We start from the raw sequence: 57,671 nt of genomic DNA on the forward strand, positions 1-57,671 counted from the left end.
TTATATAGTGTTTAAAACTTAGAGAACTAATTTTTTACCATATCTATATTATCTATATCCTTTTGTAGCATATTATTATAATATATAGCAACCACTTGCAATAAATTTTACTTTTTTTCTAAAAATTACATTATATTTTATAGATTTGCTCTCTATTTAGATTTAGTATAAATAAATTCAATATATCGAGGTATTTAAATCAATAATATGAAAAAGATCTTTCTAGCAGCCCTATTATTATCTGCTCTTTATGGAAAAGCCCAAAATAATAATTCATTAATGAATGCTGATTTCTGGAAAGGCTCGCCCAATTTGGATGCTGTAAAAACTGAAATAGCGAAAGGAAATAGCCCATCAAAACCGAATGCAGCTTCATTTGACCCTGTCACTACTGCCATATTAAATAAAGCTCCAAACGATGTCATTAAATATTTAATTGAACAAGAAGGCAATAGTGTTACTAAAAAGACGCATCACAGCCGTAGTTATTTGCACTGGGCTGCATCAACAGGAAATCTAGAACTCGTACAATATTTAATATCGAAAGGATCTGATGTCAACTACCAAGATAGCCATGGTTTCCCAATTGCAGCTTATGCCGCTTCAACAGGAAATAAAAACACAGCTGTGTATGATCTTCTATTTAAAGCTGGTGTAGATCCTAAACAAAAGTATGAGGATGGCGCTACATTATTATTATTGTCGGTGGCTGCAGACCAAGATTTAAGTATTACTGATTACTTTATATCTAAAGGATTATCCTTATCAGATCAGGACAACTTTGGTAGAACCGCTGTTGATTATGCGGCAAAACTAGGCCATGTTGACATCATTGAAAAACTCATTAAAAGAGGTGTAAAGCCAACAAACAATGCTCTTTTCTTCGCTACACAAGGATCAAGACAGATTACTAACGGCATTGAAACTTACAAATACTTGGTGGAAACACTAAAACTAGACCCGAAAGCGACTAATAAAGACGGTGCAACAATCCTACAGGCATTAGTACGCAGACCAAATATGGAAGTCATCAATTACTTCTTGTCTAAAAATGTAGATGTCAACAAAGCCGACAATGAGGGAAATACAGCTCTTATGGTTGCTGCTGCAGGTAAAGATGCTAAATTGATTGAATTATTATTATCCAAAACAGCTCAAGTAAATGCAGTCAATGACAAAGGAGAATCCGCATTAACAAAAGCCATTGCTAACGGCTCCTCTGAAATTTTGTCCCTATTGTTAAAAAATGGTGCTGATATCAAAATCATCAATAAGGATGGAAATAACTTGGCGTATTATTGGTTAAATTCATATACCGAAAATGCCCCACAAGGACAGACTGGTCAACGTGCTTCTCAAGATCATAGTTTTGAAGAAAAATTAACCTTATTACAAGATAATGGTTTAAATGTTACAGATTTACAAAAAAATAAAAGCTCTCTTTTACATTTAGCGGTTGCCAAAGAAAACTTAAATTTAATCAAAAGAGTTGCTGCATTAGGGACTGATATTAATGCACAAGATAATGACGGAATGAGCCCATTACATAAAGCTGCACTAATTGCTAAAGATGATGCTGTTCTTAAAGAATTGATTTCATTAGGTGCTAAAAAAGATCTGATCACATCTTTTGATGAAACAGCATACGATCTAGCAAAAGAAAATGAATTTCTAACAAAAAACAATGTTTCCATTGATTTCTTAAAATAATAGCATGAAAATTTCTATAAAATTTCTACTTCTTTTATTCTTTGTTACTCTTTTTAGTTCTCATTCATTTGCACAATCGAGTAAGTTCAAATGCATGATCCAAATGAATAGTTATGAAGGTGAAGGTGCATATATCATCATCTCATTAATTAACCCGAAAGGAGCTTATGAAAAGACACTTTCTGTTTTAGGACCAGATAAGCAATGGTATAATACATTGAAAGAATGGCATAAATTTCAAACAAAATCGAATGTTAAATTGAGTGCCATCACCGGTGCTTCTGTTGGTGGTGGTGACCGTGCAATGAGAACGATCGAAATAGATGACACGAAATTAAACAAAGGATATAAGTTGCGCTTTGAATCAGCTGTTGAAGAACAAAAATACCATGTCACCGATGTTGAAATTCCATTGACAACAGAAGCGTTAGCTGAGCGCGCTAGCGGAAAAGGTTATATTAAATTTGTAAAATTAAATAAAGTTCAATAATTAAAATGACTTTATCCATCTGGAGGTATGCACATTTAGCTCTTGCGATAGTATCATCCCTATTTTTACTTATTCTTTCCTTTACCGGAATTATATTGGCGATCGATGCAGTTAACGAAAAAAACCAAGCATACCAAGTAGCAGATCTCAATACAATAAACCTTTCGCAGTCCATCACTGAACTGCGAAAGGTCTATCCCGAAATCATTGAAATAGCAGTTGACCATAATCATTTTGTTAGTATCGATGCTTTAGATGAAGAGGGTAATACAATTAAAGGCTATATTGACCCAAAAACGGGGAAGATTTTAGGTGAGATAACACCCAAAAGTCAATTCATTCAATGGACAACAGCTTTACACCGATCCTTATTTCTCCATGAGACAGGACGAATCATAGTAGGTGTAGTATCTTTTATACTCTTATTGATTACCTTAAGTGGTGTCGTCCTTATTCTTAAACGCCAGCAAGGCCTACGTCATTTCTTTTCTAAAATTAACCGAGACTTCTTCGCTCAATATTTCCATGTTGTCAGTGGCCGGTTTTTCCTAATTCCTATTCTAATAATTGCGTTAACGGGTACCTATTTATTTATGGCCAGAATGGAGTTCATGAAAAAACCGAATGCAAATATCCAACATACCGCTGAGACTGATAATGATAAAATTGAATTTAAAGATTTTAAGATTTTTAAACAGCATACATTAGCTGATATTGAAAAAATCGAATTCCCATTTATGGATGATGATCCAGAGGAATTCTATACGCTAAAATTTAAGGATCGCGTAGTCACTGTTAATCAATTTAATGGGGCAATAGTAACAGAAACCAAGTATCCTTACACTGCAGCACTTGAAAAGTTAAGTCTCGATATTCATACGGGAAGGACAAATGTGATATGGGCAATCATTTTGGGTCTTGCCTCCTTAAATATCATCTTTTTTATCTATACCGGATTTGTTATCACATTTAGAAGAACGAAAACAAAAATTAAAAATAAGTATAAAGCGGATGAGGCTGAAATCGTCATTTTAGTGGGTTCAGAAAATGGTAGCACTTTATTTTTTGCAAACCAAATTCATAAACAATTACTAGCAGATGGCAAACGTTCCTTTATAGCTGTGATGAACCAATATCAAAGGTATCCAAATGCAGCACATCTTTTGGTGTTCACTTCTACTTATGGTATAGGGACAGCACCAACGGGTGCATCGAAGTTTGAAGAGCTACTTTTAAAAACTCCTCAAGAACAACAGCTACAATACAGTGTCATCGGCTTCGGCTCACAAGCCTATCCAGATTATTGCGCTTACGCAGAACGTGTGGATCAAATTCTGGCATCACAAGAGTGGGCAACTCGTTTTCTCGATCTACATAAAGTAAACGATCGATCAATACATGAGTTTACGAACTGGGTTCATCAATGGAGTGAAAAATCATGCCTCGCACTAGCAACTGCACCATCCGTGTACCAAACAAAAGTTGTGGGGCTAAAAAAACTTAAAGTTGTCAAAAAAACAACAGAAGACCAGGCTACCTTTACGGTCATATTAAAACCAACTGCAAATGTCAAATTTCAATCTGGCGATCTTTTGGCCATATATCCTACAAATGATCATAGGGAGCGATTTTATTCGATCTGTCAGTATGACGGAATGATTCAGCTAGAAGTAAAACTCCATCCTAATGGATTGGGATCAAACTTCCTTTACGATCTAAAGCAAAATGATTTTATCCATGCGCGCATCATGAGTAATCCCGAATTTCATTTTCCGAAGGCTCCTGCTGTCATTATGATTGCCAATGGAACCGGTATAGCACCATTCTTAGGAATGATCAATAACAATAAGAAAACGCCAATTCATTTATATGCTGGTTTTAGGTATAACAATACTGTCACAAAGCGGTATCAAGAATTTGCTCAAGAGGAAATTGAAAAAAAGCATTTAAAAACATGTCATTTTGCCTATTCAAGAGAATCAAAATCTCAATATGTGATGGATCTCATCCAGCAAGATGCTCAACTTTTTTTAGAACATTTAGAAAATGGTGGTGTTATTATGATCTGTGGATCGCTTCATATGCAGCGAGATGTTGAGCAGGTTCTGGAAGGAATCGCACCATCTCAAAAAGGCAAAACACTTCAGTATTATAAGGCTAAAAATCAGATTCTAACCGATTGTTATTAATCCTAACAGCAAAAAATCATGAAGTTTTGTTATATCTTCCTATTTTTACTGATCAGCCATTTGAGTAATGCGCAAGTTTTGTTAAAAAAGCAAGTTACATTAATGGGTTCCGTATTTGAGATAACGATTGTAGACCAAGATACCGCAACCGTACGAAAACATATTGATTTGGTGATATCGGAGGTCAACCGTATTGAAAATCTGATTTCCGAATGGAGACCTGAAACTCAAATTTCACAAGTCAATCGCTACGCCGGCATTAAGCCTGTAAAGGTCGATCGTGAAGTTTTTGATTTAACCACAAGAGCAATCGAATACTCCAAAAATTCAAACGGTGCTTTTGACATCAGTATTGCTGCTTTAGATAAAATATGGCGATTTGATGGGACAATGAACGAATTGCCATCGGAAGGCGCTATCCGTAAATCGGTAGAAAAGGTGGGCTATGAACATATTGTATTGGATAGTGCCAATTGCACGATTTACTTATCCATACCAGGTATGAAAATTGGATTTGGATCTATCGGTAAGGGATATGCTGCCGACATGGGTAGAGCTTTGATGCAAAAAAAATCAGTTCAAGCCGGGATAGTCAATGCCTCAGGCGATTTATCAACTTGGGGATATCAGCCCAATCATACTCCGTGGTTAATCGGGATTAAAAATCCTTTTAAGGCTTACAAAACAATTAAAATACTCCAGATGGAAGAAAGTGCGGTCGCGACCTCCGGAAGCTATGAAAAATATGCGGAAATTGGGAACAAAAGGTATACGCATATCATCAATCCTAAGACGGGGTATCCGGCAACTGGACTAACTAGCGTGACCATCTATGGCCCTTCTGCTGAGTTTGCCAATGCATTGAGTACCTCAATTATGGTGATGGGTCAAAAGGAAGGTCTAAAACTAGCAAAAAAATTTCCGCTGTATCACTATGTATTGATAACAGACAAAGGCAAAATACGAAAAAGCCGCTAACAGTATATTAGTGGAACGATTTTCCGTCCTCCTGCTTGGAATCAATCTCTTCGACATCATCGTCAAATAAAATACGAACTGATGGCGTATAGGTATCGTCATTCTGTCCCGTTTTATTGGCCCAAAAGAATGCTCCTAAAAACAATAACGCGACAAATACACTACATCCAATTAACATAAAGATGATACTCATAATACTATTTCAAATTAGTAAAAAATACTTATAATCCCCGTCTTTTTGCGAACCAGCGCGTCAATAAACTTGTAAAAGATATAATAGTCACCGTACTTATTGGCATCAGTATCGCAGCAAATAACGGCGACATTTCTCCCTGAACGGCAAAACTCAATCCGATCACATTATAAAACAATGAAATACAAAAACTCAGATGAATGACGCGTACCGCATCTTTACTAAAGGCAAAAAACTGGGGTAATTTTTGAAAAGCGGCACCATCCAAAATAGCATCGCAACCAGGTGAAAAATTATTAATATCGTCACTTACGGCTATTCCTAAATCAGCAGCTTTTAAAGCTCCAGCATCATTCAAACCATCTCCAATCATACAAACATGACCTCCATTATCTTTAAACATTTGGATGATATCCAATTTATTCTGTGGAGACTGATTAAAAAGTAAGCGTGTTGTTGATGGAAAAATTTCTTTTAGCACCTCTTTTTTTCGATCATTATCTCCTGATATAAGATGCAGGTCATAATTTTTTAAATCATGGATAATACCGGAAAGTCCTGTTCGCCAGGATTGTTCCATTGCAAAGCTACCTTTCACTTTATCATTGATGGATACGAACACATAGGATGCTTCTTCTGTATTTTTGGGTGCATTCACAAATCGAGCGCTTCCGATTTTGATCGTATATTTTCCGATCTGTGTTATGGATCCCTCTCCTATCTTTTCTTCATATCGATCCACAGGGATCGGTTCTATATGATCTAACCACTTTACAATTTCTCGACTCAAGGGGTGACTTGAATTACGGCAAGCAGAATATACCAATACTTTTTCCTCCTGTGTCAAAAAGCCTTCAAAAACGATACCACTAACTGATGGTGAGGAAATCGTACCGGTCTTGTCAAAAATAATAGTATCAATGGCTGCCATCTGCTCGATAGCATCTGTATTTTTGACATAAAACTTATTTCTATCGAAGACACTTAGTGCTGCTGACAACGTAAATGGTGAACTGAGAGCTAAAGCACATGGACAGGCAATAATCAAAACAGCAGTAAATGCGCCCCATGCTTTATTAGGATCCTGCCCTACCATCCAAAATACAGTGGCTGATATGGCAATCAATAATAAAGCAATCGTAAAATATTTACTGATATAACTAATAAACGTCTGAAATTGGCGATCATATTGCTTATAATTATCGTTATTCCAAAGTTTGGTCAGATAAGATTGCGATACAGATTTGACCACTTCCAGTTCAATTGCTTCTGCCATTTGACGGCCGCCAGCATAGATCACCTCCCCTAATATCTTGGTGATAGGTTTAGATTCGCCGGTCACAAAACTGAAGTCAACACATGCTTCACCATGTAGCAAAACGGCATCAGCTGGTATAATTTCGTTATTACGAACTAATATCCGGTCACCGACCTGTAGTTCTGCAAGTTGAATTGCCTTCTCTTTTCCTTCTTGTATAGTGGTTACCGCTACGGGAAAATAACTTCGATAATCACGCTCAAAAGAAATATGATAATACGTCCTTTCTTGCACCCACTTGCCAATTAAAATAAAAAATACCAAGCTGCAAAGTGTATCTCCAAAACCTGCACCTGATTGTGAAATCACTTCGTAAGCAGTGCGTAGAAATAGTATAAAGATCCCGAGTGCCAAAGGAACGTCGAGATTCAATCTTTTTTGACGGATACTTAAAAATGCGGATTTAAAATAATCAGAAGCACTATAGCATAGTACAGGTAACGTAAATAAAAGATTGGCATATCCAAAAAATACCGAGTATGATTTTTCAAAACCTGCAAGTCCAAAATATTCTGGAAAACTCAACATCATAGAATTTCCAAAACAAAATCCTGCCACTGCGATCTTAGCGATCAATGGGTTTGAATTTACCTTCTTACCTTCTTTAACCACATCTTGTAAAGTGATCTTGGGCTCATAGCCTATACTCACCAAGAGTTCAACAAGATGATATAAGGATAAATCGGTATGCTTAAATGTGATGCTAGCTTGCTTTTTCATAAAATCAACCTTCGAGGAGATCACATGCGGATTGATTTTATATAGATTTTCTAATAACCATATACAGGAACTACAATGTATAACGGGTATGTAAAAAGTAATGATGGTGATCTGCTCATCCTTAAAATCGATCAATTTATCAACTATGGCAGCCTCATTCAAATACGATAAATCGGCGGTTTTTTCCCTGTTTGGACTTTCCCGGATGCTGATTATAACGGTAATAACTTTGCATGTTATTTTCGTTAAGAATCTGATAAACCGTTTGGCAGCCTAAACAACAAAAATCATGTTCAGCATACTGATAGCCGGCTAACTCAATTGTATCACCACAGTGAAAACAATGTTGCGCTACTTGAATCTCTTTCGTTTCCACCATCTTTTAATCGTTAAATCGCTTGACTGAATAGTTGCATTTCACTTTTTGATTTTTGTAATCTCAGATCAAATGCCATACATACATTTCGAAGAAAGGATTTACCTAAAGAAGTGATGATAATCTGATCTGAATCCATCTTAACGACTCCTTCATCGATCATTTCTTGTAATTTTTTCACAATCGTATCGTTACCCAAAAAGCCTTCGATCAATTGGGTCTCACCTTTACACATCAGATCTAAAATATATCGTCTTATGATGACATCTTCTGCATCGAGCAGGTGACCTTTAACCACAGGCAATTGACCTTGATCTAGCAACTGTTGATATTCTTCTACATGCTTGACATTCTGTGCAAAACCATCCCATGAATCGCTGATGGAAGAAACTCCTAAACCAATGAGTAAAGGACGATAGCGATCTGCATATCCCATAAAATTACGATGAAGTCTTTTTTCTTGGAATGCGATGAACAATTCATCTTCGGGTTTTGCAAAATGATCCATTCCGACATCGAGGTACCCTGCTTCTTGTATCAGTTTCTTCCCTTGCGTATATAAAGCTAACTTTTTCTTCTCCCTGAGGTAAATCTAGTTCTGTATAGTGGCGTTGGCCAGGCTTGATCCATGGAACATGTGCATAACTGTAAAAAGAAATACGATCTGGATCTAGGATTAAGGATTCTTTTATCGTTTCGGTGATAGTTTGTAAATTTTGTTTAGGCAAACCATATATTAAATCAAAATTAATCGAAGTATATCCAATCTTACGTGCTTCTTGCATGACGCGCCTCACATCAGCGACATCTTGTTTTCTATTGATCGTAAATTGGACCAATGGGTCAAAATCTTGAATCCCTAAACTTAATCTTCGAAATCCCAATTGATACAACACATCGAGGTGTTCAAAAGTCGTATTTCCAGGATGTGCTTCAAATGAAAAGGAAGCGTCTTCCGCTATTTGTGCATGAGATAAAATACCATTGATCAATTTCGCTAAATGCTCTGGAGCAAAAAAAGTAGGGGTCCCACCACCGAGGTGAATTTCAGAAATCAAAGGCGCACCTTCCTTTAATATTGCTGTATATATCCCCCACTCTTTCAGTAAACTATCGATATAGGGCAACTCAACTTTATGATTCTTGGTTATTCTTGTATTGCAACCACAATAGGTACACAGACTCTCACAAAAGGGCAAATGAATATATAGACTTATTCCAGAGTCTTTAGACTTTTGATAAGTATGATATACACTTTGCATCCATCCCTCAGTAGAAAATTGGTCATTATCCCAAAATGGAACTGTTGGATAACTGGTATAACGCGGTGCGGCAACATTATATTTTCGCACAAGATCTTGTATTGCTATTACACTATTCGTTTTCATGATCATCTTATAATTTCACTCCACAGTCTTTTAGACAACAACAAGCGGTTCCGACACATTTACCTGCACCCCAAAGATTTAAATTACGAATCGTTTGCTCTGCAATCCCTTTTGGAGTTTGATCCTCATAAGGTGTATTGGCAACCTGTATATCCAACTTTCCAGCTTCGATCAAATCAATATGTCCTGTACCTAAGGTACGTGTCAAAATACGATTGACACCCATATTTTTTAAAGTTCGCAACATCGAGGCTCCTAGTATATCATGGGCAGATATGATCACCACGTCTTTTCCTGTAGCATAGACTTTTGTTTCTTCATTAAGCCCATTAGCAATAAAGGTCAAATCATGCATTTTACCATTAGCGATTGCTAACAACTCTTTTTCAAAGGCCTGAATACTATAAACAACTACTTTCATGCTATCTTTTTTGATATTCTAATTCCGAACTAGTACAAAAGTAAATAGTCTACAAATATTTGTATATGAAGTTCATCAGCTTAAAATGTGATTTACGTCACAATATAGAGTGTCATTAAAAATCAGTTCTTAATAAATAAGGGCTGAATCCACGATGGATTCAGCCCTTATTTATTAAGAAAACAACAGGAATGTTATTGCTTAACTTTTCGCAGGTTATTAATAGAGAAAATACGTATCGCACTCTTCTCCTTTGCGATTAAATTTTCATCTCGGAAATCAGCTAATACTCTTGAGATTGTTTCGTTTGCCGTGCCAGCAATTGTTGCAATTCCCTCTCTTGATATTTGAATCACACATTCGTCTTTGACAGATGTATCAACCGTTTTTTCAGCAATACTAACGAGCGCATTGGCAATTCTTTTACGAACGGTATCGTAAGCGAATGCCAGCAATTGTTCTTCTTTTTCTCTGATATTGCCTGTCAACAGTTTAATGAATTTACCCGCGATCAAAGGTTTTCGATACAGCAATTCAAAGAAATCTTCTTTGGTGATTAGCGCAATCTCAGTTTTTTCTATTGCCTGCACATTGTCCGAATATTTTTCATTCAGTAACATGGCTTCGTACCCCAGATAAGCACCTGCAGATTGCATGTCTGTGGAGAGCTCGCGTCCATCTGTATAACATAAAAAACTTCTGACTTGTCCACTCAGCACAAAATAGACAAATACCGGAGAATCTCCTTCTTCGTAAATGGATTGCTTTTTTTTAAATACTTTGACACGAGATTTTTCAATAAGTTCTTTTAATAAAAAATCTTGTTCTTCAGGACTTAAATACAATGAGTTTTTAATGGCTATTGCTTCTCCGATCTGTCCTCTTTTTTTAAAACGTACATCAATGGCATTCAATAGTTCAACATCATCGAAAGGTTTTGTTAAATAGTCATCTGCCCCAAGCTCCATTGCTTTGCGCATATCCGAACGCTCTGCTTTTGCTGTCAGGAAAATAAACGGAATATGAGCCGTCTCTTCATGTCTGCTTAAAATATACAAAACCCCATATCCATCCAGTTCAGGCATCATGATATCGCATAGGATCAAATCGGGTAAATGAGCCATTGCTAGGTCGACACCAATCCGACCATTTTCTGCTGAAAGCACATCATAGCGCCCAGTTAACTCGAGAATCTCTGCTGTTCCTTCCCTTATATCTGTATTATCCTCTATGATAAGTATTGTTTTCTTTTCCACCTCCAATTATTTATTTTGAGTAAATACCATCTTTAAAAAAGTTCCTTCATTCAATGCCGATTTATATTCCATCACTCCATCCATCAGATGCACATAACGTTTTACAATATTCAATCCAAGACCAGTACCTGGAATATTTCCTGTATTATGCGCTCTAAAGAATGGTTCAAAGAGGTTCTTTTGTTCTTCCTCTGGAATACCTATACCGTTATCGCGAACTGTTATGATACAGGTGTCTCCTTCAATGATGGTATTAAATTCGATGAATGTATCCTCTCCAGAATATTTTATTGCATTTGAAATCAAATTTACAACTGCATTCTTCAACAAATTAGCATCCATCAAAAATACACCGACCTCACCTGTGTGTTGGTAGACGATATGTTGATTTTTCTTACAGATCAACTGCATCTCTTCAGTAATTTCTTCAGCAAGCTCAACGACATTGATCATCTGTTTATTGACCGTAACAACACCTGCTTCTAATTTTTCCAGCGATAAAAAGTCATTTAATATACTGGTGAGCAGTTGCACCGAATTTTTGATTTTACTTGTATGTTTCATGACACTTGCAAAATCAGGTTTTTCGAGATATTTATCGATCAGTGATGCTGATAGTTGTACCGAGCTCAATGGTGTTCTAAATTCGTGTGAAGCCATAGAAACGAATCGTGATTTCAACTGCCCCAATTCCTTTTCTTTTTCTAAAGATTTTGAAACTTCGGCCTTTGTTTTCTCCAATTCCGATACCAGCATGATCAGGTCTTTCGTTCTTTCACTTACCTTTTGTTCTAGCTCGACTGCATGTTTCTTCAACCGGTTTTCCGCAGCTTTCTCTCTTGTAATATCATGGATAAAGCCTGTGAAGATATTTCTATTTTTATACCAGACTTCGCTTACAGCTAAACGAAAAGGAAAGGTGGTTCCATCTTTCTTTCTGCCTAGAACCTCCCTTCCTATTCCGATGATCTTTTTATGCCCTGTTCTTTTATAATTATCGATATAGCTATCGTGGAGACTCTGATCTGGCTCGGGCATTAATATCGAAACATTATTGCCGATGACTTCTTCTTCACTATAACCAAATAAGTTACATGCCGCTGGATTAATAGATTCAATCAATCCCCGATTATCGATGGTAATAATTCCATCGATTGCATGATCAATAATTGCTTCTAAAAGCTTCGCGCTTTCCATGAACTACTTGACTAATTTTTTATATTTAAGACGATGTGGCGTAACATCACCAATTCTTTTCTTTCTATTTTCCTCGTACTCCGAATAGTTACCTTCAAAGAAATAAACCTGAGAATCACCTTCGAATGCCAAGATATGGGTACAAATACGATCTAGGAACCATCTATCGTGGGAGATGACTACCGCACAACCTCCAAAATTCTCTAAACCTTCTTCCAAAGCACGTAGCGTATTCACATCGATATCATTGGTAGGCTCATCCAGAAGAAGCACATTTGAACTCTTCTTTAAGGTAATCGCTAAGTGCACACGGTTACGTTCCCCACCAGACAATACACCTACTTTCTTTTGTTGGTCGGCCCCGTTAAAGTTAAATTTGGACACGTAGGCTCTAGAGTTGGAAGAACGATTGCCGAGCATGATGTTTTCATTACCATCTGTAATATTTTCCCATACCGATTTCTCAGGATCCAAATCATCATGATTTTGATCGACATAACCAAGCACAACAGTTTCACCTACTTTGAAAGTACCTGTATCCGGTTGTTCTTGGCCTGTAATCAAGCGGAATAAGGTAGTCTTTCCAGCTCCATTGGGACCAATGATACCGACAATACCGGCAGGAGGAAGCGAGAAACTTAAATTTTCAAATAAAATACGATCTCCGTAAGATTTTGAGATGTTATCTGCTTCAATCACGACATTGCCTAAACGCGGTCCTGGCGGGATAAATAGTTCTAATTTCTCTTCACGGTCTTTTGTTTCCTCTGAGGCTAATTTCTCGTAATTATGAAGACGTGCTTTGGATTTGGCATGTCTCGCTTTAGGAGCCATACGCACCCACTCCAATTCACGTTCTAAAGTCTTTTGACGTTTTGATTCAGTTTTTTCCTCTTGCGCTAGGCGTTTAGATTTTTGATCTAACCAAGAAGAGTAGTTTCCTTTCCAAGGCAGACCTTCACCACGATCCAGTTCTAAAATCCATCCAGCCACATTATCTAAGAAGTAACGATCGTGGGTCACAGCAATGACCGTTCCTTTATATTGTTTTAAATGTTGTTCTAGCCAGTCAATAGACTCGGCATCCAAGTGATTGGTAGGCTCATCCAGCAATAAAACATCAGGTTCTTGCAGTAAAAGGCGACACATTGCTACACGGCGACGCTCACCTCCTGACAAATTGGCAATCTTAGCATCAGGCTCTGGACAACGTAAAGCATCCATTGCACGCTCCAATTTTGAATCAATTTCCCAAGCATTTGTGGCATCAATAATATCTTGAAGCTCACCTTGTCTACTTAATAGCTTATCCATCTCATCTGCATTTTCATACACTTCAGGTAAGCCAAATTTTTCGTTTATTTCTTCGTACTCTTTTAAAATAGCGGTTATTTCTGCAACACCTTCTTGAACGATTTCAAGCACTGTTTTTTCGGGATCCAAAATAGGTTCTTGGGCTAAATAGCCTACAGAATAACCTGGAGAGAATACCACTTCACCTTGAAAAGATTTATCTAAACCGGCAATGATTTTTAATAATGAAGATTTTCCAGAACCGTTAAGACCGATTACGCCAATCTTTGCACCGTAGAAAAAAGAAAGGTAAATATTTTTTAAAACTTGTTTTTGAGGAGGGTAAATTTTGTTGACACCCGCCATTGAAAAGATTATTTTTTCGTCTGACATACTAATCAATTATACTTTATTTGGACAATAAATACACACAAATGTAAACTTTTATACTGACATTTTGATCGATTTAATAGCATGGCTTAATTGTTGATAAATATTACTAAAATATTAAGGATTGATAAAGTAAATTTATTACATTTATATCATTCTTGGTCATTAAAAGAAAGGTAAATTACATGGAAGCAAAATTTTCACCGCGCGTAAAAGATGTCATATCGTACAGTAGAGAAGAGGCTTTGAGGTTGCGTCACGATTATATTGGCACAGAACATTTGTTGTTAGGTTTGATTCGTGAAGGTGATGGCATGGCAATCAAGATCTTGAGAAATATCGGGATTGACACTGCAGCTTTACGACAGTCTGTAGAGGAAGCCGTGAAAAGCTCAGCTGTATCTCGCACCCCTATTGGCAATATGCCACTTACTAAACAAGCAGAAAAAGTACTTAAAATCACATATTTAGAAGCTAAAATTTTTAAAAGTGAAATTATAGGAACGGAGCATTTGCTATTAGCTATATTGAGAGATGAGGATAATATCGCATCTCAAATATTACAGCAATATCAAGTGAGTTATGATATTTTCAAAGCGGAAGTAGAACAGAATAAGACTACAATTCGTGATGAAGCTCCAGGCTCGTCAACTGGTGATGACGATTATCCTGAAGAAGAGCAATTCATCCAGCCTAAAAAGGTTTCTGACATCAAGTCTAAAACTCCGGTTTTGGACAACTTTGGTCGTGACTTAACAAAGGCTGCAGAAGAAGGTCGTCTGGATCCGATAGTGGGTCGTGAAAAAGAAATAGAACGTGTTTCTCAAATCTTATCACGCCGTAAGAAAAACAATCCGTTGTTGATCGGTGAGCCCGGTGTTGGTAAATCTGCTATTGCAGAAGGATTGGCATTGCGTATCGTACAACGTAAGGTATCACGTGTGTTGTTCAACAAACGTGTTGTTACGCTTGACTTAGCCTCTTTAGTGGCGGGTACCAAGTACCGCGGTCAGTTTGAAGAGCGTATGAAAGCTGTGATGAACGAGTTGGAGAAATCTCCAGATGTGATTTTATTCATCGATGAGATTCATACCATTGTAGGTGCTGGTGGAGCTTCGGGTTCATTAGATGCATCTAACATGTTCAAACCTGCATTAGCAAGAGGTGAGATTCAATGTATCGGTGCTACAACATTGGATGAATATCGTCAGTACATTGAAAAAGATGGAGCATTAGACCGTCGTTTTCAACGTGTGACTATCGAACCTGCTACGCATGATGAGACGATTGAGATTTTAAATCGTATTAAAGAAAAGTACGAGGAACACCATAATGTCAACTACACTCCTGAAGCGATTGAAGCTTGTGTAAGCTTAACGACTCGTTATATTACGGACCGTTTCTTACCAGACAAAGCGATTGATGCTTTGGATGAGGCAGGATCGCGTGTGCATTTGACGAACATTCATGTTCCGCAAACGATTATTGATATTGAAGAGAAAATCGAAGAAATCAAATTAGAGAAAAATCGTGTGGTTCGTAGCCAAAAATATGAAGAGGCTGCTAAACTAAGGGATACTGAGAAAAAACTTTTGGAGGAACTTGACCGTGAGAAGATCGCATGGGAAGAAGAAACCAAAGCGAAGCGGTATGTCGTTAGTGAAGATAATGTAGCAGAAGTTGTCTCGATGATGACAGGGATTCCTGTTCAACGTGTTAGCCAAACAGATAGCCAAAAGCTACTGAATATGGGTGAGTTGATGAAAAATAGAATCATCGGACAGGACGACGCGGTGCAAAAGTTAGTAAAAGCTATCCAACGTACTCGTGCGGGTTTAAAAGATCCGAAAAAACCTATTGGTTCATTTATCTTCCTCGGTCCAACAGGTGTTGGTAAAACGGAGTTAGCGAAAGAACTAGCACGTTTTATGTTTGATTCTGAAGATGCATTGATCCAGATCGACATGAGTGAGTACATGGAGAAATTTGCGATATCACGTTTAGTGGGAGCGCCTCCAGGATATGTTGGTTATGAAGAAGGTGGTCAACTGACAGAAAAAGTTCGTCGTAAACCTTATGCGGTCATCTTATTGGATGAGATTGAAAAAGCACATCCTGATGTTTTCAACTTATTGTTGCAGGTATTGGATGAAGGACAATTGACAGATAGCTTAGGTCGTAAAGTTGATTTTAGAAATACGATCATCATTATGACTTCAAATATTGGAGCTCGCCAGTTGAAGGAGTTCGGTCAAGGTGTTGGTTTTACTACTGCGGCAAAAACAACTCAAACAGATTCTCATTCGAGATCGGTTATTGAAACAGCTCTGAAACGTGCCTTTGCTCCTGAGTTCTTAAATCGTATTGATGATGTGATTGTTTTCAATTCATTATCCAAAGAGAATATTTTCAAAATCATTGATATTGAATTGAGATCTCTATTCGGTAGAATTACAGATTTAGGTTATACCATTGATTTGACTGTTGCTGCTAAAGAGTTTATTGCAGAAAAAGGATACGACACTAATTTTGGAGCCCGTCCATTAAAACGAGCAATTCAAAAATATTTAGAAGATCCAATTGCAGAGGAAATCTTAAAAGGCGATATCAAAGCTGGCGATCGTTTAAAAGTTGATTTAAACGCTGAAACAAAAGAAATACAAGTGGTTGCAGACCGATCAGAGACACCGATTGAACCTGCAGACAAGAAAGAAGAATAATTGAATTTTATTAATTTATAAAAATGCACCATAATGGTGCATTTTTTGTTAGAAGTGTTAATAGAATGTTAAACTTTTTTAGTGACCAGCAGTCTTATAAATACGAAACAAAATAATTACAGATATGAAAAGAATTTTATTAGCCCTATTAATAGGTGGTGCAACCTTAACTTCACTTAGTTCTTGCACGAAAGAGTATGTAACAAATCAAAATTTCCTACCAGGAATAAGTTATACTGCAGCTGTACCAACTGCCGACTGGGATTTAATTGCAGGTGCTAATACTTATGTTGTAGAATTGGATTTCCCTGAATTGGATAAAAAATACTTTGATCATGGGACTGTTACTATTGCCATGAAGACAAAAAGTAATCCAACTCAGTATGAGATTATTCCTGCAACAATAGATAACTACAGCTATTCAGCTAATTATTCTATTGGAAAAATTAAAATCTATGCTAAAGAGGTTGGATCTTCTACAATAATAAAATCTCCCGAAGATATGACGGTGAAGATTACTCTAACTGACGCAGACAACGGTGGTAACTAGAAAATAAAAAGCCTCTTAAAAAAAGAGGCTTCTTTTTTTAATCCTTCCCTTAGGCTATTCTACAATATTAAGCAATGCTTTTGCATGGGCCAAAGCTGCTGAAGTAGGTTTTATACCGCTTAACATTTGTGCTATTTCTTTGATGCGCTCTTCTTGATTTAACAAAACAATATTAGATTTCGTTTTATCACCCTCATCGATTTTATATACTTTGAAATGGGATTGACCTTTTGAAGCAATCTGTGGTAAGTGGGATATGGCAATAACTTGCATATTGACTGCTAAACGCTCCATAATCTCTCCGACTTTGAGCGCTACTTCCCCCGAAATACCGGTATCAATCTCATCAAAAATAATCGTTGGTAAAGCGGAACTTTTTGCGACCAAAGACTTAATAGCAAGCATCACCCTAGAGAGCTCTCCTCCTGAAGCAACTTTATGAATCGCCTGTAACTCTTGTCCTTTATTTGCTGAAAATAAAAACTGGATGCTATTCATTCCACTTTCTTTCAACTCATTTTCGCCCAATTCCTCCAACTTCACTTCCAATTTAGCATTTGGCATCCCGACTTCTGCTAATACAGAAACCACATGCTTCTCAATTGTAGGTAAGGCTTTTTTCCGGATTTCAGTTAAGGATTTTCCCTTTTCAATTGTTTGCTGATACGATTCGGCTAACTCTTTCTCTAGCGCAAGAATGCGTTCATCTTGCGTATTGACATCTAATAATTTTTGCTCTAGAGCCTCTTGAATGGATAAGAGTTCTTCAACAGTATCGACATGATGCTTCTTCTGTAGGTTATATATTAAACTTAAGCGTTCGTTGATCTGTAACAATTTCTCTTCATCCAAATTTGTTCCTTGCTCCAAGTATCCGATCTCTGTTGCTATATCTTTAGCCTCGATCCATACACTTCTAAGGCGATTTGCAAGTTCTGGTAAAGCGGTTAAATAAGGCGCTACAGTTTCCAATTGTCCTAATGATTCTTTTAATTGAATCACCACATTCTGCTCCTGCTCTTCCAGGATATGCATCGCTCCTAACAAGCCTCTTTTGATCTCCTCTGCGTTTTCAAGTTGCTGTTGTTCGGTTTCTAAGCTCATCTGTTCGTCTTCCGATAGATTCGCTTGATGAAGTTCATCAAATTGAAATTGATTGAAGTCCGCCTCGATATGCGCTTGCTTGGCAAGATCTTTTATCTTTTTCAATTCACTCTTCACTTTTTTATAAGTGAGGAATGAGGTGAGGTAGCTGTTTTTTAAATCGGCAGATTTTGCGACATTATCCACCACTAAAAATTGGAAATCTTCGGTATTGATCTGCAATGTGGCATGTTGCGAATGAATATCAATCAGCTTCTCGCCTAAGCTTTTAAGGATAGCAAGCGTCACGGGAGAATCGTTTACAAATGCACGCGATTTACCATCAACACTAATTTCACGTCTTATAATGGTTTCATCTTCATAGTCCAAATCATGCTGGTGAAAAAAGTCTTTGAGATCATATGCTTCAATTTGAAAGAATCCTTCGATGCTACATTTCTTATCTTGAGTAAAAAAATATTTACCTTCAATTCTACTGCCTAAAATAAGCGATAAGGCGCCCATGATAATGGATTTACCTGCCCCAGTTTCTCCGGTGATCATATTCAATCCTTTATCAAACTGGATGGATAATTCATCAATCAAAGCGTAATTCTTAATATCTAATCTCGCGAGCATACTTTTTTAGCTGTATATTTTTTTTCACTAACATTTATCTTGTTAAACTTCTGATGGTCTTTTGGATAACATGGATCATCTGCTGAAAACAATAATTTTTATATATTGAATTTTGTATTCGATTTATCTTGATTCTATATCAAACTTAGATAATTTTGTTTTAATTACGTTATTTATCATAACAAAATTATTCGATAGCAATTCCTTTTTTTAACCAGCATTGCTTCGCCATTATCCACCTATGCACCCACATCAAGAATTGCATTATAATTTATAAATAAATGAATATAATCATCTATAGTAAACTGAAATAATGCTTTTTATCAAATTACCAAGCACTAAGGTAATTACAAAATATCATAATTACTAAATAAAGTAGCTAAAAACCTACCAATGTTAGTAATTTAATTAAGATTAGCTAATACAAACACCATATCTTTTTCCTAATACCCTACTATAAGATCATCACTGTGTGTAATTGTGTTTATTATAGTAAAGGAAACGGATGCTCATCTTATCTATTTTCTACAGTAATTAAAAAAAATGAAGCTATATCTATATGTGCTACATCGTGATGTAATCATCATAGTGACGCTAAATAAATTTTTATGCAATCTTGCACTGTACTGCATCTTAATGTATATCATCAAAAGAACAATATGAATATAACAAAAATCACCTTAGCGATTGGTAGCGTCATTATCAGTGGCAGTTTATTTGCACAGAGTCCCCAAATTATTAAGACGGATTTAAGAGAGGTTATGCTCTATACGAATGCTGCTGAACTTAATCATCATGCTACCGTAAACCTAGCCAAAGGAACGAGTGAGCTTATATTTACACATATAGCCAATGGTATAGATGAAAACAGTATTCAGATCGGAAGCTCTCCTCAAGTAACAGTGATGTCCGTACGGTCAGCTGTCAATTATATTGGTGCTGATGTTAAAAGCGATGCATTTGTAAAAGCTGAAAACTATTTTAAGAAGGAATCCCATACATTGGCAAATTTTCAAAATCAAAAAGCCACGGAAGAAAGTATCTTGAAACTGCTGGAGAGTAATCAAAAAATAGCAGGAGTAAATGGCAATACAACGGTGGCTGAACTTGCGAAGATGGCCGATTATTATAAGACTAAATATCTTGAGGTAAAAAGCAATATAACGGCTTTGGATGACCAAATACTCCTGCAACAAGATCTGGTAAACAAAGCTCAGGTACAATTGGAGGAGGTAAAAGGGCAAACAACAGGTTCTGGAGGACAACTTATCGTACAGGTCATGAACAATCAAGCTGGAAACCAACCTTTCGACATTACTTACACATCTTCGCAGGCATCCTGGAATGCTTCTTACGACCTCCGGTCTGCTCATACCTCTTCGCCTTTGGCAATCATTTACAAAGCCAATGTAACCCAGGAAACTGGAATCGATTGGAAACAGGTACATCTTATATTAGCAAGTGGCAATCCTGCTCAATATGGTATTGTACCCAATTTAACTCCTTGGCAACTGTATTATAATCAACCGGTACAATCGCGTCCCATGATGCTTCAAAGCAAAGCTGACAACATGGTCTTCAATGAAGTTGCTGTATCTGATCAGAAGAACATACGGATTCGCGGAACGAGCAGTATCAACAGTTACACCGAACAAAACGAGAATCAGCTGAATACCACATTTGATATTTCTATCCCATACGATATTGCATCTAATGGCAAACCCCACAGTGTATCCTTAAAAGAGTATACACATCCTGCAACTTACAGTTATATTGCGATACCACGTATTGATCCGAATGTGTACTTGATGGCTGAACTGACGGATTATGAAAAACTCAATCTTCTACCCGGGACCGCAAATGTCATGTTTGAAAATATGTTGGTCGGAAAAACCTACATCAACCCGAATGACGCGACCGATACCCTAAAGCTGAGTATGGGAAGAGATAAAATGATCAGTATTAAACGCGATAAGATCAATGATCTATCTCAGACCAAGATCTTAGGTGGTAGTAAAAAGCAAAGCTTGGTTTATGAAATTACGATCAAAAACAATAAAAAGAATAGTGTGACCCTCAACTTGCAAGATCAGATTCCAATCGCTACAGATAAATCGATGGAAATCACTTTGGATGATCATAGCGGAGCTGATGTAGAAAAAGAAACTGGTCTACTCAAATGGAATGTAACTATTCCTGCTGGCGCTACTCAAAAAATACGATTTGGGTATTCTGTGAAATATCCAAAAGAAAAATTGGTGAGCATCTACTAATACCATCTATTAGAGAAAATGAAAAACCGCTGTAGGAATACAACGGTTTTTCGTTTTTAATTTCTTTCATCATACGGTCATTAATAATAAAAAAAAGTTATGTTTGTGTTATGCAGGATTACAGTGCTACATTGCGTAAATTTATGCCGGAGGCGGCAGCGCCCATTATCTCCAGATGGATTAATGATACTGGCTGCTTATTTAAAATATCCAAATCCCGCAGTACCAAACTAGGCGACTACCGAGCACCTTTTCGTACTGATGGGCATCGTATATCGGTCAATCATGACCTCAATCCGTATTCTTTTTTGATTACCACAATCCATGAGTTTGCACATCTACAAACTTGGCAGCAACATAAACATGCTGTAAAACCACATGGAAAAGAATGGAAAACTAATTTTCAAAATTTAATGGACCCTTTCTTAAAGCTGCAAATTTTTCCAGCTGAAATTGCTCGTGCAATCGCTCAATATTTGGAAAACCCCGCAGCTTCCAGTTGTACTGATCTTCATCTCTTTCGCACGCTTAAAAAATTTGACAAGCACTCCGATCAAGTTTTTACAGTGGAGATGTTACCGGAAAAAAGTCATTTTAAACTACAAAATGGACGTGTCTTCCAAAAGCAAGAGAAGGTAAGAAAGCGCTATAAATGTCTGGAATTAACCAGCAATAAACTTTATCTTTTCCACCCTATTGCAGAAATTTATCCCATTGAAATCGCACATATACATGAAAAATAAGTTTAAACACCTTGCCCTCGGTATAGCATTGTTAGCCATGCTACATCCTGTATCGGCTCAAAAAAAACAAAATATCCTTGATCAAAAAGCACTCGGCAGCATTACTGAAAAAAGCTATAAGAACACGATCCTCAAACTATCGTCGGATGAATTTATGGGGAGAAAACCTTTTACAAAGGGGGATACTCTGGCGACCAATTATATTGCGGATCAGTTTAAAAAGTTAGGACTAAAACCTGGAAATGGCAACAGTTACTTTCAGGAGGTTCCGATGGTGGAAATCACCTCAACTCCCAATGTAATCCTGTCTTTGAAATCTTCGCAAGATGAACTTACCTTACAAAACCTTAGTGATTATGTGGTGACAAGCCGTCGTCTCCAAGAACAGGTCGAACTGAAAAATACGGAATTGGTTTTTGTGGGATTTGGTATTGTTGCTCCAGAATATCAGTGGAATGACTATCAAGATCTTGATGTAAAGGGAAAAACTGTCGTTGTCATGGTCAACGATCCTGGACATTATGATCAGTCTCTTTTTAAAGGTGATACGATGACCTATTATGGAAGATGGACTTATAAGTATGAAGAAGCGGCACGTCAAGGTGCAGCAGGCGTCATGATTATCCATCAGACAAAGGCCGCTAGTTACGGTTGGAATGTCATCCGTACAGGTTGGGGAAATGCTCCACAGATGGACTTAGACCATGTGGGCGATCCTAATCAATATGCACAAGTGGAAGGCTGGTTATCTACAGAAAGTACATCAAAGCTTTTAAAACTAGCAGGCTATGATGACTCGCTATTGGAAAAAGCTAAGAAAAGAGGCTTTAAAGCTGTTCCATTAGGAGTAAAAACAAATTTTGAGGTCAGCAATAAAATAAAAAGATCAAAGTCAAATAATGTCATAGCCAGACTTGAAGGTAAAAGCCGTCAAGATGAAAATATTATTTATACTGCACATTGGGATCACCTTGGTACTGGTGAACCGGTCAATGGAGATTCTATTTATAATGGAGCTATTGATAATGCTGTTGGTGTAGCTGCCTTGTTTGAAATTGCAAAAGCTTTTAAAGCTGCCAAGAAAGCACCTGAACGTTCTATTGTCTTCTTGGCCGTGACATCCGAAGAAGATGGATTGCTGGGATCTGACTATTATGTTAGAAATCCTATTTTTCCGTTAAAGACAACAGTTGCTAATATCAATATGGATGCTTTTAGCGCTGCTGGAGCAACAAAAGATATATCCATTGTTGGAAAAGGACAGTCGGAGATGGATGACTATGCCCAACGGTCTGCATTGAAATTTGGACGTTATACCAAAGCTGAAGGAAATCCAAGTTCTGGAGGTTTTTATCGTTCTGACCATTTTAATTTTGCTAAGGTAGGTGTCCCTGCCCTTTATGCTGGCAGCGGTAGTGATTATATCGAGCAAGATACTTCGATCATAGCGCAACGAAAGAAAGCTTTGGAAGGTCGGTATCATGCCGTAAATGACGAGGTGATTCCGGAGTGGAATTTTGAGGGGATGCTGGCCGATATCCGATTATTTTTTGATATTGGTTACACCTTAAGCCAAGAGGATATTTTCCCGAAATGGAAAGAAAAATCTGAATTTAAAGAAATAGGCGAAAAGCGTTAGTTATTTTATACTTTTGTATTCAAAGAATTAATTAAAGAAGAAATTATGTTACACTTACACTCTACATTAGCAATAATCTTATTGTTAGCTCTGATTGTTTCAATCATCATTACCTTTGTCAACTTCTCAGGTAACAAACCGTACAATAGAAAAATTGCACTTTTAGGTTTTATTGCCTCTCACATGCAATTATTAATTGGATTGATTTTGTTCTTCGTACTCAAATACCCATCCATGATTTCGGGTTCTATTATGAAAGACCCTACGATGCGTTTTAAAATTATCGAGCACCCGCTTACAATGATTATTGCGATTGTACTGATTTCAATTGGTTATATTAAAGCTAAAAAATTGACTAATGCTAAGCAAGCTAACAAAACGGTTTTGATTTTTTACATTCTTGGTTTAATTCTGATCTTGGCACGTATTCCTTGGGGAACTTGGTCATTATTGGCATAATTAATCCTACTACCATAAAAAAAGCGATGTTTTTCCTCGGAAAAACATCGCTTTTTTTATGGATGCTATGTCGTTTAATATGAAAAACATAGCATCAAAACTTTTATTCTTATGAGCTGTTTTATATAAAATTTAAAAACATTTACCTGTGATCTGGATGTGACTATACCAAGGCTATTCGAAAAAAAAAGCGTAAAAAAAACCTCAATTCGTTCAGAATTGAGGTTCATTATATTTTAATATAGCATTATTTGTTTTTTCCGAATCCTAAGATTCCAAAAACTGTTTTAAATGCAATAAGAGATGCTACTATAAGGCTAATATTTGCAATTGCTGAAAACAATGATACGTGTTGATCAAAGTTTGTGCAAACATCAGGAACAAATCTAATGAATACTCCTATAAGACCCAAAACGATAGCTATTGTTAAAGTCTTGTAATAATGAGTTTGATTTGCGTTATTATCAGTCTTTTTTGGTTCTCTATGTTGTATTGTCTCTGCCATTTCGATTTTATTTTTTTGTACCACAAAGGTACAAATTATTCATTGTTTCGGAAATAAAATAACAAAAACATTTATTGAATTATTAACGCTATCTATTTTATAAAGAGGTAGAAAATGTCTAAAATTGCATCGCAAACAAAATGAATGAAACATGATGCTCCAGAATCTCTACAAATCAAGAAAATATGGGTTCATGATCGCTTCATCACCTGTAAAACGAGTTCAGTCATACAGTTGAAAATGGATACTCATTATTAAGACAAATTTTTCTGATGAAAAAGTTATTATTCCTTCTCTTACTCATTCCGCTTTTGGGGAATGCACAGTTTCAAAAAATAGAAAATTTTGTGGTAAAAGAAAATTTATCCCGCAATGGTAAACTGGCTATTATTGCCGTAGATTCGTTAGAGAGAACAAACGAACGGATCAATGGTACTTATAAATTTAGCATCAATGGATTTACGCAAGAGCTAAAATTTCATGATGGAATTGCTGTTCCAAATGATAAAATAGAATCTTCCACCTTTGTATTTTTCAAACACAAAAATCAAGATACATCCAAAGGACGATTATTTTACATCTACAAATCGGACAAAGGACTGTCCACGTTTGCGATCAGTGGATTGATGTTTATCATCATTCCAGCAGTTATTTTACTGATTGCCTATGCTTTCAAGAAATTATTACTGACCGCCATTATATTGGCTGTGGGATTCTTTTTCTTTAACCATTCACAGGGCTTAAATATCTCTTCTATTATAGAGTCTATTTTCGCAAGCCTCAAAAATCTAATTTTTTAAAATGGTAATCCGATACCAAAGTTGTATTGAATAAAATTATAGCGATCGGGCTTATGTGTCTGATAATACTGATCTTTAAATTCTTTGGAATCGAAAAAATGTTTTAACACCCATTGATCGCTTCCTGAGAATTGAGGATCTTTTACTTTTAGGCCGGCATCAAGTCTAATGATAAAATAATCGGAGTCAAATCGTAATCCAAAACCTGTTCCAATAGCAATTTGCTTTAAAAATTTATCTGCCTTAAACTCTCCTCCGGGATTTAGTTCATTTTCTTTTAAGCGCCAGACGTTTCCAAAATCAATAAATGTGGCCCCATTCATCTTCGCTCCCAAGAAACTATTTAAGATTCGAAAACGATATTCTGCATTTCCTTCAATTTTTATTTCACCTAATTGATCTAGGTTACGGAGGTTCAATCGCAAATCTTCTTGGACGCTTGCTCGATTATAATTACCAGGGCCTAATGTCCGTGCTTGCCATGCCCGCATGCCGTTCATACCACCACCATAAAAGCTCTTTTCAAAGATCATCAAGGTCGAATTATTACCATAAGGAATAGCAATACCTGGATTGATTCGAAAAACAAATTGTTGATTTCCTCCTAGATTACGGTAAATACGGTAGTCCAATTCTGTTTTGGCATACTGTAGGTAAGGAACGCCCAGCACCTTTTTTTCACCATCGGCATTTTGATCAAACTTGATAACCTTACTGACCAGATCCAATATATTGCCACTTAAATCGATCGAGCCTTTGAAATAATTAAAATTTTCTTTCTTGGTTAATTTCTTGGCATTATAGGTAAAGGAATACTGAGAGCCTAATCCGAAATATTCGCGGTTGTTACTCCTTACATATAATAAGTAACCTTGATCTATTAAATTTTGTGCAAAGTTTTCATTTAACTTTCCTTGCCTGTATTCCAGCACGATGGGTGTAAAGCTGTGAAATTTATTTGCCGATTGATGCCATGAATAATTTAATGTATTGATAAAATACCGATTAGAATACGTTGCATCTTGATTGAAAATCTGCAAACTTGACGAAAAGGTTGTTTTTGCTAATCCATATTGTGCGGTATGATTGGTGTGAAATGGCGTCATCAATCTTGGGACAATTAAATTTACGCCAATTTGAACATCATTGTTAAAGATTTTATCCGAGATATTGCCTTGGAGTCTTGGATCAAAGAGTATACCGTATCGCAATTTTACCTCCAGCAACTCTGCGCCACCAAAAATATTACGATGGGAGAATGTATTTCCGATATTAAAACCACTCATACCAGAACTCAATGTAAATTCCCCTTCGATCTGATTGCCCATCAACGGTCGTGGAACCATTTCATAATATGCATCTAATGTATTGGAATCGGTCTTTTGATAATGAATCTTAATGCTCCTGAAACCATTCATCTCATACAAACGATCATAAGCCATGTTTTCTTTGGAAAGATTGTAGTAGTCTCCGGACTTTATATACATATAACGCTTCAACGGCTTCAACCTAAAATTACGCGTTTCATCCGTAAAATGAATTTGGGAGATACTATCAGTTATTTTTCTGGCTTCTTTTTTTACTGTTCCGAAATTGCGTATGGTAACAAAAACCTGATCAATTTTATAAGCCTGGTGATTGGCGGAGTCACTGGGATTCTCCACTTGTATCTCCAGTTTGAGGCGATTGTTTTTTGATGTCGAATCTACTGCGACCCGCATATATTGGCGTATATAATCATAGTAACCGTGATTACGCATCGCGAGATACAATTTTTCCCGTTCTGTGATCAAATTGACCGCGTCATACTGTGATCCTTCTTTAACCACACTGAAGGGTTTCACTTCTTGTTCATACAGATGGGCTACTGCACTATCGGCAAAATTGTAGCTGATCTTGTCCATATAGTACGGAATGCCTTCGGTAATATTAAAATTTATAGTTGCTCTTTTATTTTTAACCAAGATTTCAGGCTGTACTTTCGCGTCAAAAAAACCTTTTGTAAATAAAAACCTTTTGATCTGTGTGGCTGATAAATCTACTAAACTAGAGTCTAATAAATGAGGTGCTTCCCCAACATTTCTCAAATCCCGTTTTTTATATTTACCGTCTTTGGTATTGAAAAGGTTATATATAAATAAATTAACCCTTGAATTGGCTTTAATATCATTGGATACATACAGAGATGCTGATTCCTTCAGCTCTGGTCTGACCCCTTGAATATTCACATGATCAATCAACGCTTGATCTTCATTTAAGAATCGTGCTGAACGGCAAGATGTGAAAATTAGCAACAAAAGCGTTATACTTGTAAAAGCTAAAAAGCGTTGATTATTTATCATTAAAAAATGTTGTCAAAAGCACAAATTACTCTAATATCATCTCTTCAAAATAAAAAGTTTCGCAAACAACATGGTCTTTTTATTGTAGAAGGAATTAAATCTGTTAACGAATTTCTATCATCCTCTTATCAAGTTGACAGCATCTTTTATACAGAAGATGTACTCGCAAAAGTGGGTAAAATATCGGGAAAAATAAAATCTTATGTGCTGACTGAAAACGAATTTCAAAAAATCAGTGGATTAAAATCCCCCCAAGGCATATTGGCTCTGGTTCATATCCCAGAACAAAAGGAATTACAAGTACAGGATTATAAAAATCAGCATACCTTAGTATTGGATGATATCCAAGATCCAGGAAATTTAGGCACGATCATCCGTACAGCAGAATGGTTCGGCTTTCAACAGATTATCTGTTCTATCGGGACTGTCGATGCGTATAATCCTAAAGTGGTACAAGCGACTATGGGTTCACTTTCTCGTATCCAAATTCATCATATCGATTTGAAGGCTTTTATCAAAGAGGTGAAAATACCTGTTTATGGTGCTTTGCTCGATGGAAATAGTATTTACGAGACGGATTGGACGCATGAGGGTCTTATTATATTGGGAAATGAGGGAAATGGAATTTCTGAAGAAATTATTGAACTCGTGGATCAGCCCGTCACCATACCAAGGATAGGTGAAGCAGAATCTTTGAATGTCGCTGTAGCAACCACCATATTTTGTTCAGAAATCGCCCGAACAAAAAAATTATAAGACATCGCCTTCTTTTCTAAAAGAGGGCGATTCATTTTTACACAATTCAACAGCGCATTTACAATGACTGAAAATAAATCCATATACACATTACAATTTGCACTTCTTTGCCTGAGCTCGCTATTATTTTCAGCTAGTTTCAACATGATAATTCCGGAACTTCCCAACTACTTGAGTCAAATGGGTGGTGCCGAACATAAAGGTTTAATCATCGCCTTATTTACCTTGACGGCTGGTATATCGCGTCCTTTCAGTGGGAAGTTGACCGATCGATGGGGACGAGTTCCGGTTATGGCAATCGGATCGATCGTTTGTTTCTTATGTGGCTTTTTATATCCCATTCTGACTACAGTTTCCGGATTTTTACTTTTGAGATTAATCCATGGTTTCTCTACAGGATTTAAACCGACCGCAACTTCTGCTTATGTAGCCGATATCATCCCCCGAGAAAGATGGGGTGAGGCGCTTGGTATGCATGGACTTTGTTTTGCAATCGGTGGTGCTGTAGGACCGGCTATTGGTAGTGCTATTTTTCAATATTACGGCATCAATGTGATGTTTTATAGTTCTTCGCTTTTTGCCCTCCTTTCAATTGTTATCGTCATGAACATGAAAGAGACGCTTGTTAAAAAAGAAAAACTCAATTTATCCATGTTCAAAATATCACGGACGGACATTATTGATATCGGTGTTTTACCGGCAGGTATTGTTACATTTTTATCTTATTCGGCTTTTGGTGCCATATTAACGTTAATACCGGATTGGAGTGACCATCTGCATTTGAGCAACAAAGGAATATTTTTCGCGGCCTACACCATTGCCTCTATTTTGATACGCTTTGTATCGGGAAAGGCGTCTGATAAATATGGTCGTACACGAGTGATTATGGTCGGACTGTTTATTGTTGGTATTTCACTCTTTTTGATCGGTCAGGGTGATTCTTTTAATAAATTGATGTTGGGTGCAAGTATATATGGTATTGGTACCGGTATCCTATCCCCTGCTATCAATGCATGGACAATAGATCTCGGAAAACCCAACCAAAGGGGACGTGCAGTAGCGACGATGTATATTTCGATGGAGGCCGGTATCGGTTTAGGGGCATTATTTGCGGGTCTATATTATCAAGATATCATAACCCGAATCCCTCAAGTGATGTATTTCAATGCTTTATTTTTAGGGGTAGCACTTCTATATATGTTTTTTTGGCAAGGATTTCGCTATAGACAGAAAGCAGATTAATTGAGAAATCAATTAATCTTAAAAAATCTAATCGTAGCTATTTCATAATGGAAAGTAATTCAGAAAAAAAACCGTACTCAATTGGGCTTGCTTCAAGCTTATTTGCCTTAGCATTAATCATTGGATTTTTGTATGTCACCCAAAGCGTTGTCGTACCTCTGCTTTTTGCTATTATACTTTCAATAACGCTGTATCCGATAGCTGCATTTTTTGAAAACAAATTAAAATTTGGTAAGGCTGCTGCAGCTGTTATGGCGGTCATTATTGCCATCGTAATTATCAGTACACTGATCTGGTTTATAGTACATCAAAGTATTATCATTGGAAAAGATGCGGTCGCAATCCAGGAGAAGGTGCTTGCTGCTGTTGAATCGATCCAAAATTGGATTCAATCTCGGTTTGGCTTGGAAAGAAGTGAGGTTGTGCAAAAAATGAAAGAGCAAGGAAATAATGCTTTAGAAAATGTAGGCGGATATATGTCAACAGCTTTTGGCTCGATTGGTAGCACATTAGCGGGAATCATCTTAGTTCCTATTTTTATCTTTTTCCTTTTATACTACCGTGATTTTTTCAAAGAGTTTTTCTTTAAAGCATTTAAAAATACGGATAATAAAAAGATTCATGCTGTCTTAAAAAAGATTTACGACGTAGTGCAAAGCTATTGTTTAGGACTTGTGATGGTGATGGGCATTGTCGCGGTATTGAATACGGTGGGTCTGATGTTAATGGGAATTGAATATGCTTGGTTTTTTGGTTCCATGGCTTCCTTGCTGATGTTATTGCCTTATATCGGTATCGCAATTGGATCCATTTTACCTGCTCTATTTGCCTTGGCAACCAAAGATAGTGCTTTATATGCCGTAGGTGTTATTGCCTGGTTTCAAGTGGTGCAATTTTTGGAAGGAAATATCATCACCCCAAATATCGTGGGGGGTAAGGTGAGTATCAATCCATTAATGGCTATTATCGCTATTCTATTGGGGGGAATGATTTTTGGTCTTGCGGGATTGATTCTTGCACTACCGATGACTGCAACATTAAAAGTTATCTTTGATGCTATCCCTTCTATGGAACCGATTGGATATTTAATCGGTGAACCTGAAAAGGAGCATCTCAAAAGAAATGCGACTCAGGAACTGCTACAAAAATGGGGTATTGTTAGAAAACCTAAAGTATTTTTTAAACAAACCATGGCTGACTCTGCTCCTGTAGATCCTGATTCTACCAATGATCCGGATAGTAAAGCTGAATAATTTTTATTGAAAAATAGATCAATTCGTCCAGGTATTTAAAGATAATACTTGGATGAATTTGTTTTAGATAACGCTATACTTCAATTGGATTTTCAGGATATCCGATGAGTTTTGAATAGTCTATCCCCGACTGAGCTATACAAACTATCATTGATATGAATATCATGATGATGGTTTGTATGAAATAGCCTATTAGTGATCCATCAATTTTTAAAATCAAATAGATTCAAACATCAGAAAATTTCCTGTAAACGCTACTTTTATTAACCTTGAAAAATGTGCATACTGTCAATAATCAACAATTGTTTTACCTCTTACATCCATCCTCTTCACTCTATTTTAAATAGATGCAGATAATTAATTTCTACTAACTTTGGTTTTAATATGAGCTATATGAAATATGTACCAACACTTGAAACGGAGAGACTGATCATTCGTCCAATAACTTTAGATGATGTTGAGGAGTTTTATGCGATGGACTCGCAACCGGAAGTTCATCTTTATTTAAATAGATCTCCGTTAAAATCTAGTGAAGAGGCAAAAGATTATATTAAAGGTCTACTCCAGCAGTATGAGACACATGGTATAGGTCGTGTTGCGGTCATCGAAAAAGCAACTAATCAATTAATAGGCTGGACAGGGTTTAAATTTATAGAGGAACCCATGAATGATAGGATCAATTTTCTAGATTTCGGCTATCGCTACCGTAAAGAGTCGTGGGGGAAAGGTTATGCTACAGAAGCGGCATTGGCGTGTATTGCATTTTATTATAAAAATTTGACCCATATACCTCTCCATGCCAGTACGCATGTCGACAATCATGGTTCGCGAAAGGTATTGGAAAAGGTTGGATTTAAGATTACTGATACCTTTAAGTTTACCATTTGGGACATCGATTGTTATTGGTATGAAAGGATTGAAGATACTAAGTAAGGTGTATACATCCCATTTTTAAATTCATAACTCCACTTTTAAATATTGAAATTTCCAGCATAAATCTATTTATATATCCATTGGATAAAACGAAATGCTTTTCGTATTTTTACGCTTGCAAAAATTCTATTCTTTTTGCAACTGATAATAATAAAAACACCATATTATTGATTACATGAGTGAAGAAACAAACTATCCTGCAGACGATAATCAAGAAGAAGTAAATAACGGACAGACAAATAATAGTAAAACAATTCCACTTTCGGGATTGTATGAAAACTGGTTTTTGGACTATGCATCTTATGTTATTTTAGATCGCGCAGTACCTCATATCAATGATGGTTTTAAACCTGTACAGCGTCGGATCCTACATTCACTAAAAGAGATGGATGATGGTCGATACAATAAAGCGGCCAATGTAATCGGTAATACGATGAAATATCACCCGCATGGTGATGCTTCAATTGGTGATGCCATGGTACAGATCGGTCAAAAAAATCTGTTAATTGACTGTCAAGGGAACTGGGGTGATCCGATTACTGGCGATGCTTCTGCTGCACCTCGTTATATTGAAGGACGTTTATCCAAATTTGCTCTGGATGTTGTTTTCAATCCGGAAACGACAAACTGGCAACTGAGTTATGATGGCCGTAACAAAGAACCTGTTACTTTACCAGTAAAATTCCCTTTGCTGCTTGCTCAAGGTGCTGAAGGTATCGCTGTAGGTCTTGCTACGAAAATAATGCCGCATAACTTCTTGGAACTGATCGATGGATCGATTCAAGTATTGAATGGAGAAAGACCTCATATCCTACCTGATTTTCCTACAGGCGGAATGGCGGACTGCTCGGCATACAATGAAGGTCAGCGTGGTGGAAAAATACGCGTACGTGCAAAAATAGAGGAGCGCGATAAAAAGACATTGGCGATCACTGAAATTCCTTTTGGAACAACGACGGGAGGATTGATCGATAGTGTAGTCGCGGCCAACGATAAAGGGAAAATCAAGATAAAAAAAATCGAAGATAATACCGCAGAATTTGTTGAAATTATTGTGCATCTGGCTCCAGGAATATCTCCTGATGTTACGATTGATGCGCTATTTGCTTTTACGGCTTGTGAAGTATCCATTTCGCCCAATACTTGTGTAATCAAAGAAGATAAACCACACTTTTTGAGTGTGAATGATATCTTAATTGAAAACACGAAAAATACCAAGAACTTACTAAAACAAGAACTGGAAATCAAATTACATGATCTCCTAGAAAAAATATTCTTCAGCAGCTTACTCAAGATCTTCATTCAGGAAGGTATGTACAAGCATCCTGAATATGAAAATGCTGGTGATTTTGATACCGTGGTACTGGTTTTAAACCGTCTTTTTGAACCATTTTTTGGCCAATTCTACCGACCGATAGTTCCGGAAGATTATAAACGTCTGATCGATAAACCGATGAGTAGTATTACGCGTTTTGATGTAAAGAAAGCGGATGATCAAATGGCTTCTTTGGAAGAAGAGATCAAAAATGTGAAACGTCATCTTAAACACCTGACCGATTATGCTATCGCCTGGTACGAAAGATTGCGTGACAAATATGGCAAAGGTCGTGAACGTAAAACAGAATTAAGAGCTTTTGATCGCGTTGAAGCAACACAAGTAGCCTTGGCCAATGCGAAACTTTATGTCAACCGGGAAGAAGGATTCATTGGTTCAAGCATGAAGAAAGATGAGTTTGTTTGTGATTGTTCGGATATTGATGATATCATTGTATTCCGCGCTGACGGTAAATATGTCGTAACGAAAATTCAAGATAAGGTATTTGTCGGAAAAGATATCATCCATGTTGCTGTCTTTAAAAAAGGAGATGAAAGAACGATCTATAATGCCATCTATAAAGAAGGAGATACGGGTACGAGCTTTATCAAACGTTTTGCCGTAGTGGGTATCACTCGTGATAAGGAATATGATATCAGTAAGGGTTCAAAAGGTTCAAAAGTAACATACTTTACGGCTAACCCGAATGGAGAAGCGGAGATCGTCAATATTCAGCTCAAACCGCATACGAAATTAAGAAAACTTAATTTTGACATGAACTTTGCCGAAATTGCGATTAAAGGGCGCGCTTCTCAAGGAAATATTGTATCTAAATATCCGGTTAAAAAGATCACGTTCAAAAGTGCTGGTGTATCGACTTTAGCTGGTCGTAAGATCTGGTTTGATAAAATAACGAAACGCTTAAATGCGGATGAAAGAGGACTGTATCTAGGCGAATTTGATGGTGACGATAAGATCTTGATCGTCATGTCGGATGGTACTTACGAACTGTCGAACTTTGATCTGAGCAATTATTTCGATGATAAGATGATCCGCATCGAAAAGTATTTTCCTGAGCATGTGTACACAGCTATTCATCAAGATGGTAAATCGGGTACTTATTATGTAAAACGATTCAAATTTGATGATATTCCTGTCGGTAAAAGCATGCTCTTCATCAATGATGAACCTGGATCTAAACTTATTTTGTTGACGAATAATACCGATCCAATTGTTCACTTGGATATTTTAAAGGGCAAGTCCCAAACCGAAGAGGCTTTGGACCAACCGCTGAACGAAATCATCGATGTGAAAGGTATAAAAGCACAAGGAAATCGTCTCTCTTTTCACACGGTTAAAAGTGTGACTTTGATGACGGAAGAAATTGATTTAACGGTCAACACAAAAGATGTGAGTGATTCGAATACTGAAGGTACCGAATCAAGTGAAGAAACACATAAAGCAGAAGCCGATACTCAACCGGATGATATTAAACTGGAGATCACAAATCCTGATGATATCCAAACGGATAATGGTGGGCAGATTGAATTGTTTTAAATGAACAGCACGTCATCAAGCTGATTGAGCTTATCAGTCATAAAAAAATCCGCTAAAAGCGGATTTTTTTATGACTTAAATTCTTTTACGAATTTTTGAAGTTTTGATGCAATGACTACTGAACAGAAAGGATTTTCAGGATGCGTATTGAAGTAATTGTGATGATAGTCTTCTGCTACCCAAAAAGTAACTGCTGGCTCGACCGTCGTAACGATCGGGTCTTCGAAAATATCTTCGCTATCCAACTCATCGATAAAGTTCTTAGCTAAAATCTCTTGTTCTTCATCATGAAAAAACACAACCGAGCGATATTGCGTACCCACATCATTTCCCTGACGGTTTAATGTTGTTGGATTATGTGTTTTAAAGAATATCTTCAACAGCTCTTCATAGTTGACAAGATCTTCATCGTATTCGATCTGTACAACTTCAACATGCTCTGTCGTACCTGTACAAACTTGTTCGTAAGTTGGATTATCGTTTAATCCTCCCATATAGCCAGGCAAAACGGATTTTACACCTTCTGTATTTTGAAAAATAACTTCTGTACACCAAAAACAGCCGCCTCCAAATGTTGCTTTCATATCTTATTATATTTTATTCTCAAACTTAGATAAATTTGTTTAATATAAGGACTCCGGTACGACACAAATCTATCCTTTAAATTTATTTTATGCTCCTCTTGAGTGCTTTGCGATGATCACGATATACGCTGCCCACAAGAATTATTGTATAGCATAAAATTAAAGATTAATGACAGAAAAAGAGTCATATCAGTTTACTGATTTTGAAAATCTATGCTTTGTAATAATAAGAGCCCGGAATGAGCAAGTCTTGTTTTTCCTTGTGGCAAACAGCATATGAAAATCCTTTTTGTAGTGCATAGGATCCATACTCCCCTTTCTTATTGAGTGCTAAAAATCCTACTTGAATATCCTTAGCAATATTGGGTTTCTTTTTGACAATCCGTTTGACCGCTTCTTTGCATGCTTCTTCAGGCGAATATCCCTGACGCATTAATTCCACAACCAAAAAACTGCCCACTGTACGGATCACCTCTTCACCCACACCCGTAGAGGTAGCTCCCCCTACTTCATTGTCCACATACAGTCCTGCTCCTATAATCGGGCTATCTCCAACTCGACCGTGCATCTTAAATGCCATACCGCTTGTCGTACATGCTCCGGATAAATTGCCGGCAGCATCTAGTGCCAACATACCGATGGTATCGTGATTATATTGATTACCGGGCAGACGCTCTACGGCGAATGACTTGTTTTCAATATTCATGACCGGTTTATATTTTTTTTCTTTTAACCACTCTTTCCATGCTTTCTCTCCTTCGGGTGTAAGCAGATTTTCTTTTTCAAAACCATTTTCCAGTGCAAATTGCAATGCACCATCACCTGCGAGCATGACATGGGGAGTTTTATCCATCACTAAACGTGCTAGTGATATGGGATGTGCAATATGCTCTAAAGCAGCTACTGATCCACAATTACCTTCGGAATCCATGATGCAGGCATCTAAGGTGACCATACCGTCACGATCGGGATAGCCGCCTTTACCTACGGTCATATTTTTTAAATCAGCTTCGGGCACACGAACACCTTGTTCGACCGCATCTATAGCTTTCCCACCACTCTTTAGCACTTCCCATGCTGCTTGATTTGCTGCAATACCAAAATCCCATGTGGAAATAACAATTGGTTTTATTCCCGCTCGCTTATTTGAAATGGAAAAACTTGATAATGTTTCTACAGAACTAACAGCAGCTGCTCCAATAATACCTTGTCTAATAAATTGGCGTCTTGAACTCATATTTTAATCGATTTAGCATTACAAGTATACGCAAATGCACGTTTCTTTTCATGAGTTTTTTCATTAAAAACACCTCGTCAATTCACATTTATGCAAAAGAATTGTAAATTAATTCACAAATCGTCATCATTTCTTATAAAAAAATAGGCAATTTAGTCTATCTTTAAACCAAACTAATCAGCATGACAAACAAACTTAAATATGCTATTCTTACCTGTGCTGGCTTTTTAACCATTAATCATGCCTTTTCACAACAGATAGATTCAACCATCTATCATCAGGTCAAAGAACTGCAAGAAAACGTACGTAAGGCTTATGCTCCTGATAAGCGGACTAAGATATTTGCCTTTACCCAAACAGATGTTGCCAAAAATAATTATCAAATAGAAACGACAGAACAGGCTGCTAAAACAGCTTTCGAGCAACAGATTAGAAATATCCCTGCTAATGTCGCGATAACCGTATTACCAGAACAAAATCTGGGTAATAAACTGATCGGGGTAGTCAATTTATCTGTAGGCAACATGCGAACCAAACCTGATAATGCCGCTGAAATGGCAAGCCAGGTTCTGATGGGCACTCAGGTTGACCTCTTACAAAAAGATCGTGGTGAATATCGGATACGTACTCCTGAAGGATATATTGCCTGGTTACCGGCTTCTGCTGTAACAGCGATGACAAAAGAGGAAGCACAGCAATGGAACAATCAACCTAAAATAATCTATACAGCGGAATTTGGAAAATCATTCTCCGAACCGAATACGCAAAGTCAACGGGTATCGGATCTGGTTTATGGAGACATTTTAGTGCTGACGGGAGAAAAAAACAATTATTTTGAAGTCGCTTATCCGGATAAAAGGAAAGCTTATATTAAGAAAGAGGAAGCGCTATCATTAAAAAAATGGATCGATACGCGTAATCCAACAGCTGAAAACTTAATTTCAAGTGCAAAATCGATGTTGGGACTTCCTTATCTTTGGGGCGGTACATCTGTTAAAGGTGTTGATTGCAGCGGTTTCACAAAAACAGCCTATTTTATGAATGGCTTTGTGATCCCACGTGATGCTTCTCAGCAGGTACTAGCAGGTGAATCTGTTGATATCTTAGATGCTGAAGGACACTTTGATCCTGAAAAGGCACTTAAAAATCTAAAACCTGCTGACCTCCTATTTTTTGCGGCTGGTAAAAACAATAATCCAAATGCACGTGTTACGCATGTCGCACTTTATATTGGCAATGGTACATTTATTCATGCTGCAGGTTCTGTACGGATCAACAGCATGTTGAAGGATGCCGCAAATTATGATGATTTCCAGACACGTACAGTTGTTGCAGCAAAAAGATATTTAGGTTCTGATGACCCACAAATACAAAAAGTACAAAATAACAGCTATTATAGTATCAAATAAAAGATAACAACGATCATGGGTATACATGCAGATTGGATCACTAAAGATTTTGGAGCGTTCAAACTCCGATTTAAACCCTATACTTTAGAAATGCGCTACGTATTTACGGTTGCATCTTTCAGTAGGACGACAACTCCGGTTGTACTGACTCAACTGGAGTATGACGGCATCATTGGATACGGTGAGGCGAGTATGCCTCCTTATCTAGGCGAATCTCAAGAAAGTGTCATCAATTTTCTCAACAACATCGATTTAAGGGGATTTAACTCGCCCTTTCAAACGGAAGAACTATTGGCATACGTTGATCAAATCAGTGCTAAAAATACGGCGGCAAAAGCAGCTGTGGATATAGCGCTGCACGATTTGATCGGAAAGATACTGGGAAAACCTTTTTACAAGATATGGGGATTAAATCCAGCGTTAATACCTGCGACTTCTTATACGATCGGTATCGATACGGAAGAGGTAGTTCGCAAAAAGGTCATGGAGGCAGATCAGTTTAAAATTCTTAAAGTAAAGCTGGGGCTTGAAACCGATAAAATGATCATCGATACCATCCGTCAATGTACGGATCGTCCGCTATGTGCTGATGTGAATCAGGGCTGGAAGAACAAAGAACAAGCGCTCGAAATGTCACATTGGTTAGCTGAACGCGGAGTTGTATTTTTGGAACAACCGATGCCAAAAGATCAAATCGATGATAATGCCTGGCTTACGGAACATAGTCCTATACCAACTATTGCAGATGAAGCATGCCAGAGGTTGATCGATGTTCCGGCATTGCAGGGGGTATACTCGGGAATCAATATCAAGTTGATGAAATGTACGGGCATGCGAGAAGCGAAGCGTATGGCAGAATTGGCACAGGCATTAAAAATGAAGGTGATGATCGGCTGTATGACGGAGACATCTTGTGCGATTTCTGCAGCAGCTCAATTGGCGCCTTTGGTGGATTGGGCGGATCTGGACGGTGCACTTCTCATTGGCAATGATATTTATGATGGGATGAAAGTCATTGATGGGCAATGTATATTGCCAGATCGTCCGGGAATAGGTGTAATCGCTCAGTAAAAATATAACATAGTATAAGATCTTGTATTTTACGAATATCTTGATCTTATACTTATCTTGTCCCTTAAAGGTTGCAATAGATGACCTAAACCAAAATCTATTAAAAGCATAACTAACCAACACTCTTATGAACAAAATTTTACTCACCTCGTTATGTACGGTGGCTTGTGGATCTTTGCAAGTCGTACATGCACAACAAATCCAAGTTGCGGGAAAGATTTCGGATGCGAATGGCTCTGCCGTTCCTGATGTCACGGTCTCCATTAAAGGTAGCGGCACCGCAACATCGACAAACTCCAATGGATTGTTTACGCTCAATGCCAATCCGGATGCCACACTCATCATTAGCGCAGTAGGCTATCAAAAACAGGAAATCAAATTAAATGGCCGCAAAACATTGAGCATTTCTTTGCAGAAAGAGGAAAATGCTCTGGATGAAGTCATGGTGGTTGCTTATGGAACCGCCAAAAAGAGTACCTACACAGGTTCTGCTGCGGTGGTAAAAAATGATGCGATTGATAAACAGCCAGTCACTTCGTTTCAAAATGCATTAACAGGCCGTGTTCCAGGATTACAAGTCAGTACGAGTTCGGGGCAAGCGGGTTCTACTCCTGCTATCCGTATACGAGGTATCGGCTCCATGAATGCTTCGAATGAACCTTTGTATGTCATCGATGGTGTACCTGTGGTATCGGGATCTACGGGACAGATGAATGATTATCTGGTCAACTCAAATAACGTCATGAGTACCTTAAATCCTTCTGATATCGAGACTATAACAGTACTGAAAGATGCAGCAGCATCTTCTTTATATGGTTCGCGAGCAGCAAATGGGGTGATTATCATCACGACTAAAAAGGGGAAAAATGGGGCTCCTAAAATTAATTTAAAATCATCTTTAGGTATCAGTCCAAGTTGGGCAACTGATAATAACGAAACAGCCTCAGTACAAGATCAGATTGATATGCTGTACAGTGTGCTCTACGATTCTCGTATTGCGGGTGGACTGAACGAAACAGCTGCAAACAAATGGGTATTAGACCGTTTCAAAACTAGATTTGGGATACATGGGTATGGGTTTTCGACGGAAGGAACGTCAATGTACGAGAAAGTTAATATTACCGGTCTTACAGATGGTATAGAAAATAGGGAGGGTAAATATTACGATTGGAATGATGCCTTATTCAGAACGGGTATTTTCAACACCAATGATCTATCGGTAAGCGGTGGAACAGATAATACGAACTATTATACTTCTCTTTCTTATACACAGGATAAAAGTCGCGTCATCCTCAATGACTATAACCGTATCAGTGGACGCGTGAACCTCAATCAAAAAATTGGTAAATACTTAGAGTTTGGGTCGAATATCAATATAGCTAAGACAAAATTGGTCGGCATGAATGATACCCGAAATACGGGAAGTAATTATTTACTGCAAACGAGAAATCTATTATGGCCGCTGTACTGGCCTACAGACTATAAGACTGGCAATGAGTGGACCGCTCGTTATGGTAGTTTGGCTTATAATCCGCTTTATTACAATAAAGAGTGGGAGAACAGTTCTAAAACCAGCAAAATATCTGCTGTTGAATCGTTGACTTTAAAGTTGCTTCCTGAATTGACGGTTAAAACGATCTTTTCATATGATGAGACGGAGTCTAAAGATCATATCTACTACAGTGCAAAGCATTATAATGGTTCATCTACAAATGGTGTCGTCACTGAAGTCACTTCGAATATCCAAAAACTAGTTTCGTCGACTACGGCTAACTATAATAAAACTTTTGGACTTCATCAGGTTGCTTTACTAGCGGGATTTGAGGCTGAAAAAAATGAGAGCAGCTTCGTTCGTGCCACAGGAAAAGACTTACCTTCTTCGGCTTTACATACCGTATCTACCGCGGGGCAGTTGGATGCTGGATCTTATGTTTGGGGCAACAATATGATGTCCGTACTATCTCGTGCTGAATATAACTTTGATGAGCGTTACTTTGCTTCGGCATCTTTTCGTCGAGATGGTTCTTCTCAATTAGGTCCTATTCCGCGATGGGGAAACTTTTGGTCAGTAGCGGGCTCTTGGAATATAGCTAAAGAAAGTTTTATTGCTCAAATAGACGATATCAATGCTTTTAGAATAAGAGCTTCCTATGGTGTGAATGGTACTTTACCATCTACAAATTATGGTTGGAGATCATTGACCAGCTATACCAACAAATATATGACACAACCTGGAGGTGCTTTGAGTAATATTGCTGACCCTAACCTCAGCTGGGAAAGAAATTACACCACCAATCTAGCCTTAGAATTTGGGTTATTTGACAATAAAATCTTTGGCTCGGTTGAATATTTCAACCGAGATTCTAAAGACCTTATTCAGCAGGTGCCGATCTCAACCATAACTGGTTTTTCCAGTACATTGAAAAATATCGGAGAGATCAACAATAGAGGTCTAGAATTTGAATTAGGTTCTGATATCATCAAAAAACAGGATTTCAGATGGACTGCTAGTATAAACGCTACTTTTATTGACTCTAAAGTCACCAAATTAAGTGATGGTAAACCGATCATCTGGTACGATCCCACAGGTAAAGATGATCGTGCTCGTTTCATCTATCAAGAAAATCAATCGACATTGGCTTTTTATGGTTTAGAATGGGCAGGTGTCAATAAAGAAAATGGTAAAAATGTCTGGTATACAAATGATGGTACCGAGGGTGATTTCTTATTTGAAGGAAGAGGTGCCAGTTACAACTATACTAAGGCAAAGCAAACCATCATTGGCAATGCCAATCCAAAAGTCTACGGTGGTATTAATACAGATGTGGAATATAAGGGCTTATCACTGGGTTTAAACTTTGCCTACAAAATCGGTGGAAAACTATATGATGCGACCTCTAAAGATGTGGCTGATGATGGTTACTATTGGGAAAGAATTCATGCGCAATATTTTGTTGATGAGTCCTGGTCACCAAGTAATATGGAAGGCAATTTCCCTATGGTTTCTGGTCGAGATCTTGAAGATGTTAATCAGATCAGTAGCCGCCACCTCTACGATGCTTCATATTTGCGATTGAAAAATATTTCCTTGTCCTATAAAATTCCTAATGATTATTTGAGCAAAATAGGAATCAACAATGCACGTATTTTCTTTAATGGAAGTAATTTATTGACTTTCTCAAAATACAAATATATGGATCCGGAGGTTAATCAGTATGGTACCCGTGGTTGGGAAATCCCAACTCCTAAGACCTACACATTTGGATTAGAATTTAATTTTTAACCTATTAAATTGAGAAAAATGAGAAAATTATTTATTGCTTCGTGCATCTTTATATCCTTTTCAGTTTCATCTTGTAAAGACTTTTTAGACGTAAAACCTACAAATTCTGGAGATGCTGAAACTTCCATCCAAACAGCTGCTGATGCCAAAGTTATTGTCAATGGCGTCATGAGCATCCTTTCAAATCGAGATTATTATGGTCGAAATTTCCCCTTGTACGCCGATGTAAAAGGTGGTGATTTCACTATTTTTGCGGCTGGCCGAGGATTTGATTATTTGTATACGTTTAACCATAGTGCTTCTTCCAATAGCTACTCAAGCGTTTGGACACAGGGTTTTAATGCAATTGCCCAAATCAATAATCTGTTGAAAAATATTGAAAGTCTAAAAGCGACGGGTTCATTGGAAAATTTTAATTCGTACGAAGGTCAGGCTTTGACTGCTCGGGCGTTGGTCAACTTTGACTTAATACGTCTTTATGGCGAGCCTTATAATGAAAATAAAGCAGCTTGGGGTATTCCAATTATTACAAAATCTTTAAAGGCTGATGCTCAGGAATTGAGAAGCACCGTGGAAGATACTTACAAACAAATCCTTTTGGATCTTAAAGCTTCGGAGACTTTACTTCCGAAAACAAAATTGAATGGTTATTTAAACTATTATGCCAATAAAGCTTTACAGGCAAGGGTATATTTGTATATGGAAGATTATCCAAATGCTTTGGCTGCAGCTCAAGAGGTGATTAATTCAAAAGTATACACGCTTTACAGCAATACGGCTTGGGTCGATTCCTGGAAATCAGAATTTGGTACCGAGTCAATTTTTGAATTGGGAATTTATCCGAATGAAACTGATTTGGGAAATTCATCTTTAGGTGCTTATTTTAGAAGATCTGCTCATGGTAGTTCGGCTATTTTAGGAAACTTTATGGCGAGCGATTATTTCTTAGCTCGTCTCAAACAAGATGATACAGATGTACGATGGGGTGTCATGGCACGTGATGAAACTTCTACAACTCGATTGGGTGCAATCTACAAGTATAGTGGTGGCATTAACTTAGAGGGGGACAAGAAGTCATCAAACAGCACTGCGGTAAACTTTAAAGTGATCCGTCTTTCTGAAGTGTATTTAATGGCTGCTGAAGCTGCACTGAAATCAGATAAAGCTCTTGCTGCAAGCTATCTCAATGAAATCCGTAAACGCTCTCCAAAATTAAGTCTTACGAATGAGTCAACTATATCTTTAGATGTCATCGCTGAGGAAAGAAGTAAAGAGCTGGCTGGAGAAGGTCATCGTTTCTTCGATATGATCCGCTGGAATAAAAAGATTGAATTTAATGACGAATTGGGTTCCATCAATACGATTCACCGTACTAAAATAATTGACAGATCACTTAATAAAACGATTCTTCCAATTTTTATAGACGAGATCAATGCCAATCCAGGGATTGGTGCACAACAAAACCCAGGATACTAATCTCGCTGATTATAAAAGTAAAAAGCCTTCTGATCAATGGTCAGAAGGCTTTTAATTTATTAGGGATATAGGGATCAATTGACCTTTTGAAAGGCTACCCGGGGTGTTCCATCGCTGACATAAATAATACCGCAGCGTATGTATCCTAATCTTGTCAATACCTTTTGCATCGGAATATTTGTTTCATGGGTATCGACGCGAATATTGTGACACTGTTCGAAACACCATTGAAAACACTGTGATGCTACTCCTTTGACTTTTCCATTTGAGGCTAAGCGATGAACCACTCCGTAGGGAGCATCATTTAGCCATTGACCTTCTTCAATAACTGTATAATTGGGGTCAGGAAGTAATGAGAAACAGAATGTTGCGACTATGGTATTCTCTTCTAGACAGACGTAATTTTCTCCTATTTCAATTGTTGACCGGATATATTCCCGAGAGGGATAGCCATTTGTCCACTGAATGGTATTGCCGCTAGCACGCATTAAGCCTCGTGCAATGTCAATAATAGCCATCACCTCATCTAAATCCTCCAATTTTGTTTTTCTAATGTCCATATTTTAAAATAACATTTTATTTTTTTAGTAACGAAGTGACTAGTGATCAAGTAACAAGATAGTCTAACCTTCTAACTCTCCTTATAGTAACAAAGTGACTAGTGATCAAGTGACAAATGGTCTAACTTTCTAACCATCTCACTTTCTCACTCTCTACCTCCCTACCGAACGATCTGTTTCATATTCAACGGTAATTCCTGATTCAAATCTATCAAATAACCGTTGATAACGGCATATTGGATTTCTTCATTCTTTTTTAAGAAAAAGTTTGCTTCTTTACCTAAACTTAAGCTATTATAAGTCTGCAATTTCGCTGTAGTTAGAATATGGATAGGCAAATTGTGCAGCGTATGTGGTTGAGCTCTATCCACTCTTACTGCAGCATAGCCCTGTTTCAATAATGCTTTTATATCGGCCTTGTCCAGATCACTTATCTGATTAAATTGCTTGTCATATACCTTAGCTTCTACAAGTTCGAAACCTGAAAGATCGAGATCATCGTATCCATAAAAATCACGTAGATCTCCTATATCTTCCACATATCCTTTAACGTGATAATCGTCATTTACCGTGATTTCATCTCGACGGATGGCAATATCAACTTTCAAAGGTAATCCCTTTGAAACAGTGGATACGCGACGCAATATAACATCGTGCAACTGGGAGGCATTGAAAGGTATCTGTTGGTATGCTGAGATCGCAAATTGCTGATAACTATCTTGTGCGATTTGCATTAAAGCATTTAGAATCACAATGAAATTCAATTTTCTGATCTGCTGTTTTTCAGAATCTCCTGCAAATGCTCCCGATTCAATTAAGATCGTGCTGGTTCCCCATTTTTGAAAACTATCTCCAAAAGCTCTTGGAGAATGTTCATCATCATATTTGGCTACTGCTCCTGGTATATAATCTTGGAGTAATTGATGCATTCCTGCAATTATTTTCATAGCATTGCCACGGACTTCATTAATATCACGCTCCCAGTTATAAGCTGGAGCCAATAGCGAAATAGTAACTGGTGTCTTAGTTCCGGGTACATTGTAATAGATATTCTGATCGTGTAAATTGAATCCAAATTGTGGTTTTACAAGTGCTGCCTGCTGTCTTAAAAGTTTTCCCTCCGGTGTTGCTGTATCTCGGGCATCTCGATTGAGATCAATATGTTGTGCATTTCTTCTGGTGTAAACTTCTGCTCCATCGGGATTGAGCATCGGGATAAAGTGAATGGTTAAATGGGATTTCAACAGTGATCTTAAGGCATCAAATTGATCATTTTTACCTTCTAAAAAATTGAAAAGATCGAATAATGCCATCGTTGCGGTCGGTTCATCGCCATGCATTTGAGACCATAGCATAACTTTTTTGTTTCCAGCTCCGTAGATAAGCTCATAGATGGCTCGTTTTTGGACTGATTGTCCGATCTGCTTGACTTGTAGATCCTGTGATGCTTGATATTTTTTTATTAAATCGACTACTTGAGCATGTTTAAATCTCCGGCTTGTTAAGGTAGACTCTCTATATAATGAATGGGCTTCATCAAAGTCATTTTTATTTAAATTCATGGTTTGGGCAAAAATTGTATTTATAGAAATGATGAAGATTAAAAAGAAGATAATTTTCATCATGGAGCTAATTTCCGTCAGTCTAATCCGTTTATTCATCAATCATCTTGTTTATGATAGACACTTATATTTCCTTCAGTAATGTTAAAGATCTGAAGTGGTCATGATCTGTTGATTATTTTGGTTTACAAACTACTGTATGTGTATGCTGGTTCTATTTATCTAGATTAATCTTTTAATACTTGCTGTAATAAGGTAATCGTTCCTTTGTCGGCATCCATTTTGACATGTGCGCCTACAGGTAGGATAAATTGATTGGCAATATGTCCGATCATCGCTCCTGAATAAGCGGGTACTCCCAGTGGTTTGATATAATCGTTTAGGACTTGTTCCAATGTTAATGAACCGTATCCACCTGCGGGCCCGCAGTCGGTGCATTTGCCAAAGACAAAACCTTTGATCTGCTCTAAAATTCCGGCTAATTTCAATTGACAGAACATGCGGTCTACTCGTTCTATATTTTCATCGACTTCTTCTAAAAATAGAATTGCATTTTTAAAGTCTGGCAAATAGGCTGACCCGCACAGCCCACTGAGCAGTGTTAGGTTTCCTCCTAATAGTATTCCTTCTGCTTGTCCTGACCTTATGGTAGTGATTCGTTCTTTATATTGGATAAAATTATCTCCTTTATCTGTTGGGTTTGCAAACTGTGTCGGCTGATTGAGAAAAAATTGATTTTCAAAATTTTTAGCAACGGTATTGCTCCATGTACTGATACCGACTGCGCCATGAAAGGATATTAAACCAGTCTTTTTATAGAAGGCCATGATCAGTGCGGTAATATCGCTATAACCTAATAATACTTTGGGGTTATTGGCGATGAGTTTATAATCAATCTTTGGCAATAAGCGGGAAGCTCCTGCTCCTCCGCGTATACAGACAATCGCTTTTACTTCTTGGTCTGCAAACATGCTGTGGATATCGGCTAGGCGCTCTTCATCTTTTCCTGCAAAATTTCCATATCTGCTTCGGATATGTTTTCCTTCTTTTACTTTGAAACCAAATTTTTCAAAGATTTCGCGGGTCATAACGATGGATTCTTCGGTATCAATAACTCCCGCAGGAGCTATTAATCCGATGGTATCTCCCCTGCGCAATACTTGAGCAAGTAATTTCTTTTGGTCAGCTAGAGTTTCAAAGAAATCTTCCTGCGCAAATGACAGTGCAGGTATTCCTGTTGCGACTAAGCCTAAAGATTTTAAAAAGGTTCTTTTGTCCATAGCTAGAGGATTAGCAAAATTATCGGTTAAACAATAGACGCTTTCCTGAACCGTACTCGATCAAGCTTCCCTTAGAATATGCTAATTGTCCTGATACAATGGTGTGTTCGATTGACGATTTAAAGGTATGATCTTCAAATGGTGACCATCCACATTTGGAAAGGATATTTGATTTTGTAACTGTATATGGTTTGTTTAGGTCTACCAATACTAAATCTGCCCAATATCCTTCTCGAATAAAACCACGTTCTTCGATCTGAAAACAAATTGCTGTATTGTGTGCTGATTTTTGAACGATCTGCTCTAAAGTCATTTTACCATCATGATACAGATCCAGTAGTGCTTGTAACGCATGTTGCACTAATGGCCCTCCCGATGGTGCCGCACTATAGGCTTGTGATTTTTCTGCAATCGTATGAGGAGCATGATCAGTAGCAATGACATCAATGTGTCCGTCCAATACTGCTTTTACAATTTCGTCTCTATCGTTTGCTGTTTTTACGGCAGGATTCCATTTAATAAAATTACCTTTTGTAGCGTAATCTGCATCGGAGAACCACATATGGTGAATACATGCTTCTGCGGTAATTAATTTTTCCGCCAAGGGGATGTCATTTCTAAATAAGGCAATTTCTTTGGCTGTTGATATGTGTAGGATATGCAAACGCGTATTGTTCTTTTTAGCTAATTCAACTGCTTTGGAAGAGGAGATGTAGCAGGCTTCAGCAGAGCGGATAAGTGGATGCATGTCTATCGTCAATCCTGCATCGCCATATTGCCCTTTGTATATAGCTAAATTTTCTTGTATAGTCGTTTCGTCTTCACAATGTGTAGCGACCAACGTTGGTGAATTGGCAAATATATCTTCCAATGCGCGCTCATTGTCCACTAACATATTTCCGGTCGATGATCCCATGAATACTTTCACACCACAGACATCACGAGGATTGGTTTTCAATACCTCTTCCAGATTATCATTGGCTGCCCCCATAAAGAAGGAATAATTGGCTAAAGCATTTTGAGATGCGATATCATACTTATCTTGTAATAAGGACTGTGTCAACGTATTGGGTACTGTATTGGGCATTTCCATAAAGGATGTGGTTCCTCCTGCTACCGCAGCACGACTTTCGTGCCATATATCGGCTTTGTGCGTTAATCCTGGTTCACGGAAATGAACTTGGTCATCAATTAATCCGGGTAAAAGGTATAAGCCCTCTGCATTAATCTCCTGATCGGCTGGGTGATTAATTTCTGCAGCAATCATTTCGATACGACCGTGGCTGATATATACATCTGAAGTTGTTATTTTTCCCTCGTTAACGATTTGCGCAGATTTTATAAGTATTGTTGACATAGTTGCTTGTAATATTTAATATGATAACAAACTTAGAGAAATTTGTTTTATGTTCAATTCTAATTGCATAATATATCCAAAAATTTATTCGCTATAATTTGTTTTTATGCGAAACTATTAAAGGTGTTGAAAAAATTATCTTTGATCTAGTATCAGCCCAGTCTCTTCTAGCAGAAATAAGCTCTGAAAGGATTTGAAATTATTAAAATTCTGAATTCCTTATCATACTGAAATCATCACATAACTATTCCTGACCGCTGGTCTATAAAACAGAAAAAGCGGTAATGAATCATTACTGCTTTTTCTGTTTTTAAAAGTTAAAGTAAACTTAGGCTACATCAAATTTGTATCCCACTCCTTTTACGGTAGTTACATAATCTTCACCAATTTTTTCTCTCAGTTTTCTAATATGTACATCAATAGTCCTATTGGTAACAACTACAGAATCTTCCCAGATACTTTTCAGTATCTGCTCTCTGGTAAATACTTTATTGGGTTTGGATGCAAGCAAGTACATCAACTCAAATTCTTTTTTTGCAAGCACAATTTTCTGTTCACCACGATATACTAAGAAAGAATCACGATCGATCACTAAATCCATGATTTCTAATTTATCTTGTGATCTTGCTGCTTCTTCAGATACATTTCTTCTTAGAATGGCATTAATACGGCTCATCAAAGCACGAGGCTTGATAGGCTTTGCTATATAATCATCGGCTCCTACATGGAAACCTGCGATTTCGGAATATTCTTCACTTCTAGCCGTTAAAAATACCATAAATGTATTCTTAAACTCAGGCATAGCACGCATTAGTCGGCAAGCTTCGATACCATCCATCTTTGGCATCATCACATCCAAGATAATGAGATCTGGATTGATATCTTTAGCTACATTGATAGCTTCATGACCATTCGAGGCAGTTGATACTTGATATCCTTCTCGCTTTAAATTGTAAGCAATTAAATCTAGAATATCCTGCTCATCATCAACTACTAATATTTTTTGCTTTGCAATGCTCATCTTCTTTTTTTTGCTAAATTATGAACAAAATGACAACAAAACATTAACGAAGTGTTATTAAATTGTTAAGTAACATTCCGAAAGTTAATATATAATTTGCGCTATTTTAAAGTTTTCTTTAAAAAATCCTCCAATTCTTTGCCACGTAAATTTTTAGCAACAATCAAACCTTCAGGATTTAACACATAAGATGCGGGAATTCCTGTAATGCGGTACAAGCCTACTACGGTCGACCCCCATGCTTTTAAATCCGAAGCATTGGTCCATTGTAACTGATCATCAGCAATAGCACGCATCCAAGGTCCTGGATTATCATCTAATGATACGCCAAAAACATCAAATCCTTTTCCTTTATATTGATGGTATAACTTGACAATATTGGGATTTTCCTGACGACAAGGCATACACCACGACGCCCAAAAATCTAACAATACGTACTTACCTTTAAAATCCGATAGTTTGATTGATTTATTGTTCGGTGTAAATGATTCAAAGTCTGGAGCAGGTTGGCCTATAGCCAATGTTCTCAATTTGTTTGTTTCTTCTTTGAACTGTGTAACGTAACCATTGTCTAAGAACTTATCTTTGATCTTATCGGCATAGGCTATAATTTCAGATTCTGCAATCTCCGGATCTAAGGTACTGATAGCATAAAAACCTGCTATATCATCATGATTTTCAGCAAAATCTACTGCTGCTTTAGTATAATACTGCAGTTGTTCGGTAAACTTCTGTTTATATTCGCTTCGCAGATTTTCAATTTCATCAACATCTGCGGTGATCGACTTTTTAGCAAAATCTGCTTGCAAAGAATCACGAACAGCATCACGTCGGTTTCTCATTTTGGAGAAAGTCTTGATCGTGGATGATAGATCCGACCCTTCGATCACATAGTCATTGACATCTTTTTGAAGGTCTGCTTTGAATACAATCTCCTCACCTGGAGAAGCAATCAAATCATACCTATTTTTACCTACACGAAGAGATAATAGACGTGCTTGACTGGTAGGCCGTTTAAATTGAAAAGCATTATTATCTCCAAAAAACATGGAATCTAATTTTCTTTCGCCTTCGTATAAGGATACTACTTTGATATTTCCGGGATTTTCAATTTGACCAGAAATTGTAAACTCGTCTTTATTTTTACATCTAACTAGAAATAAAAATAAAAAGCCCACCATTAGCAACGTCTGTTTCATCATATTATCTTTTTATTTTATAAATTCTATAGCTCTATCAATCGCAGTTGCTAATCCAGCACTATCTTTTCCTCCAGCTGTCGCAAAGAATGGTTGTCCACCTCCACCACCTTGGATATCTTTTGCTAAATCGCGGATGATATTGCCAGCATTCAAGCCTCTTGATTTTGCTAACTCATCTGAAATCACAACAGTCAAACTTGGTTTGCCATCAAAATCTGCTCCTATGACTAAAAATAAATTATCAACGGCACCTTTCAAGGCATACGCCAATGTTTTAACGGCTTCTGCATTTGGCAGATCAACAACTGTAGCTAAGAAATTAACATCGCCCACTTGTTGCAATTTGCTTTCTAGGTCTGATTTTAACGCCAAAGATTTTTCAATAATCGTTTTTTCTATTTCCTTCTTCAAGGCGCCATTTTCCTCTACCAATTTGCCCATAGCTGCAACAAAATCTTTTGGATTATTGAGCAATCCTTTGATCTGATCTACTAACTCAAAATGTTCGCGGATAACAGCTGCAGATCTTGTTCCTGTAATGGCTTCGATACGACGTACACCGGCAGCGACAGCGGACTCTGATGTGATTTTAAAGAAACCGATCTGTCCAGTTGCCTTAACGTGTGTACCACCACAAAGCTCTTTTGAGAATGTATCATCGAAAGTAATGACACGAACGTAATCACCATATTTCTCACCAAATAAAGCCGTAACGCCAGAATCTAATGCTTGCTGATAGGGTATGTTGCGTTCTTCCTTCAGTACAATATTTTCACGGATCTTAGTGTTAACTATGTCTTCTACTTGTTTGATCTCTTGGTCTGTTACTTTTGAAAAATGGGAAATATCAAAACGCAAAACATCTGCATTGACTAATGAGCCTTTTTGATTCACATGGTCACCTAATACTTGCTTTAAAGCGGCATGGAGTAGATGTGTCGCGGAGTGATTATTTTCGGTATCAACTCGTTTTGCTTGATCTACTTGAGCAATAAAAAGACCTTCAAAACTCTGCGGTAATGTATCGATAAAATGTACGAATAAACCGTTTTCTTTTTTGGTGTCGGTGATATATATTTTTTCTCCAGAAACGTCAGATACTAGAACTCCGGTATCTCCTATCTGACCACCACCTTCGGCATAAAAAGGTGTTACCGATAGTACCAACTGAAATTGGTCTTTGCCTTTTGCTGAAACTTTACGGTATTTGACAATTTCTGTTTTTGCCGTTAAGGTATCGTAACCGACAAATTCAAATCCTTCGTCTTCATTGACTAAAATCCAGTCTCCGGTATCAATTGCTGTTGCCGCACGGGAACGCTCTTTTTGAATCTGTAATGCTTCATTAAAACCAACCATATCCACGGACAGATTTTTCTCTCTTGCTAACAATTCGGTCAAGTCAATTGGAAATCCATAAGTATCGTAGAGCTCAAAAGCAAAGTCTCCTGCAATGGTTGTATTTGCTTCCGCATAATTTTCGAAACGTTGTACTCCGGTCACTAAAGTTCTCAAGAAGGATACTTCTTCTTCCAAAATCACTTTTTGAACAAAGCTTTCTTGTGCTTTCAATTCATTGAAAACACCATCAAATTGTGCTGCCAATAAGGGTACCAATTCGTTGATAAATGGGGCTTTGAAATTCAGAAAAGTATAAGCATAGCGTACCGCGCGACGCAAAATACGACGGATCACATACCCTGCCTTATTATTAGATGGTAACTGACCATCGGCGATAGCAAAACTAATCGCACGAATATGATCTGCAACCACACGCATAGCGATATCTGTTTTCTCATCTGCACCGTAAGCAATACCTGCTTTCTGAGAGATAAACTGAATAGTTGGTTGAAAAACATCGGTATCGTAATTGGATGTTTTTCCTTGAATAGATCTTACAAGACGTTCAAATCCCATTCCTGTATCGACGTGTTTGGCTGGTAGAGGTTGCAATGAGCCATCTTTTAAACGGTTAAATTGCATAAACACTAAGTTCCAGACTTCGATTACTTGTGGATGATCGGCATTGACAAGTGATTGGCCCGATACTTCTTGTCGCTCTTGCGCTGTGCGCATATCGTAATGGATTTCAGAACAAGGGCCACAAGGACCAGTCTCCCCCATTTCCCAAAAATTGTCTTTTTTATTTCCTAATAGAATACGATCTTCTGCAATCAAAGCTTTCCAAAAATCATAGGCTTCCGTATCTTTTGCTAATCCTTCTGAATCATCACCTTCGAAAATCGTGACGTAAAGACGGTCTTTATCTAATTTATATACATCAGTAAATAATTCCCATGCCCATTGGATTGCTTCTTTTTTGAAATAATCGCCGAAACTCCAATTTCCTAACATTTCAAATAAGGTATGGTGATAGGTGTCAATACCTACCTCTTCCAAATCATTATGTTTACCGGATACACGTAAACAACGTTGTGTATCGGCAACACGCGGAAATTTAATGGCGGCCTCGCCTAAAAATAAATCTTTAAATTGATTCATTCCCGCGTTTGTAAACATCAATGTGGGATCATTTTTCACCACAACTGGTGCTGATGGTACGATTTGGTGTCCTTTACTTTTGAAAAAATCCAAAAAAGCCTGACGAATTTCTCTACTTGTCATTGAAAATCTAATTGTCTAATTATGATGATGCAAACTTACTTAAATTTGCCTCGTAATGCAATTAGACAGATGTATTTTAGTCTACAATAATGTATTAAGAATGTCAAGAATTGAAATATATTTTGACTATTTTTAGAAATACTTCATTTTAGAATAAGATTTAAGAAATTAAAATGGAGTTAGTTACTTTTTCAAATAGTATGTCTAAAATCACTTTATTTCATTAAATTAATCACATATTTAAATCATTATAACAAATACCTTTACATTAGGTAAGAAAACAAAACTAACTTATACCAATTATGTTAAACAACTACGGTGATGTAGTCATGTTTTTTTAACCAACGATAGCACACAACATAACACTTAACGATCAACAACATGAGCAATAAAATTTTAGTTCCAATTGATTTTTCAGACAATGCCCATACTGCTATTCAATTTGCAATTGATCTGGCAAAAAAAAAGGGGATTTGAGATTCATTTATATCATAACTATACGGTCTCATCCAGTAGTTTTGAGGATGAAAGCAAGGAAAGTACTGACGAAAATTTCAAAGCAGATATATTAATGTCTGATTTGATCGATAAGTTGAAAGCCAACAATCCCACAGTCACTTTTACTTCGAAATGCGAGCGTGGTATTATCACAGAGTCCTTATTTAAGGAAACAAAAAATGCGGACTATTCAGCTATTATCATGGGAACAAAAGGGAAAACCGACGATACCAGTGTCATTGTCGGTAGTACAACCTACGCTGTCAGCCAAAAAAGTAATATTCCTGTGATTGCCATTCCGGTTCATTATCAAACAAAAGATATCCATAAGATTGGTCTACTTTCTAATTTTAAATATGCTGAGCTAGATACTTTAAATGAATTTATCAAAATATTTGGATCCAATGTGAAAGTACAAATCATACATGTACACTATCACCCAGATTCTGAGGCTGATATCGAGGATAAATTAGAAATCTGGAAATATCAAATCAAGAAACATACTGAAATCACAGATGTGGACATAGAAGTAGATTCTATACAGACCGATGTGGAGGAATTGGATACGATTCCTGAAGTGATCAATGAGATTATTAAAGATGAACAAATTGATCTGGTATTGATAACGAAGACACGTAAATCATTTTTTGAACGATTATTTAAAAAGTCTGTTGCAAAACAAATTATTCATCATCCTATTATTCCTACATTTTTTTCTAAAGCTTAAATTACTATGGGTAAAATATTAGTGCCAATCGATTTTTCTGAAAACTCGATTATTGCTGCAAGATATGCAAGGGAAATTGCGCTTGAAAATCATGATGAGCTGGTTTTCTTACACGTGTATACGAAACATGTAAACAAATACGCAAATTTTGTCGTACGTGGTGAGAAAATTATTGATCCTACCATAAAAGATGCAGAACAAAAACTGAGTGAATTGGTCAACCAAGTTAAGGACAAATATCCAACGTTGACAATAAGCCAGCTTTTTGATGAGGGGATTCTCTCGGAAGTAATTGCAAAAGAAACAGCGAAGAACAGTTATAAAGTAGTGGTAATGGGAACAAAAGGGGCATCAGGAATTGAGTCGGTTCTGATCGGCAGCAATACCTATGATGCAATTAAAGATGCACAAATCCCTGTTTTGGCAATCCCTGCTTACGCAACAACATATAAAAAAGATACCATTGCACTGTTGACAAATTTCAAACCTGGTGAATTGGAAGTTCTAAAACAGGCGATACCTGTATTTGGGAATAAATTTCATCTTCTATTGATACACATTAACAAGGCTGAAGCTGAATTAAAAGTATTGGACAAAAAGTTTGACGAATGGATCGATAGCATCATTAGAGAGACAGGTATCGATGATATTTCATATACCATAAAAAATAGAAGCTATTTTGTCAATTCGGCAGAAAGAATCGCAAATGGAATACAGACCATGATTCGTGATGAAAACATCGACATTATCTTAATTACAAAAAGCCGCAAGACATTTTTTCAAAACTTATTTTCTGAAAACATTATTAAAGAAATGGCTATGGAAATTATGATTCCGAATTTCTTTGGCAAGACCATTTCCAAGGTGGAAATTCCTAAATAAACTACATGTTAACGTAGAAATGTAAATTATAGTATACATGATGTTACATTTTTTATGGCAAAGCAAATGAATAAGTGGTCAATTAACTACAAAAACGGGTAAATCTACAACAGGTTTTATTAGATGGGCCCACATTGGCAACATTATTGCCTTATGCACCATAGAAGATTAAAAATTAAAATTAGATAATATGAAGATTAACCTTAAGAAAACTGGTTTATTAGTAGCAGCGGGACTGTTAACATCTGCTTCATTTGCACAAAATGCAAAAGTTGGTTCTATCGAAGGAACTACTCCACTAGGATCATCGACTGAATATAGAACTTGGTCGATTGGTATAGGTGCAGGGGTTTTAAATCAAACTAATATTTTCGGTTTTAACCGTAAAGATTATAATGATTTGGATCATAACTTAGGTTATTCGGCATACATTAAGAAACAAATTTCCCCTTCTTTCGGATTCAAAGCATCGTACTTAGGTGGAAAAGTTGGTGGAGCATATAAAGATGGCTCACAGTCTTTCGAAACTAAAACACCTTGGTCAGCTGCATTATCTGGAGAATGGACTATGGCGAATTCCAATTGGAGATTTTTCAATAGTTTCATCAAACCCTACGCTTCATTAGGTTTAGGAGTTTTGAACTCTGAAGCAACAGTAACGATGGGATCGACAAGTACAACATCTGATTCGCAATCAAAGTTGTTCGTTCCAGCTGATTTCGGTTTTAAATTTGCAATCGCAAAAGGTATTAACTTAGACTTAGGTTATCAGTTAAACTGGGCAAACCAGAAATTCGATGGATCTAATCCTGCTGCATCTCCACAACCAACTTACAAAAATGACTTATTCTCATATGCACATGCTGGTTTAGAAATTGCTTTAGGTGATGGTTCAAAACCTGCTTTGAATAATTCAAACCCGGTAGCTACATTGGTACATGATTATACAGCTAAATATGATGAGTTAAAAGCACAACGTGATGCATTGGATGCTGCAAATAAAGCATTACAATCAAAAGTAGAATCATTAAATGCTGATTTACAAGATGATGACGGTGATGGTGTTGCTAACAAATTTGACAAATGTCCAAATACACCTTCAGGTGTTCAAGTAGATGGTGCTGGTTGTCCAATCCTTGTTAAAAATGAAACTAAAATCGTAGAGAAAGTGATCACTGAAACGGATAGAAGAACTGTTGATGAGGCTATCAAAAACTTAGAATTCGAAACTGGTAAATCCGTGATTCGTGCTAACTCTTACAACTCATTAAATAAAGTTGCTGCATTATTAGTAGAAAAAGATTTCAGTTTGAAATTAGCGGGTCACACCGATAACACAGGTTCATTAGAATTAAACTTGAGATTATCTAAAGAGCGTGCTGAGGCAGTGAAAGCTTACTTAGTATCTAAAGGTGCTAATCCTTCTCGTATTGAAGCTACTGGTTATGGTCCAAACCAACCTATTGCATCTAATAAAACTGCAGAAGGCCGTCAACAAAACCGTCGTGTTGAGTTTACAATATATTAGTAGATATTACTATCATAAAGAAGGGCTACTCCAAAAGAGTGGCCCTTTTTACATGATTAATTTTTGAGTATAACTAAAATTATTTGACTAAAGTATTTTAAGATCGATAAAAATTAAAATAACAGAACCTTCCTTATAGGTATTTAAAACGATGAACGGAACATTTTGTCATCCAAAAAACACAATATATCAAATACTTAAGTGAAAAATTAGTTTGGTAAATATTATTTCCCTATATTTGCATCGCCTTAGGCAATAGAGCCTATTGTATAAATTAATTCATGAACCCATTTTTAGAACTGGGAATCCGTGAGGAAATTGTTAATGCCATCTCAGAATTAGGTTTTGAAAAACCTTCTGAAATTCAGGAAAAAGCCATTCCTGTTTTATTGACTGGTAACGACGATTTTGTCGGATTAGCCCAAACCGGCACAGGTAAGACAGCAGCATTTGGTCTTCCATTATTACAGCAATTAGACTTTTCTCAGAAACATCCTCAAGCGTTGGTATTATGCCCGACACGTGAGCTTTGTTTGCAAATCTCGAAAGATATAGAAAGATATGCTAAAAACCTAGACAACGTACATGTTGTTGCGGTTTATGGAGGTGCAAATATTAGTGACCAACTACGTCAGATCAGA

The 57,671-nt window shown here is 37.2% G+C and carries 45 protein-coding genes (1 of these 45 running past the window's edge); 24 read left to right on the plus strand and 21 right to left on the minus strand.

The features are described from left to right. The first annotated feature begins 207 nt into the window (after positions 1-207). From MUB18_RS00005 to MUB18_RS00020, 4 genes are read left to right on the plus strand one after another with little or no spacing between them, the layout of a single operon-like run. On the plus strand, positions 208-1,710 hold the full coding sequence (locus tag MUB18_RS00005; protein ID WP_248754612.1) for an ankyrin repeat domain-containing protein: 1,503 nt from the start codon (positions 208-210) through the stop codon (positions 1,708-1,710). 4 nt (positions 1,711-1,714) lie between these two features. Next, complete coding sequence (locus tag MUB18_RS00010; RefSeq protein WP_045753456.1) at positions 1,715-2,200, plus strand: DUF2271 domain-containing protein; 486 nt, start codon at positions 1,715-1,717, stop codon at positions 2,198-2,200. A gap of 5 nt (positions 2,201-2,205) precedes the next feature. After that, positions 2,206-4,389, plus strand: a complete 2,184-nt coding sequence (locus MUB18_RS00015; RefSeq protein WP_248754613.1) for a PepSY domain-containing protein — start codon at positions 2,206-2,208, stop codon at positions 4,387-4,389. An 18-nt stretch (positions 4,390-4,407) separates the two neighbouring features. Beyond that, entirely contained in the window at positions 4,408-5,367 is a 960-nt protein-coding gene (locus MUB18_RS00020) for an FAD:protein FMN transferase (RefSeq protein ID WP_248754614.1), read from the plus strand. A 7-nt stretch (positions 5,368-5,374) separates the two neighbouring features. On the opposite strand, the gene ccoS is transcribed toward MUB18_RS00020, so the two are convergent. The 9 genes from ccoS to ettA all read right to left on the minus strand — a co-directional run bounded on the left by ccoS (position 5,375) and on the right by ettA (position 13,922). After that, complete coding sequence (gene ccoS, locus MUB18_RS00025; protein ID WP_248754615.1) at positions 5,375-5,560, minus strand: cbb3-type cytochrome oxidase assembly protein CcoS; 186 nt, start codon at positions 5,558-5,560, stop codon at positions 5,375-5,377. A 28-nt stretch (positions 5,561-5,588) separates the two neighbouring features. Further along, entirely contained in the window at positions 5,589-7,598 is a 2,010-nt protein-coding gene (locus MUB18_RS00030; protein ID WP_248754616.1) for a heavy metal translocating P-type ATPase, read from the minus strand. Between the two features lie 154 nt (positions 7,599-7,752). Next, a complete protein-coding gene (locus MUB18_RS00035) occupies positions 7,753-7,977 on the minus strand; it encodes a heavy metal translocating P-type ATPase metal-binding domain-containing protein (protein WP_248754617.1) in 225 nt (74 codons plus the stop codon). A gap of 10 nt (positions 7,978-7,987) precedes the next feature. Continuing rightward, positions 7,988-8,482 carry a hypothetical protein gene (locus MUB18_RS21895; RefSeq protein ID WP_317233172.1) on the minus strand — a complete coding sequence of 165 codons (495 nt, stop codon included), beginning with the start codon at positions 8,480-8,482 and terminating at the stop codon, positions 7,988-7,990. Next, positions 8,454-9,362 (minus strand): coproporphyrinogen-III oxidase family protein, encoded by a 909-nt coding sequence (locus MUB18_RS00040; RefSeq protein ID WP_317233173.1) that lies wholly within the window; start codon positions 9,360-9,362, stop codon positions 8,454-8,456. The genes MUB18_RS21895 and MUB18_RS00040 overlap by 29 nt, the downstream gene beginning before the upstream one ends. A gap of 7 nt (positions 9,363-9,369) precedes the next feature. After that, a complete protein-coding gene (locus MUB18_RS00045; protein ID WP_045753460.1) occupies positions 9,370-9,783 on the minus strand; it encodes a lactate dehydrogenase in 414 nt (137 codons plus the stop codon). Between the two features lie 194 nt (positions 9,784-9,977). Beyond that, positions 9,978-11,039 carry a response regulator gene (locus tag MUB18_RS00050; protein WP_045755389.1) on the minus strand — a complete coding sequence of 354 codons (1,062 nt, stop codon included), beginning with the start codon at positions 11,037-11,039 and terminating at the stop codon, positions 9,978-9,980. Between the two features lie 6 nt (positions 11,040-11,045). Then, on the minus strand, positions 11,046-12,236 hold the full coding sequence (locus MUB18_RS00055; RefSeq protein WP_248754618.1) for a PAS domain-containing sensor histidine kinase: 1,191 nt from the start codon (positions 12,234-12,236) through the stop codon (positions 11,046-11,048). 3 nt (positions 12,237-12,239) lie between these two features. Then, a complete protein-coding gene (gene ettA / locus MUB18_RS00060; RefSeq protein WP_094772993.1) occupies positions 12,240-13,922 on the minus strand; it encodes an energy-dependent translational throttle protein EttA in 1,683 nt (560 codons plus the stop codon). Between the two features lie 182 nt (positions 13,923-14,104). On the opposite strand from ettA, the gene MUB18_RS00065 reads away from it, so the two are divergent. Next, positions 14,105-16,639, plus strand: a complete 2,535-nt coding sequence (locus MUB18_RS00065; protein WP_094772994.1) for an ATP-dependent Clp protease ATP-binding subunit — start codon at positions 14,105-14,107, stop codon at positions 16,637-16,639. Positions 16,640-16,763: 124 nt separating this feature from the next. Further along, entirely contained in the window at positions 16,764-17,189 is a 426-nt protein-coding gene (locus MUB18_RS00070) for a hypothetical protein (RefSeq protein WP_248754619.1), read from the plus strand. Positions 17,190-17,243: 54 nt separating this feature from the next. Here MUB18_RS00070 and recN read toward each other — a convergent pair whose 3' ends face one another. Then, positions 17,244-18,911 carry a DNA repair protein RecN gene (gene recN, locus MUB18_RS00075; RefSeq protein WP_248754620.1) on the minus strand — a complete coding sequence of 556 codons (1,668 nt, stop codon included), beginning with the start codon at positions 18,909-18,911 and terminating at the stop codon, positions 17,244-17,246. A gap of 659 nt (positions 18,912-19,570) precedes the next feature. Between recN and MUB18_RS00080 the strand changes: the two genes are divergently transcribed. From MUB18_RS00080 to MUB18_RS00095, 4 genes are all read left to right on the plus strand, one after another. Next, positions 19,571-21,184, plus strand: coding sequence for a DUF4139 domain-containing protein (locus tag MUB18_RS00080; protein ID WP_248754621.1), 1,614 nt, complete (start codon positions 19,571-19,573; stop codon positions 21,182-21,184). A 110-nt stretch (positions 21,185-21,294) separates the two neighbouring features. Next, positions 21,295-21,927: a SprT-like domain-containing protein gene (locus MUB18_RS00085; RefSeq protein WP_248754622.1), complete on the plus strand. Its 633-nt coding sequence runs from the start codon at positions 21,295-21,297 to the stop codon at positions 21,925-21,927. Beyond that, positions 21,917-23,566 (plus strand): M28 family metallopeptidase, encoded by a 1,650-nt coding sequence (locus MUB18_RS00090; RefSeq protein ID WP_248754623.1) that lies wholly within the window; start codon positions 21,917-21,919, stop codon positions 23,564-23,566. The genes MUB18_RS00085 and MUB18_RS00090 overlap by 11 nt, the downstream gene beginning before the upstream one ends. A 45-nt stretch (positions 23,567-23,611) precedes the next feature. Next, positions 23,612-24,025: a hypothetical protein gene (locus MUB18_RS00095; protein ID WP_108160683.1), complete on the plus strand. Its 414-nt coding sequence runs from the start codon at positions 23,612-23,614 to the stop codon at positions 24,023-24,025. A 247-nt stretch (positions 24,026-24,272) separates the two neighbouring features. Here MUB18_RS00095 and MUB18_RS00100 read toward each other — a convergent pair whose 3' ends face one another. Beyond that, the gene (locus tag MUB18_RS00100; protein WP_045755543.1) at positions 24,273-24,530 is read right to left on the minus strand and encodes a hypothetical protein; all 258 of its coding nucleotides are present in this window, start codon (positions 24,528-24,530) and stop codon (positions 24,273-24,275) included. A gap of 272 nt (positions 24,531-24,802) precedes the next feature. Between MUB18_RS00100 and MUB18_RS00105 the strand changes: the two genes are divergently transcribed. Next, the gene (locus MUB18_RS00105; RefSeq protein WP_045754320.1) at positions 24,803-25,330 is read left to right on the plus strand and encodes a hypothetical protein; all 528 of its coding nucleotides are present in this window, start codon (positions 24,803-24,805) and stop codon (positions 25,328-25,330) included. Here the strand turns inward: MUB18_RS00105 and MUB18_RS00110 are convergent. Then, on the minus strand, positions 25,327-27,672 hold the full coding sequence (locus MUB18_RS00110; RefSeq protein ID WP_248754624.1) for a BamA/TamA family outer membrane protein: 2,346 nt from the start codon (positions 27,670-27,672) through the stop codon (positions 25,327-25,329). The genes MUB18_RS00105 and MUB18_RS00110 overlap by 4 nt on opposite strands. Positions 27,673-27,678: 6 nt before the next feature. Here MUB18_RS00110 and MUB18_RS00115 point away from each other — a divergent pair, with 6 nt between their 5' ends. From MUB18_RS00115 to MUB18_RS00135, 5 genes are all read left to right on the plus strand, one after another. Further along, complete coding sequence (locus tag MUB18_RS00115) at positions 27,679-28,428, plus strand: TrmH family RNA methyltransferase (RefSeq protein WP_248754625.1); 750 nt, start codon at positions 27,679-27,681, stop codon at positions 28,426-28,428. A 63-nt stretch (positions 28,429-28,491) separates the two neighbouring features. Next, positions 28,492-29,670, plus strand: coding sequence for an MFS transporter (locus MUB18_RS00120; protein ID WP_045754317.1), 1,179 nt, complete (start codon positions 28,492-28,494; stop codon positions 29,668-29,670). A gap of 47 nt (positions 29,671-29,717) precedes the next feature. Beyond that, positions 29,718-30,923 (plus strand): AI-2E family transporter, encoded by a 1,206-nt coding sequence (locus tag MUB18_RS00125; RefSeq protein WP_248754626.1) that lies wholly within the window; start codon positions 29,718-29,720, stop codon positions 30,921-30,923. A gap of 393 nt (positions 30,924-31,316) precedes the next feature. Then, positions 31,317-31,856: a GNAT family N-acetyltransferase gene (locus tag MUB18_RS00130; protein WP_248754627.1), complete on the plus strand. Its 540-nt coding sequence runs from the start codon at positions 31,317-31,319 to the stop codon at positions 31,854-31,856. Positions 31,857-32,031: 175 nt separating this feature from the next. Then, positions 32,032-34,728, plus strand: coding sequence for a DNA gyrase/topoisomerase IV subunit A (locus MUB18_RS00135; RefSeq protein ID WP_248754628.1), 2,697 nt, complete (start codon positions 32,032-32,034; stop codon positions 34,726-34,728). Positions 34,729-34,796: 68 nt separating this feature from the next. Here the strand turns inward: MUB18_RS00135 and msrA are convergent, their stop codons facing one another. After that, the gene (gene msrA / locus MUB18_RS00140; RefSeq protein ID WP_248754629.1) at positions 34,797-35,312 is read right to left on the minus strand and encodes a peptide-methionine (S)-S-oxide reductase MsrA; all 516 of its coding nucleotides are present in this window, start codon (positions 35,310-35,312) and stop codon (positions 34,797-34,799) included. Between the two features lie 211 nt (positions 35,313-35,523). Further along, positions 35,524-36,549 carry an isoaspartyl peptidase/L-asparaginase family protein gene (locus MUB18_RS00145; RefSeq protein ID WP_248754630.1) on the minus strand — a complete coding sequence of 342 codons (1,026 nt, stop codon included), beginning with the start codon at positions 36,547-36,549 and terminating at the stop codon, positions 35,524-35,526. Positions 36,550-36,731: 182 nt separating this feature from the next. Between MUB18_RS00145 and MUB18_RS00150 the strand changes: the two genes are divergently transcribed. From MUB18_RS00150 to MUB18_RS00165, 4 genes are all read left to right on the plus strand, one after another. Beyond that, positions 36,732-37,958 carry a C40 family peptidase gene (locus MUB18_RS00150; protein WP_248754631.1) on the plus strand — a complete coding sequence of 409 codons (1,227 nt, stop codon included), beginning with the start codon at positions 36,732-36,734 and terminating at the stop codon, positions 37,956-37,958. Positions 37,959-37,973: 15 nt separating this feature from the next. Then, positions 37,974-39,029, plus strand: a complete 1,056-nt coding sequence (locus MUB18_RS00155) for a dipeptide epimerase (RefSeq protein WP_248754632.1) — start codon at positions 37,974-37,976, stop codon at positions 39,027-39,029. 127 nt (positions 39,030-39,156) lie between these two features. Continuing rightward, a complete protein-coding gene (locus MUB18_RS00160; RefSeq protein WP_248754633.1) occupies positions 39,157-42,312 on the plus strand; it encodes a SusC/RagA family TonB-linked outer membrane protein in 3,156 nt (1,051 codons plus the stop codon). Positions 42,313-42,330: 18 nt separating this feature from the next. After that, positions 42,331-43,788: a RagB/SusD family nutrient uptake outer membrane protein gene (locus MUB18_RS00165; RefSeq protein WP_248754634.1), complete on the plus strand. Its 1,458-nt coding sequence runs from the start codon at positions 42,331-42,333 to the stop codon at positions 43,786-43,788. A gap of 74 nt (positions 43,789-43,862) precedes the next feature. On the opposite strand, the gene MUB18_RS00170 is transcribed toward MUB18_RS00165, so the two are convergent. From MUB18_RS00170 to alaS, 7 genes are all read right to left on the minus strand, one after another. Beyond that, positions 43,863-44,348, minus strand: coding sequence for a GNAT family N-acetyltransferase (locus tag MUB18_RS00170; RefSeq protein ID WP_045754309.1), 486 nt, complete (start codon positions 44,346-44,348; stop codon positions 43,863-43,865). 161 nt (positions 44,349-44,509) lie between these two features. Further along, entirely contained in the window at positions 44,510-46,009 is a 1,500-nt protein-coding gene (locus MUB18_RS00175; protein WP_248754635.1) for a M14 family zinc carboxypeptidase, read from the minus strand. Positions 46,010-46,137: 128 nt separating this feature from the next. After that, the gene (locus MUB18_RS00180) at positions 46,138-47,190 is read right to left on the minus strand and encodes an LD-carboxypeptidase (RefSeq protein WP_248754636.1); all 1,053 of its coding nucleotides are present in this window, start codon (positions 47,188-47,190) and stop codon (positions 46,138-46,140) included. 19 nt (positions 47,191-47,209) lie between these two features. Next, positions 47,210-48,547: a dihydroorotase gene (locus tag MUB18_RS00185; protein WP_248754637.1), complete on the minus strand. Its 1,338-nt coding sequence runs from the start codon at positions 48,545-48,547 to the stop codon at positions 47,210-47,212. A gap of 328 nt (positions 48,548-48,875) precedes the next feature. Continuing rightward, complete coding sequence (locus MUB18_RS00190) at positions 48,876-49,568, minus strand: response regulator transcription factor (protein ID WP_045754305.1); 693 nt, start codon at positions 49,566-49,568, stop codon at positions 48,876-48,878. A 101-nt stretch (positions 49,569-49,669) separates the two neighbouring features. After that, entirely contained in the window at positions 49,670-50,770 is a 1,101-nt protein-coding gene (locus MUB18_RS00195) for a TlpA family protein disulfide reductase (protein WP_248754638.1), read from the minus strand. Positions 50,771-50,779: 9 nt separating this feature from the next. Beyond that, complete coding sequence (alaS, locus tag MUB18_RS00200; protein WP_248754639.1) at positions 50,780-53,395, minus strand: alanine--tRNA ligase; 2,616 nt, start codon at positions 53,393-53,395, stop codon at positions 50,780-50,782. Between the two features lie 427 nt (positions 53,396-53,822). Here alaS and MUB18_RS00205 point away from each other — a divergent pair, with 427 nt between their 5' ends. The 4 genes from MUB18_RS00205 to MUB18_RS00220 all read left to right on the plus strand — a co-directional run. Further along, positions 53,823-54,620 (plus strand): universal stress protein, encoded by a 798-nt coding sequence (locus MUB18_RS00205; protein ID WP_411028127.1) that lies wholly within the window; start codon positions 53,823-53,825, stop codon positions 54,618-54,620. 6 nt (positions 54,621-54,626) lie between these two features. Beyond that, entirely contained in the window at positions 54,627-55,502 is an 876-nt protein-coding gene (locus MUB18_RS00210; RefSeq protein WP_248754641.1) for a universal stress protein, read from the plus strand. Between the two features lie 190 nt (positions 55,503-55,692). Further along, complete coding sequence (locus MUB18_RS00215; RefSeq protein ID WP_045754300.1) at positions 55,693-57,030, plus strand: OmpA family protein; 1,338 nt, start codon at positions 55,693-55,695, stop codon at positions 57,028-57,030. Between the two features lie 281 nt (positions 57,031-57,311). Then, a protein-coding gene (locus tag MUB18_RS00220; RefSeq protein ID WP_094773001.1) for a DEAD/DEAH box helicase crosses the window boundary here: on the plus strand, positions 57,312-57,671 show its beginning. The gene runs 1,512 nt beyond the window's last position; 360 of the gene's 1,872 nt are visible here — the first part of the coding sequence; it begins with the start codon at positions 57,312-57,314; its stop codon lies beyond the right edge, outside the window.

It is taken from the genome of Sphingobacterium sp. PCS056 (assembly GCF_023273895.1).
Classification (GTDB): domain Bacteria; phylum Bacteroidota; class Bacteroidia; order Sphingobacteriales; family Sphingobacteriaceae; genus Sphingobacterium.

Coding starts and splice junctions, on each gene's coding strand:
- MUB18_RS00005 (WP_248754612.1), top strand. CDS start 208: ATGAAAAAGATCTTTCTAGCAGCCCTATTATTATCTGCTCTTTATGGA.
- MUB18_RS00010 (WP_045753456.1), top strand. CDS start 1,715: ATGAAAATTTCTATAAAATTTCTACTTCTTTTATTCTTTGTTACTCTT.
- MUB18_RS00015 (WP_248754613.1), top strand. CDS start 2,206: ATGACTTTATCCATCTGGAGGTATGCACATTTAGCTCTTGCGATAGTA.
- MUB18_RS00020 (WP_248754614.1), top strand. CDS start 4,408: ATGAAGTTTTGTTATATCTTCCTATTTTTACTGATCAGCCATTTGAGT.
- ccoS (WP_248754615.1), bottom strand. CDS start 5,560: ATGAGTATCATCTTTATGTTAATTGGATGTAGTGTATTTGTCGCGTTA.
- MUB18_RS00030 (WP_248754616.1), bottom strand. CDS start 7,598: ATGAAAAAGCAAGCTAGCATCACATTTAAGCATACCGATTTATCCTTA.
- MUB18_RS00035 (WP_248754617.1), bottom strand. CDS start 7,977: ATGGTGGAAACGAAAGAGATTCAAGTAGCGCAACATTGTTTTCACTGT.
- MUB18_RS21895 (WP_317233172.1), bottom strand. CDS start 8,482: ATGGATCATTTTGCAAAACCCGAAGATGAATTGTTCATCGCATTCCAA.
- MUB18_RS00040 (WP_317233173.1), bottom strand. CDS start 9,362: ATGAAAACGAATAGTGTAATAGCAATACAAGATCTTGTGCGAAAATAT.
- MUB18_RS00045 (WP_045753460.1), bottom strand. CDS start 9,783: ATGAAAGTAGTTGTTTATAGTATTCAGGCCTTTGAAAAAGAGTTGTTA.
- MUB18_RS00055 (WP_248754618.1), bottom strand. CDS start 12,236: ATGGAAAGCGCGAAGCTTTTAGAAGCAATTATTGATCATGCAATCGAT.
- ettA (WP_094772993.1), bottom strand. CDS start 13,922: ATGTCAGACGAAAAAATAATCTTTTCAATGGCGGGTGTCAACAAAATT.
- MUB18_RS00065 (WP_094772994.1), top strand. CDS start 14,105: ATGGAAGCAAAATTTTCACCGCGCGTAAAAGATGTCATATCGTACAGT.
- MUB18_RS00070 (WP_248754619.1), top strand. CDS start 16,764: ATGAAAAGAATTTTATTAGCCCTATTAATAGGTGGTGCAACCTTAACT.
- recN (WP_248754620.1), bottom strand. CDS start 18,911: ATGCTCGCGAGATTAGATATTAAGAATTACGCTTTGATTGATGAATTA.
- MUB18_RS00080 (WP_248754621.1), top strand. CDS start 19,571: ATGAATATAACAAAAATCACCTTAGCGATTGGTAGCGTCATTATCAGT.
- MUB18_RS00085 (WP_248754622.1), top strand. CDS start 21,295: ATGCAGGATTACAGTGCTACATTGCGTAAATTTATGCCGGAGGCGGCA.
- MUB18_RS00090 (WP_248754623.1), top strand. CDS start 21,917: ATGAAAAATAAGTTTAAACACCTTGCCCTCGGTATAGCATTGTTAGCC.
- MUB18_RS00095 (WP_108160683.1), top strand. CDS start 23,612: ATGTTACACTTACACTCTACATTAGCAATAATCTTATTGTTAGCTCTG.
- MUB18_RS00100 (WP_045755543.1), bottom strand. CDS start 24,530: ATGGCAGAGACAATACAACATAGAGAACCAAAAAAGACTGATAATAAC.
- MUB18_RS00105 (WP_045754320.1), top strand. CDS start 24,803: ATGAAAAAGTTATTATTCCTTCTCTTACTCATTCCGCTTTTGGGGAAT.
- MUB18_RS00110 (WP_248754624.1), bottom strand. CDS start 27,672: ATGATAAATAATCAACGCTTTTTAGCTTTTACAAGTATAACGCTTTTG.
- MUB18_RS00115 (WP_248754625.1), top strand. CDS start 27,679: ATGTTGTCAAAAGCACAAATTACTCTAATATCATCTCTTCAAAATAAA.
- MUB18_RS00120 (WP_045754317.1), top strand. CDS start 28,492: ATGACTGAAAATAAATCCATATACACATTACAATTTGCACTTCTTTGC.
- MUB18_RS00125 (WP_248754626.1), top strand. CDS start 29,718: ATGGAAAGTAATTCAGAAAAAAAACCGTACTCAATTGGGCTTGCTTCA.
- MUB18_RS00130 (WP_248754627.1), top strand. CDS start 31,317: ATGAAATATGTACCAACACTTGAAACGGAGAGACTGATCATTCGTCCA.
- MUB18_RS00135 (WP_248754628.1), top strand. CDS start 32,032: ATGAGTGAAGAAACAAACTATCCTGCAGACGATAATCAAGAAGAAGTA.
- msrA (WP_248754629.1), bottom strand. CDS start 35,312: ATGAAAGCAACATTTGGAGGCGGCTGTTTTTGGTGTACAGAAGTTATT.
- MUB18_RS00145 (WP_248754630.1), bottom strand. CDS start 36,549: ATGAGTTCAAGACGCCAATTTATTAGACAAGGTATTATTGGAGCAGCT.
- MUB18_RS00150 (WP_248754631.1), top strand. CDS start 36,732: ATGACAAACAAACTTAAATATGCTATTCTTACCTGTGCTGGCTTTTTA.
- MUB18_RS00155 (WP_248754632.1), top strand. CDS start 37,974: ATGGGTATACATGCAGATTGGATCACTAAAGATTTTGGAGCGTTCAAA.
- MUB18_RS00160 (WP_248754633.1), top strand. CDS start 39,157: ATGAACAAAATTTTACTCACCTCGTTATGTACGGTGGCTTGTGGATCT.
- MUB18_RS00165 (WP_248754634.1), top strand. CDS start 42,331: ATGAGAAAATTATTTATTGCTTCGTGCATCTTTATATCCTTTTCAGTT.
- MUB18_RS00170 (WP_045754309.1), bottom strand. CDS start 44,348: ATGGACATTAGAAAAACAAAATTGGAGGATTTAGATGAGGTGATGGCT.
- MUB18_RS00175 (WP_248754635.1), bottom strand. CDS start 46,009: ATGAATAAACGGATTAGACTGACGGAAATTAGCTCCATGATGAAAATT.
- MUB18_RS00180 (WP_248754636.1), bottom strand. CDS start 47,190: ATGGACAAAAGAACCTTTTTAAAATCTTTAGGCTTAGTCGCAACAGGA.
- MUB18_RS00185 (WP_248754637.1), bottom strand. CDS start 48,547: ATGTCAACAATACTTATAAAATCTGCGCAAATCGTTAACGAGGGAAAA.
- MUB18_RS00190 (WP_045754305.1), bottom strand. CDS start 49,568: ATGAGCATTGCAAAGCAAAAAATATTAGTAGTTGATGATGAGCAGGAT.
- MUB18_RS00195 (WP_248754638.1), bottom strand. CDS start 50,770: ATGATGAAACAGACGTTGCTAATGGTGGGCTTTTTATTTTTATTTCTA.
- alaS (WP_248754639.1), bottom strand. CDS start 53,395: ATGACAAGTAGAGAAATTCGTCAGGCTTTTTTGGATTTTTTCAAAAGT.
- MUB18_RS00210 (WP_248754641.1), top strand. CDS start 54,627: ATGGGTAAAATATTAGTGCCAATCGATTTTTCTGAAAACTCGATTATT.
- MUB18_RS00215 (WP_045754300.1), top strand. CDS start 55,693: ATGAAGATTAACCTTAAGAAAACTGGTTTATTAGTAGCAGCGGGACTG.